The sequence below is a fragment of the Lentzea flava genome (assembly GCF_014648475.1).
In the GTDB taxonomy this organism is placed as follows: domain Bacteria; phylum Actinomycetota; class Actinomycetes; order Mycobacteriales; family Pseudonocardiaceae; genus Lentzea; species Lentzea flava.
Genome location: NZ_BMRE01000009.1, coordinates 112,759 through 169,037, shown reverse-complemented (window position 1 = coordinate 169,037; position 56,279 = coordinate 112,759). Strand labels below are relative to the sequence as shown.

The following is a 56,279-nucleotide window of genomic DNA, read 5'->3' as shown; positions in this document are numbered from 1 at the left end:
GATGCCGATCTTCACCTGGAACATCCTGGTGACGTCCATCCTGATCCTGCTGGCGTTCCCGATCCTGACCGCCGCGCTGATGGGGCTCGCCGCAGACCGGCACCTCGGGGCGCACGTGTTCGACCCCGCCAACGGTGGCGTGATCCTCTGGCAGCACCTGTTCTGGTTCTTCGGCCACCCCGAGGTCTACATCGTCGCGTTGCCGTTCTTCGGGATCGTGACCGAGATCTTCCCGGTGTTCAGCCGCAAACCGCTGTTCGGCTACAAGGGCCTGGTGTTCGCGACGCTGGCGATCGCGATGCTGTCCGTGGCCGTGTGGGCGCACCACATGTACGCCACGGGTGCCGTGCTGCTGCCGTTCTTCTCGTTGATGACGTTCCTCATCGCGGTGCCGACCGGCATCAAGTTCTTCAACTGGATCGGCACGATGTGGAAGGGGCAGCTCTCGTTCGAGACGCCGATGCTCTTCAGCGTCGGGTTCCTCGTGACGTTCCTCTTCGGCGGCCTGACGGGGATCCTGCTCGCCGCGCCCGCCGTCGACTTCCACGTCTCCGACACGTACTTCGTGGTGGCGCACTTCCACTACGTGCTGTTCGGCACGATCGTGTTCGCCACCTACGCGGGCATCTACTTCTGGTTCCCGAAGATGACGGGCCGGATGCTCAGCGAACCGCTGGGCAAGCTGCACTTCTGGACGACGTTCATCGGCTTCCACGGCACGTTCCTCGTCCAGCACTGGCTGGGCAACGAGGGCATGCCGCGCCGCTACGCCGACTACCTCGCCTCGGACGGCTTCACGACGCTGAACATGATCTCCACGATCAGCTCGTTCCTGCTCGGCGCGTCCGTGCTTCCGTTCGTGTACAACGTCTTCCACTCCTACCGCTACGGCGACCCGGCCCCGCAGGACGACCCGTGGGGCTACGGCAACTCGCTGGAGTGGGCCACGACCTCTCCCCCGCCGCGGCACAACTTCAAGGAGCTGCCGCGGATCCGGTCGGAGCGCCCGGCGTTCGAGCTGCACTACCCGCACATGGTCGAGCGGATGCGCGAGGAGGCGCACTTCTCGTTGCTGCATCCCGGGAAGCACCGGGTCGGCAAGGACGAGGCGACGGAGAAGACCCTGGCCTCAACGCATCGGGAGACCGACACCGAGTAGCACCCGCATGGTGTCGGTGAGCACGCTGATCGAGGGCTCACCGTCGACGAACCGCTGCACGCCCAGGCCGATGCCGAGGCTGAGCAGCGCGCGGGCCACGTTCTCGGTGGGCAGCACGGGGTGCAGGCCGAGCTCCTCCGCCTGGTGGTCGATGAGGCCCTTCAGCGCGTCCACCACCGAGTTGGCCCGGCGGGCGAGCTCCTGGCGCAGGCCGGAGTCCTTGCGCGCCTGGAGGGCGAACTCGACCTCGAACTGAGTGCGCGGCGCGTCACCGATCATGGTCTCGGCGTAGGCCTCGAAGGCGGTGAGCCGGTCCTCGACCGTGGTGCCGGTGGTGAAGACCTCCGCGATCCTGGCGATGCGCTCGGCGTAGAGGGCGTCGAGGACCACCAGGCAGAGCTCGTCCTTGCTGCCGAAGTTCGAGTACACCGCGCCCTTGGAGAAGCCGGCCGCGTCGGCGACCTTCTCGAGCGACGTGGCGTGGTAGCCGTCGCGCAGGAACAGCTTCTGCGCCGTCTCGGTCAGCAGCGTCCTCGTGCGCGCCTGGCTCTCGGCGCGCGTCAACCTGGCCATGGCGACGAGCATACGTTGACATCCCAATGGGATCTAAATACCGTCGGTATCCGTGGACGTACTCGTCATCGGAGCGGGACCAGCGGGCATCGGTGCGGCCATCCGGCTGCGCGCACTCGGATTCGACGCGCACGTGATCGAGAAGGCGCCGGCTCTGGGCGGGACGTGGCGGGACAACGTCTATCCGGGCTGTGCGTGCGACATCCCGTCGGCGCTGTACTCGTACTCGTTCGCGCCGCGGCGGTGGAGCGCGGCGTTCTCGGGTCAGCAGGAGATCCTGGCTTATCTGCAGGAGACAGCGGCCGCGCACGGCGTCGTGCCGCAGTACGACACCGAGATGCTGGACGCGGCCTGGGACGGGTCGCGGTGGCAGGTCACGACGACCTCAGGAGTGATCACCGCACGGGCCCTGGTGTCGGCGACCGGCCCGTGGCACGAGCCGAAGATCCCCCTGGACGCGGCGGTGTTCCAGGGCGAGGTGTTCCACTCCGCGCGGTGGCGGGACTTCTCGGGCCGGCGCGTGGCCGTGGTCGGCACGGGTGCGTCCGCCGTGCAGTTCGTGCCGGAGATCCAGCCCTCGGTCGATCGGCTGTACCTGTTCCAGCGCACGGCCCCCTGGGTGCTGCCGAAACCGTCGGTGAAGCTGCCGCGCCCGGTCGTGTTCGGGTTGCTGGAGCTGTTCAGCTTCGGATTCCGGCATCCCGCGGTGATGAAGGTGGTGCAGCGACTCGGGTTGCTGCACCTGCGGCGGGCGGTGCCCGACCCCGCGCTGCGTGCCGCGCTGACCCCCGACTTCGTGCTGGGGTGCAAGCGGTTGCTGATGTCGAACACCTACTACCCCGCGCTGACGCAGCCGAACGTGTCCGTTGTGCCGCACGCGGTCCAGGGCTTCACCGCGGACGGGATCATCGGCGCTGACGGCGTGGAGCGCAAGGTCGACACGATCATCTTCGGGACCGGTTTCCACTTCAGCGATCCGCCCGTGGCGTCCCGCGTGCGGGTGGGCGACGTGTCGCTCGCGTCGGTGTGGCGCGGAAGCCCGCAGGCCTACCTGGGGACGTCCGTGCACGGGTTCCCGAACCTGTTCCTGTTGCTGGGCCCCAATCTCGGCACCGGGCACTCGTCGGCGTTCACGATCATCGAGACCCAGCTGCGCTACATCGCCTCGGCGCTGACCTCGCTGCGTGCGCAGGACTGGCCCGTCGCGGACGTGCGTCCTTCTGTGCAGGCGGCGTTCAACTCGTCGGTGCAGGTGGCGTTGCAGCGCACCGTCTACAACGCCGGTGGCTGCACCTCGTACTACCTCGACGCGAACGGCCGCAACTCGACGATGTGGCCCTGGTCGACGGTGCGGATGATGCGCCGCATCCGCACCTTCGACCCGGCCGACTACGACATCACTCAGCGCCGCGCGGGCACCAGCCCGGACTCGACGACGGCCTTGCTCAACGGCCCTGCCAGCTCGACGTAACGCTGCTTCTCCTGCTCCGACAACACGTCGTAGGCGGGCGCGTTCATGCGGTCGGTCTCGTCCTCGATGCTCTGCCGCAACTCGCGCCCGGCCTCGGTCAGCAGGTGCTCGGCGTCGACCAGGCCACGGCGCTGCAGGTCCTCGACCGTCTCGGCCCACTTCTCCTCGGACCACCCGCGCGTCCTGCGCAACGTCTCGGCCGCGTAGTCGCCCTCCGCCGCGTGCAACACGAGCGCCTCGATGCCGGTGATGTTGTGCCGCAGCAACGCCGCCAGGTGCCCGTCACCCCGGAACTCGCGCAACAACGTCTGCGCGTGCCACAGCTGCAGCCGCGGCTCGTCCGGCCACTCCAGCCCCGCGTGCGCGGCGAACAGCGTGCGCCCGTGCAACATCTCCGTCGCCCGCTCGGCGGCTTTCCTGGCGAGCCCGGTGATCTCCGCGAGGTCGTCCGGCAGCAGCTGCTTCAACGTCGCGTCCGCCGCCTCGAGCCGCAGCCGCAGCATCTGCTCCGGCGTGACCTTCTCCCACACCGCGGGAACGCATGCCCTGATCAGCGCGGGGTTGAAGTTGTAGAACGTGGAGATCACGACCTCGGCACTGGCCCGGCCGAGCGCGGCCGCCCGCGAGGCGAAGTACCCGCCGGGCCGGTCCAGCCCGGCCGCGGTGTACCGGCTCTCCGCCTCGGGAGCGAAGTAGATCACCGCGTGCACGGCTTCGAGCGAACGCCACAGAGTCCTGATCATGCTTCCAACCTAGATCGTTCCGCCTCTGTTCGTCAGGCCCCGAAAATTGTCAGACCTCTCTGTCAAGCTCGCAGACGTGGACACCTTCTGGACCCTGATCGCCGACGCCAGAGCCGGCGTGCCCGACCCCACCGACTGCTGCGCCGTGGTGGAGCGGGCCACGAGCCTGCTGGCGGCCTTACCACCCGCCTCGATCGTCGCCGCCCAACAGGTCGTGTGGGACCTGCTGGCCGACTCGTACCGCAACCCGCTGTGGGCCGCGGCCTACGTGATGAACGGCGGCTGCTCTGACGACGGCTTCGACTACTTCCGCGGCTGGCTGCTGACCCAGGGCGCCGAGGTCTACCGCGCCGCCGTGGCCGACCCCGACTCCCTGGCCTCGCTGGAGGTCGTGCAGGACGCGGCGCGGTCCGGTGCGGAGTTCTGGTGCGAAGCCGCGCTTTCGGTGGCCTGGGACGCGCACCTCCTGGCCACCGGCATGAAGCTGCCCGAGGACGCCTTCACCATCCGCTACCCGGAGCTGGACCCGGACTGGGACTTCGACTTCGACGACGGGGAGGAGCTGGCCGCTCGGCTGCCGCGACTGGCTGCGCTGTACGAGGTGTGAGCGTCGCGGGCCAGGTGGCCGACCGGATCCGCCCGACCCACCGGACCGATCGAACCCACCGAACTGCCCAACCCGGCCCGGCCAGCCCAACCCGGCCCGGCCTGCCCGGCCTGTGGTCTGCGAGAGCAAGGGCGCCGCTCACCTCCGAACGCGACCGGCCCGCGCACGCCGAACACCACATGGTCCAGCCACTGCGACACCCTCAGCAACGCCCAGATCTCCGGGTTGTCCCTGCCCGATCACCGCCGACCCCGACCAGCCGCGCGCACGCCGAACACCACATAGCCCAGCCACTGCGACACCCTCAGCAACGCCCAGATCTCCGGGTTGTCCCTGCCCGATCACCGCCGACCCCGACCAGCCGCGAGCACCCCGAACACCACATAGCCCAGCCACTGCGACACCCTCAGCAACGCCCAGATCTCCGGGTTGTCCCTGCCCGATCACCGCCGACCCCGACCAGCCGCGAGCACCCCGAACACCACGTGGTCCAGCCACTGCGGCACCCGCGGCAACGCCCGCATCTGCGCGTTCCCCCGCCCGATCACCTCCAGGTCGAGCGCCGCGATCAGCACCCCCGCCACCGCGCCACCCACCACACCCCGCACCCGAAGCCGCCGCAACACGAACACCCACCACGCCGACACGGCCAAGTGCACCACCACACCAGCGCCGGCACCCCCACCCACCAACGACCCAGCAGCCCTGGTGGCGCGCAACGGGTCGTCACCGGTCACCAGGGCGTGCACGGTCGACGGCACGCCGCTCAGCACCGCGGCGAGCACGAACCGCCGAAAGCTCACGGGTGCACCTCCCGCACCGGTCAGCGACGACGCCGCCGCGACCTCAGGTAGTCGCTCACCACGGCCGCGCCGAGGCCCTCCTCGTCGGGCGACACCACGCGCCCGCCGCCCCGCCGCGCCACGATGTCGACGAACGCGGCCAGCCGGGGGTCGTCGCCCAGCTTGAACACCGAGATCGTCGCGCCGAGCCGGGCCAGCGCGTCGACCTCGTTCAGCGTCTTGGTCAACGTTCTGGGCAGCGGCGGGTAGTTGAACTCCGCGTCGCCGTCGGGTTCCAGGTGGGCGGTCGGTTCGCCGTCGGTCACCACCAGCACCACGGGCTGGGCGTCGGGGTGGCGGCGGACGTGGCGGCCCGCCAGCAGCAACGCGTGGTGCAGGTTCGTGCCCTGCTCCCACACGCCCTCCAGCGCCGTCAGCTGACCGATGTCCACGGACTCGGCGTAGCGGCCGAAGGTCACGAGCTGAAGGGCGTCGGTGCGGAAACGGGTGCGCACGAGGTGATGCAGGGCCAGGGCCGTGCGTTTCATGGGCACCCATCGGCCGTCCTGCACCATCGACCAGGAGGTGTCCACGCACAGAGCGACTGCCGCGCGCGTGCGGTGTTCGGTTTCCGAGACCTCCAGGTCGACCACGTCCAGGGACATGGAGCCTGAGCGCAGCACGGCGTTGCGCAGGGTTCGCGGCACGTCCCACGGTTCGGTGTCGCCGAACTGCCACGGGCGGGTCGAGCCCATCAGTTCGCCCGCGGCGCCGGCGGAGACCGTCTCGCGGGAGCCCTGCGACGAACGCAGCTGGTCCACCACGCCGCGCAGGGCGGTCTCGCCCAGGCGCCGCAACGCTTTCGGCGTCAGCCGCAGGGAACCGTCCGGCGCACGCTCCAGGATGTTCTGCTGGCGCAGCGCCTTCTCCAGCTCCGCCAGGCGGCGGGCGTCGACCGAGGCCGACGCACCCAGCTGGCGTTCCAGCGCCTCCAGGTCGATGTCCTCCAGGCGGGCGCCCGGATACGACTGCGAGAGCTGTTCGGCCAGCGCGTCCAGCTCGGCGAGGTCCGCCATCGCCTGTGCGCCTTCGCCGAGGCCCAACGGGTCCTGGCCGCGGAAGCGCGCGGACGAGGTCCAGTCCTCGCCTGGACGCAGCCGCTGCAGCAGTGAGTCCAAAGTGGACAGCTGAGCGCCGATGCCGCCGAAGGCCTGCTGGGACAACGCCGCCAGCTCGGCCCGCTGGGCGTCGGTCATCGAGTTCATCATCCGCTGCGCGGCCGCGGAACGGGCGGCCAGAGCGTCGATGAGCTCGTCGACGTTGCGGGGCTTCTCCGGGAAGAACTCGCCGTGCTTGCGCATGAACTCGTCGAACAGGCGCGGCGTGTCCGGCGAACCGGACGCATGCGCCTCCAGCAGCGAGTTCAGGTCGCGCAACATCCGCTGGATCCTGCGGACGTCATCGGAGTCCACATTGGACAGAGCTTCCTTCATGCCCTGGAAGCGCTGGTCCAGCAGTTCCCGGCCGAGCAGGTCGCGGATCTGCTCGAACGCGGCACGGGCGTCCGCGGAACGCCAGTCGTAGGACGACAGTTCCTGCACGGCCGCGGCGGTGCCGGGCGGCAACGCGTCGAGCTGGGCCTCGCGGAAGCGCGCGTCGTCGGACGGGTCCGGGAACAACGCCCGGCGCTCGGCCTCCAGCGCCTCGTCCAGCAACCGGCGCACCTCGGACAGCGTGCCGTCCAACCGGTGCCGGCGCTGGATGGACGCGCGACGCTGCCACAACCGCGAGGTCAGGTCGTCCAGGCCGCGCGTTCCGTCGACACCGCGCCGCAACAGCTCGCGCAGGGCCGCCGACGGCGAGGCGCCCTCCATGATCTCGCGGCCGAGCTCGTCCACGGCCGCGCGCAGGTCCACCGGCGGCGCCAGCGGGTCGGCGCCGCCGCTCCAGCGTCCGTAGCGGTATTTCATCCGTACACCGATCGGTCTTCGTCGGAGGAGGTGTCCTTCGCCAGGTGACGGGTCAGGTACAGCGACTCCAGGGCCAGTTCCACGGCCGAGGCGATGCGGCCCACCGGGTCCTTCGGGCCGGCGCCCAGGCGGGCGGCCACCTCGTGCAGGATCGGGAGTTCCGGCAGCGCGGCCAGGATGTCGCCGGCGTGCACGCGGTCGCCCGTCGCCACCGGGTGACCGTCGGAGACGACCTCGGCCAGCGCCCTCAGGTTGAGTCCGGCGAGCCGGGCGCGGGCGGTGTCGGCGATCGAGCGGCGCAGCAGGTGGACCAGGACCTCGTCCTCGCGGCCCTCCTCCCCCGCCTCGAACTCGAGCTTGCCGCGCAGCACGTCCGGAACCGACTCGAGGTCGATCGGGCGGGCGATCGCGGGCGTCTCACCGATCAGCGCGGACCGGCGAAGTGCCGACGCCGCAACGGTTTCCGCCGCCGCGACGGCGAACCGCGCGGACACGCCGGAGCGCTGGTCGATGGACGACGACTCGCGCAGGTGGCGGACGAACCGGGCGATGATCTCCAGCAGGTGGTCGCCCACCTCGGCGACGAGATCGGCTTCCTGGCGGACCAGGTCGACCTCGGCGTCGATGTCCAACGGGTAGTGCGTGCGCACCTCGGCGCCGAAGCGGTCCTTGAGCGGAGTGATGATGCGGCCGCGGTTCGTGTAGTCCTCGGGGTTCGCGGTGGCGACGAGCAGCACGTCCAACGGCAGGCGCAGCGTGTAGCCGCGGACCTGGATGTCGCGCTCCTCCATCACGTTCAGCAACGCGACCTGGATGCGTTCGGCCAGGTCAGGAAGCTCGTTGATGGCGATGATGCCGCGGTGGGCGCGCGGGAGCAGGCCGTAGTGGATCGTCTCCGGGTCGCCGAGCGAACGTCCCTCGGCCACCTTCACCGGGTCGACGTCGCCGACCAGGTCACCGACGGACGTGTCTGGCGTCGCGAGCTTCTCGGCGTAGCGCTCGTCGCGGTGCCGCCACACCACGGGCAGGTCGTCGCCGAGCTCGGCGGCACGGCGCCGCGACTCGGGCGTGATCGGGTCGAGAGGGTGTTCGCCCAGCTCGGAGCCCTCGATGACGGGGGTCCACTCGTCGAGCAGGGAGACCAGCGTGCGCAGCAGCCTGGTCTTGCCCTGACCGCGTTCGCCGAGCAGGACGACGTCGTGGCCGGCCAGCAGCGCGCGTTCGAGCTGCGGCAGCACCGTGCGGTCGAAGCCGACGATGCCGGGCCACGGGTTGCGTCCCTCGCGCAGCGCCGCGAGGAGGTTTTCCCTGATCTCGGTCTTGACGCCGCGCGGCAGGTGCCCGGCGGCGCGCAGTTCGCCCGCCGTGCGGGCCAGGTTCTGGGTCACGCAAACGACGCTACGCACCGAAACAGGACCCGTCGATGTGGAGCAACTCCAGGCGGGGGCGCTTCTCGTACAGCAGAATGCAGGGCGATATGAGCAACAGTGTGGATTTCAGGTGGGCTCCGTCGCCCGCGGACTGGCGGGCCAGCCTGCGCGCGATGGTGCCGATGTTCAAGTGGGCGCCCTGGTTCGCGATCGTGCTGGGCGGCTTCTCGCTCGTGCTGCTGATCGGCTTCAGCGACGACCTGTTCCCCGTCGCCGTGTTCGGCCTGGTGTGCGCGCTGGTCATCGGCTTCATGGAGCCGGTCGCGGTGTGGTGGCGGTTCTCGTCCGACGAGATGATCAGCCGGACCGTGGTGGGCAGCGCCGACGACCAGTCGTTCCGGATGGCCGTGGGCAACGCGGTGCGCGAGGAGATCGTCTGGGAGGAACTTCCCGGCTGGACCGAGACGCGGCAGGGCTTCGTGCTGGAGACGCTCGACGGCGGCTCGGCGTCGCTGTCCGTGCCGCACCGGGCCTTCGCGTCCGATGAGGACCTGGCCTCGTTCCGGACGCTGCTGGAAGAGCACATCGGCCCCGCGAAGTAGCTGTCTCGGATCAGGCACACCGGGTGGGGCAGCCGGGGCGCGGCCACGTAATCTCGTCGCGTGTCCTGTGCGAGTGCCACGCTGGTCGTGTGGACGTCGGGATGGCTGCACGGCCTGGCCGCCGCCGACGACGTTCTCGACGCCCTGCACACGTGGGCCGAGCAGCACGAGGTGGTGGCCGACGACGACGGCACCGCCACGGCGCTCGACCTCCCCGGTCCGGACGAGGCCCCGGTGGGCCCCGCCCTGCTGCTGGCCGCCCTGCGGCGCGCCGGTGCGACCTCGGCACGGCTCGTGCTGCCGGTGCCGGGTGACGTGCGCGGCCTTGGCGGCAAGGGCCCGCTCGCGACCTGCGCGCTGCGGTCCGGCGAGGCGCTCGTGATCCCGTCCGTGCACGTCGGCCTGGTGCCGAAGATCGTGGCCGACGGCGTGATGCGCTGGACGGTGTTCGACCTGCCGTCGGCAGGCGGCCTGGAGCACATCCCGATCAGCGAGGCCGAGCACGGCCTGGGCGCGGCCCTGCGCGAGGCGACGGCCGCCCTGGCGTCCCTCGACGTGGCCAAGCACCGCCCGAACGTGCGCAAGGAGATCGCCGAACTGGCCGCCACGAACTCCTCCCTGCCGTGGCCGGACGCGATGCCGCCGCGCGCTCTGCGCGTGTTGCAGCGCGCGGCCGAGGTCGACGCGATCCTGTCCGTCGCCAAGTCCGACTCGCCCGGTGGCGCGGTGTCGGCGTCGGCGATGTCGGCACGGACCGATGCGCTGCGTCCGGTGTCCGAGGCAGTGCGCCGCGCACGGTACGCGGCGGTCGACGAGGCCGTGCGCGTGCTGGCGGACACGGGCGCAGGCAGGCACTGAAGTCACCCGGTCGGGTCATCCGCGACCAAACAGCCTTGACTGGCCGATCGGCGCTGAAAAGCTGCGGCCGTGGCACCACGCACCTGGGTGATCACGGCCGGCATCGTGCTGACGGCCGTCGTTCTGCTCGTATTGATCCGCAGCTCTCTTGACCAAAGCGACGCCTACAGCAGCATCGCCTCCGCGCTGGTGGCGATCGGCACGGCGTTCGCGGGCGTCGTCCTCTACCTGTCGCGCGACCAACGCCCGCAGGCCGCCGAGCAGGAAGCCGATGCGCTCGCCCTGGAACTCCTCGGCCAGTGGGAGCCGGAGATCAAGCACCGCCGCCGGCGTTTCGGCGACCAGCGCCTGATCCCCCTCAGCTGGACCGGCACCGACATCGGCCCGGTCCGCCTGCGCCTGGACGGCCGCCTCGACGGCAACCCGGACGCCGCCGCCACCCGCCTCGCCGACGCCTTCGACCAGCTCCCGTCGCGCCGCCTGGTGGTGATCGGCGAACCGGGTTCCGGGAAGACGTTCCTCGGCGCGATGCTGACCATCGGCCTGCTCCGCCGCCGCACCGCGGGCGCCGCCGTACCGGTGTTCCTCTCACTGTCCTCTTGGGACCCGGTGGCGGACAGCCTCGACGACTGGCTCGTCCGCACCATCGCCACCACCTACTACAACGGCCGCCATCAGGCCGCGAAAGCACTCCTCGTCAGCCGCCTGCTGCTGCCGATCCTCGACGGGTTGGACGAGCTTCCCGACCACGCCCGCCGCCGTGCGGTGAACCGGCTCAACGACGTGCTGGACGGCGACCGGCCGTTGGTCCTGACCTGCCGCATCGCCGAGTACGAGGACCTGATCGCGGGCGGCGCGCCCACGTTGCTGCGCGCCCCTGTCGTCCGCGTCGACCCGGTGAGCACCACCGACGTCGTCATCCGCCTGCAGCCCTGGCCTGGCATCGCGTCCCACGTCGCAGACGAACCCGACGGGCCGGTCGCCACCGCGCTGAGCACCCCGCTGATGCTCTCCCTCTTCGCCGCCGCCTACGAGAACCGCGAACCGGGCGAGCTCACCGCGTTCACGAGCAGGCACGCCGTCGAGGACCACCTCGTGGACCTCATGGTCGACACGATCTACCCGGACCCGAAGCACCGCCGCTGGCTCACCTACCTCGCCGAGGTGCTGCACCGCCACGACGACCACGACTTCCGCTGGTGGCAGCTGGCCCGCCGGACCCTGTCACCGTGGGTGGCGCCCGTGCTCGGCCTGCTGGTCGCCGCCGTCGCGTACGCCGTCGTCGCGTCGCTGCGTTCGAGCAGCGCGGAAATCACCTGGGAAAGCGATCCCGCGCACCACATCAGCACCAACGCACCGCTGGTGGCGATGCTCTTCGGCGTCGTGGTGACGTCCCTCTGGCTGGCCGGTGGCGGACGCGAACCGGGTCCGGTGTCCGCGGGCAGCGGCGGCTTCTGGCGAGGACTGCTCACCGGTGCCGCGCTGGTGCTGGTGCCCGGCCTGCCGATCCTGCTGGTCGGCGCGGACGCGTTCACCCAGGACCTCGACTCCCGCAGCACGCTCATGACCTATGCCGGCGCACTGTTCGCGTTGGCGGTGCTCGCGGGTGCTGGTGTAGGGCTGCACGAACTGCTCGCCTCCCGAACCGGCGGCGCCGGCAAAGCCGGTCCCGACGACTTCCTCCGACACGACCGCCGTTCCACCCTCACCTCGGCGGCGGTGACAGGGCTCGTCGTCGGCGCACTGGCCGTCGCCGTCAGCACTCTGGGCGCCGCGTTCGGCGGCCACCTCGGTGAGCGCGTGGCGTCAACCGAGCACTTCCCGTCGATCATCAACCTCGACCTGCCCGCGCTGCAGACGCACGTACCGTGGAAGTTGAGCTGGGACAACGCGACCGCGCTCATCACGACCAGCGCGCTGTTCGTCGTGCTCTTCGCGATGGCGGTGCTCGCGACCCGTGCGTGGACCCGCTTCGTCGTGGCCAGGGCGGCACTGGCGCTCACGGGACGGCTGCCGTGGCGGCTGATGCGCTTCCTCGCTCAGGCGCGCGAACGGGGCCTGCTGCGCATCGCCGGAGGTGGCTACCAGTTCTGGCACGTCCGGCTGCAGGAGCGCCTGGTGATGAGGTCCGAGCGCCGGGCACGCCGCCGGGTACCGCGCCCGGTGGTCGGCGGACTCGTCGCCGTGGTTCTGGCCGGTGCGGGAGCCGTGGTCTGGGCCGTGACTCCGGAGACGTGCCAGGCGACCGGCTGGCCGGAGGTGGACGAACGGATGGTCCGCGTGTCCTACCGCAGCGCCAGCGGCTGCTTCGCCGTGCTCACGAACGACGACTGGCACCACCTACGGCACGGACCCGAGGACGACCGACTGCTCACCGCGATCGGCGCGCACCACCGCTCTGCGGACAGGTGGAGCCTCAACCAGGTCGCAGTTCTGGGCGCGCTGCCGGACATCGCGAGGGCGCGCTGGACGGAAATGTTGCGGGGACTCGCCGCGGCACAGGAGATCCACCACGGCCGCGAAGGGGCGCCGCTGGTCATCGAGTTCACCCACACCGACTCCAGCCACGAGTCGTCTCACGACTTCCACGTCGTCGACCGGCACTACGTGGGCCACACGAACGACCACCGCGAACGGGGTGCGGTCGTCACCATCGACGGCACGAGTTCGACCAGGTTCACCGAGGACCGGGAAGCGGGATGGTCGATCATTGGTCTGCAGGACGACAGGTTGAGCGAGCCCGACCTCTCCGCACTGGCCGCTCAGGCCAACGGCTCGGCGCTCGCACAGTTCGTGAAAGAACGCGTTGAGCTCACCAACATCCAGCTGGCCGACGGCGTGTCCGGTGAGGAGTGCGCCACGGTTCGCTCGAAAGAGGGCAACCCGGTCCACGTCGACCTGAGCGACGTCCGCCCGACGCCCGACCTCCTCGCGCGACTGAGCACCTGCGCACCGGAGAGCTACCTCGGCGTGTTCGTGGATGACCAGGACTTCCGTGAGGTCGCAGCACAGCGCGCCCGGCTGGTCAGGACGAAGCCGATCGACGTGACTTACCTCGAGGGCGACTTCGAGACCATCCCGGCGGCCTGCCGGGCGAAGGTGTCCTCCTCCACCGCGGTGACGACCTGCGTCGCGACGCTCACCGCAGTCACCCGCGTCAGGCTGACGACGGAACCGGACCATCCGAGATGATCAGGGCGTTCGCCTCCGCAACGTCACCGCGCCCAGCACCAGCGCGAGAAGCCCGCACGCCGCCACGATCGTGAGGTCCTGCACGAGTTCGCCCGTGATGTCCGACGACGTCGTCACCGCGGTCAGCGCGTCCACGGCATACGACAACGGCATCACGTTGGACAGCCACTCCAGCACGGGCGTCATCGACTCACGCGGCGAGAACAGCCCGCACAGCAACACCTGCGGCATCACGAACAACGGCATGAACTGCACGGCCTGGAACTCGGTGCGGGCGAAGGCGCTCGCGAAGAGCCCCAAAGCCGTGCCCAGCAGCGCGTCCAGCCCCGCGATGACCACGAGCAGCCACACCGAGCCGCCGATCGACAGCCCGAGCCAGTACAGCGACACCCCGACCGCGACCAGCACCTGCACCACGGCCACCAGGCCGAACGCCAGCGCGTAGCCGAAGAGCAGGTCCAGCTTGGCGATCGGCATCGTCATCAGGCGTTCCAGCGTCGCCGTGGTGCGTTCGCGCAGCGTGGTGATCGACGTGACGATGAACATGATCGCGAACGGGAAGACCGCGAGCAGTGCGGGCGCGGCGCGGCTGAAGGCCTGCTCGGAGTTGAAGACGAAGCGCAGCAGGATCAGCAGCAGCGACGGCATGAGGATCATCAGCGCGACGGTGCGGCGGTCGTGGCGGAACTGGTTGAGGATCCGCGCGGTCGTGGCGAGCAGGATTGAGGTGTTCACGCCGCCTCCCTCGCTCGGACCAGGGACAGGAACGCCTGCTCCAGGTCGTCGGTGCCGGTCTCGGACAGCAGCGACGAGGGCGTGTCGTCGGCGAGCAGCGCGCCGTCGCGCATCAGCAGCAGCCGCGAGCAGCGGGCGGCTTCGTCCATGACGTGGCTGGACACCAGCAACGTGACACCGCGCGCGGCCAACGTGCGGAACAACGTCCACAGCTCGTCACGCAGCAACGGGTCGAGGCCGACTGTCGGTTCGTCGAGCACCAACAGCTCGGGTGTGCCGAGCAACGCGACCGCGAGGCTCGTCCGGGACAGCTCACCGCCGGACAGCGACGACACGAGCTGCGAGACGTTCGCGCCCAGGCCCACCTCGTCGATCACCCGCGACACGTCCGAACGGGGAGCGCGCAGAACCGAGCAGAAGTAGCGGAGGTTCTCCTCGACGGTGAGATCGGCGTAGACGGCCGGGTTCTGCGTCGCGTATCCGATCCGCCTGCGCAGGTCAGGACTGCCGGCGGGCGAGCCGAGCACCGACACCGAGCCCGACTCGACGATCTGCACGCCCACGACCGAGCGCATCAGGGTCGTCTTGCCGCAGCCGGACGGGCCGAGCAGCCCGGTGACACTGCCCTGCGGGATCGTGCAGCTCACGTCCCGCAGGACCAGACGCTTGCCCCGGCGCACCCGGAGCCCGGTGACCTCAACGGCCGCGGAACTGGTCATCCACCAATTCTTCGCCCGTTGAAAAATGAAGTCTAGCCGCGAACGGGCCTCTTGACCGGTTCGCAACACAACGGCGCACACGGCGCGCCGTTCACCGTGCAGCCCGCCGCCACGAACGACGAGAGCTTCCGCGCGGGCGCCCCGGACGTGTGCTCGGCGACCAGCTCCTCGACGAGTTCGGCGAAGCGCGGGTCGCCGTTCGGGGTCGCGGCGCGGGCGAACTCCATGCCGAGCTCGGCCGCCCGGTCGCGGGCCTCGGTGTCGAGGTCCCACACGACCTCGAGGTGGTCGGACACGAACCCGATCGGGCACACCACGACACCGGTGACGCCCTTGGCGTGCAACGCGTCGATGTGGTCGACGATGTCGGGCTCGAGCCACGGGATCTGCGGCGGGCCCGACCGCGACTGCCACACCACGTCGTACTCGGTGACCCCCAGCTCGGCGGCGACCAGGCGGGAGGCCTCGACGACCTGGCGCGAGTAGCGGTAGCCGCCCTCGGTGGGCGGGCCGGCGGCCTTGTCCGCGGACACCGGCACCGAGTGCGCGGTGAAGACGAGCCGGTACGGACCCGTCAGACCAGCGGCGGCCGCACGCACACCGTCGGCGAAGGCCGCGATGAACAGCGGGTGGTCGAAGAACTGGCGCAGCTTCACCAGTTCGGGGCCGTCCGGCACGGCCTGCAGCGCCCGCACGATGTCCTCGTCGTACTGGCGGCACGCGGAATAGCCGCCGTAGGCGCTCGTCGGGAACACCAGCGCGCGACGGACACCGTCCGCCTTCATCTGGGCGACGGTGTCCTCGACCATCGGGTGCCAGTTGCGGTTGCCGAAGTAGATCGGCAGCTCGAAGCCGCGGGCCTTGACCGCGTCGATGGCCTCGAGGTTCAGGCGGTTGATCGGCGACACGCCGCCGAAGTGCTGGTAATGGGCCTCGACCTCGTCCAGCCGCTCCGGCGGCACGCCACGTCCGCGAACCACGTTCTCCAGGAAGGGGCGGACGTCCTCAGGACCCTCTGGGCCACCGAACGACAACCAGAGCAGCGCGTCGAAACTCACCGCCCCATCCAATCAGACGCCGAATCGGCCCACACGACGAGCCGATGTGACGTCAGAGACCGAGGAAGTGCACACCGCCGTCGACGAACACCATCGAGCCCGTGGTGGCCGGGAACCAGTCGGACAGCAGGCCGCACACCGACTTCGCGACCGGCGTGGGGTCGTCGACGTCCCACGACAGCGGCGCCTTCTCGCCCCACATCTTCTCGAGCTCGGAGAAGCCCGGGATGGACTTCGCGGCCATCGTGCGCACCGGGCCCGCCGAGATGAGGTTCACGCGGATGCCGTCCGGGCCGAGGTCGCGCGCCATGTAGCGGTTGATCGACTCGAACGCCGCCTTCGCCGCGCCCATCCAGTTGTAGGCGGGCCAGGCCTGGCGGGCGTCGAAGTCGAGGCCCACGACCGAGGAACCGTGCGACAGCAACGGGCGGACGGCCTGCACGAGCGCCTTGTACGAGTACGCCGAGACGTGCATCGCGACGGAGACGTCCTCCCACGGCGCGTCCATGAACGGCGCGCCGAGGCAGCTCTGCGGGGCGAAGCCGATGGCGTGCACGACACCGTCGAGGCCGTCGACGTGCTCACGGACACGGTCGGCCAGCGTGTCCAGGTGCTCCTGGTTCTGCACGTCGAGCTCGATCACGGGCGCGGGCTTGGGCAGGCGCTGGGCGATGCGCTGCACGAGGCTCAGCCGGCCGAACCCGGTCAGCACGACCTCGGCACCCTGCTCCTGGGCGACGCGTGCGACGTGGAAGGCGATCGACGCGTCGGTGATCACACCCGTGATCAGCAGTCGCTTGCCTTCGAGCAGTCCGGTCACTTGATCCAACCCTTTCACCGAAAGAACAGAAAACTCAGTGGCCCATGCCGAGGCCGCCGTCGACCGGCAGCACGGCACCGTTGATGTAGCCGGCCTCGTCGGCCGCGAGGAACGTGACGGCGCGCGCGATCTCCTCGGCGGCACCGTAACGACCGGCCGGGATCTGCTTCAAAGCGGCTTCGCGGACCGACTCGGGCAGCTCGGCCGTCATGTCCGTGGTGATGAAGCCGGGCGTGACGACGTTCGCGGTGATGTTGCGCGAGCCGAGCTCCAGCGCGATCGAACGCGCCATGCCGACCATGCCCGCCTTGGACGCGGCGTAGTTGACCTGGCCCGCGCCGCCGGTGAGACCCACGACGGACGAGATGAAGACGATGCGGCCGAACTTCTTGCGCAGCATGCCGCGCGAGGCGCGCTGGGCGAACCGGAACGCGCCGGTCAGGTTCGCGTCGACGACCTGGGTGAACTGCTCCTCGCTCATGCGCAGCAGCAGCGTGTCCTGGGTGATGCCCGCGTTGCAGACCAGCACCTCGACGGGCCCGTGCGCGGCTTCGACCTCGGCGAACGCCGCGTCGATCTCCGCGGAGTTCGTCACGTCGCACTTCACGCCGAGCAGCCCCTCGGGAGCGCCGGACCCGCGGTGGGTCACCGCGACCTTGTCGCCCTGCGCGGCGAACGCCTGCGCGATGGCGAGGCCGATGCCGCGGTTGCCTCCGGTGACCAGAACGGACCGACTCACTAGCTCTCCCGAGAATCGCTGCTGGTTGATCTGGGTGAGGCTATCGGCTACCGGCAGGTAGACCGGCATCGGCAGAGCCATGTCACATCCAGCCAGGCATGATCGGGTGATGCGGGCGTTTCTCGATCAACTCCGCCGTCACGTGGACGGCGACGTCCTCGACGACCCGGCGAGCCGGGCCCTGTACTCGGCCGACGCGTCGAACTACCGCCACGTGCCGCGTGTCGTCGTCCGTCCACGAACGACAGACGCCGTGGTCACGGCGGTTGCGCTGGCCGCGGAGCACCGCGTGCCGATCACGAGCCGGGGCGCCGGAACGTCCATCGCGGGCAACGCGTGCGGCACCGGACTGGTGATCGACTTCAGCCGGTACCTGAACGCGATCGAGATCTCCGGCGATCGGGCGCTCGTGCAGCCCGGCGCGGTGCTCGACCGCGTGAACTCCCTGGCGGGTGACCACCTGTTCGGCCCGGACCCGTCGACGCACTCGCGCTGCACGATCGGCGGAATGATCGGCAACAACGCGTGCGGCGCGCACTCGGTGAAGTGGGGCAAGACCAGCGAGAACGTCGCGAACCTGCGCGTGCTCACGGCGGACGGCCGCACGTTCGACACGACGAACCCGCCCCCGTTCGACCTGCCGTCGTTCGACCCTGCCTGGTTTCCGCGGCTCAGCCGCCGGGTCAGCGGCTACGCGCTGGACGCCCCGACGCTCACGCAGCAGCTCGTCGGCACCGAGGGCACCTGCGTGGTGCTGCTGGGCGCCGAGCTGAAGCTGGTCCGCCGTCCCGAACGGCGGATCCTGGTCGTGCTCGGCTTCGCGGACACCTACGACGCGGCCGACCAGGTCACCCAGATCGAGGACGCGCTGGCGGTCGAGGGCATCGACGAGGCACTGGTCCGCGGCGTGCGCACCCGCCCCGACCTGCCGGAGGGCCGCAGCTGGCTGTTCGTGGAGGTCGAGGACCACCCCGAGCGTGTCGCCAAGATCACCAAGAACTCGATGATCATCCACGACCCCGCGCACCAGCGGGCGCTGTGGCGCATCCGCGAGGACGGCGCCGGGCTCGCGACGAGAATGCCCGACGGCGGCGAGGCGTGGTCGGGCTGGGAGGACGCGGCCGTCCCGCCGGAGCGCCTCGGCGCCTACCTGCGCGAGTTCGATCAGCTGCTCGCGCGGCACGGCCGGCGCGGCATCACCTACGGCCACTACGGCGAGGGCTGCCTGCACGTCCGCATCGACTTCGACCTTGCGCGCGGCTACCGCGAGTTCCTGGAGGACGCCGCCGACCTGGTGGTGAGCCACGGCGGCAGCCTTTCCGGCGAGCACGGCGACGGTCAGGCGCGGTCCGAGCTGCTGGGCCGCATGTACCCGCCCGCGGCGATCAGGGCGTTCCAGCAGTTCAAGCACGCGTTCGATCCCGGCAACCTGCTCAATCCCGGCCGGATCGTGCAGCCCAGGAAGCTCGACGAGGATCTGCGGATTCTCGTTGCGCCACCGCGGATTCCGACGCGCGCGGAGTTCGCGAGCGACACGCGCCGGTGCGTCGGCGTCGGCAAGTGCCTGAACACCAAGGGCGGCGTGATGTGCCCGAGCTACCGGGTGACGAAAGAGGAGAAGCACTCGACGCGCGGCCGTGCGCACCTGCTGTTCGAGATGCTCGCCGGTGACGTGATCAAGGACGGCTGGCGGTCTCCCGAGGTCGCCGAGGCGCTCGACCTCTGCCTGGGGTGCAAGGGCTGCAAGCGCGACTGCCCCGTCGACGTCGACATGGCGAGCTACAAGGCGGAGTTCCTGCACGAGCACTACAAGGGACGGTTGCGGCCGCGGTCGCACTACGCGATGGGCTGGCTGCCGACGTGGCTGAGGTACGGCCTGGTCAACAGGTTCACCGCGAAGTTCGGCCGGTTCGCCGGCATCACGCCGGAACGCGAACTGCCCGCTCCGGTCACTCCCCTGGTCCGTCGGCTGCAGCCGCTCGGCGAGGGCGATCCGGTGCTGCTGTTCCCGGACACGTTCACGAACTTCTTCGAGCCGGGCATCGGCATCGATGCCGCGAACGTCCTGGCACACCTGGGAAACCGCGTCGAGCTGCCGTCCGCGAACGTCTGTTGTGGACTGACGTGGCACTCGACCGGCCAGCTCGCGAGGGCCCGCCGCGTCGTCGAACGGACCGCGCGGTCGCTGCTGCCGTGGACGAGCCGGGGTGTCCCGGTGATCGGCCTGGAGCCGAGCTGCACGGCGTTCCTGCGCGCAGAGGCCCCGAAGTTGTCGGGCGACCCGGCGGTGCGGGCGCTCGCCGACGCCACCCGCACGTTCGCCGAGCACGTGGCACCGACGCTGCCCGCGGTGGACGGCACCCGAGACGCCGTCGTGCAGACCCACTGCCACCAGTACGCGGAACTGGGTTTCGCCCCGGACCGCGAGGCGATGACCAAGGCCGGGATCGCGCCGAAGATCGTCGAGGGCTGCTGCGGCCTGGCCGGCAACTTCGGGTTCGAGCAGGGCCACTACGACGTGTCGATCGCGTGCGCCGAGCAGGACCTGTTGCCCGCCATCAGGAACAACGAGGACGCACTGGTGATCGCGGACGGCTTCAGCTGCCGCACGCAGATCCGCCACACCACCGACCGCGAGCCCGCGCACCTGGCGACGGTGCTCGCGACCCGGCTCGGTGTGATTAACCGCTGACTAACCGGCCTGGTTCACCGTGAGGATCATGCAGAAGAGGATTGGTGCCGCCGTGCTGGCGGCGGCGGCCGTCGCCCTGACCTTCACGGGCGCGGCGCACGCCGAGACGAACCCGCGGTGCTCGACCGGCGTCACGCAGATCGGCTCCACGAAGTACCTCAAGAGCGGCAACACGACCGTCGCCTCGGTCAAGCAGTTCAAGGGCTGCGGCAAGAACTGGGGCTACATCTACGTCTGGGACTCGTGGAAGTCGGGTCACCCCAACGTCGAGGCCTCCGTCGCCATCACCAGGGGCGACGGCGACATCGACATCGCCAACGGCCGGCGCGGTCAGCAGGAGGTGTGGTCGACCGGCGCGAACACGCTGCGGTTCTGCACCATGGCGCACGGCATCGTCGACGGCGTGGGCCAGACCTTCACCAACGAGGTCTGCTGACGTGAGGAGGCGGAGGGCGGTCGCCGCATGACCGCCCTCCGCGTGGCCGGTCAGTCCTTGTCCAGGACCGAGTCCTTCGACGTCTCGCGCATGAACCCGTAGACCAGCAACGAGATCAGCACACATCCGGCGACGTAGTAGAAGAACACCGACTCCATGCCGGCCTGCTTGAACCACAGCGCCACGTACTCGGCCGTGCCGCCAAAAATGGCCACGGTCAGCGCGTACGGCAGGCCGACGCCCAGCGCGCGGATGTTCGTCGGGAACAGCTCGGCCTTCACGATCGCGTTGATCGACGTGTAGCCCGTGACGATCACCAGCCCGCCCAGCATCAGCAGGAACGCCGGGAACGCCTCGGACGTCTTCGCGAGCGTCGACAGCAGCGGCACCGTGACCAGCGTGCCCAGCACACCGAACCCGAGCAGCAGCGGACGACGCCCTACCCGGTCGGACAACGCGCCCGCGATCGGCTGCAGCACCACGAAGACCAGCAGCGCGGCGAAGTTGATCCAGCTGACCGTCGCGGCGTCGATCCTGCTGGTGTTCACCATGAACTTCTGCAGGTAGGTCGTGTACGTGTAGAACGCGACGGTGCCACCCAGCGTGAGACCGACGACGAGCAGACATTCCTTGGGGTGCTTGAGCAACGCGCGCAACGTCCCCTTCTGGGCGTTGCCCTTCTGCTTCTCGAAGTTCTCCGACTCGTCCATGCCGCGCCGCAGCCACATGACGATGATCGCGCCGGTCGCACCGATCACGAACGCGATCCGCCAGCCCCACTCGGTCATCTCGGGCTTGGACAGGAACTGCTGCAACACGATCTGCACGCCCAGCGCCACCAGCTGCCCTGCCGTCAGCGTCACGTACTGGAAGCTGGAGTAGAACCCGCGCCTGCGCGGCGAGGCCACTTCGGACAGATAGGTCGCCGAGGTCGAGTACTCACCGCCGACCGACAGGCCCTGCAACAACCGGGCGAGCACCAGCAGGATCGGCGCGGCGACACCGATCGTGGCGTACGACGGCGTCAGCGCGATGATCAGCGAGCCGAGCGCCATCAGCGTGACGGACAACGTGAGCGCGGCGCGCCGGCCGTGGCGGTCGGCGTACCGGCCGAGCAGCCAGCCACCCAGCGGCCGCATGAGGAAACCGACGGCGAACACCGCGGCGGTGTTGAGCAGCTGCGCGGTCTGGTCGCCCTTGGGGAAGAACGCCGCCGCGAAGTAGATGCTGAACGCGGTGTACGCGTACCAGTCGTACCACTCGATCAAGTTCCCGACTGATCCGCGCAGCACGTTCGCCACCACTCGGCGCTCGGCGCGTTTCTCCGCAACGACTGTCATGCCGGACACGATCTCGGCGCCGCGGCACCCGTCACAACCTGGGCTGTAGCTTCTTTACAGTCACTTAAGCGCGTCGCCGCGCGCACGAAACGAACTTGTGGGGCGATACTGCTCCCATGCGGGTGCTGTTGGTCGAAGACGACGACGGTGTCGCCGACGCCCTGGTCGAGGCGCTGCGGGCGAACGGGCACCGGCCTGCCCGCGTGCGCAGGGGCGCCGACGCGTTGATCGCCCACCGGGACGCCGACGTGGTGCTGCTCGACCTCGGCCTGCCCGACCAGGACGGCCTGGAGGTGCTGCGCAAGCTCCGCAAGATCGACCCGGTGCCGGTGCTGGTGCTGACGGCGCGCGGTGACGAGCGGACCGTCGTGCGCGGGCTGCGGCTCGGGGCGGACGACTACCTGGTCAAGCCGGTGCGGCTGGCCGAGTTGCTGGCGCGCATCGACGCGGTGGCACGGCGCAGTGCGGCACGGTCGCAGGAGCCGGGCGACGTCGTGCGGGTGTCCGATGTGGAGATCGACCTGTCCGGCCGCCAGGTGCTGGTCGGCGGGCGCGAGATCTCGTTGACCACCAAGGAGTTCGACGTGCTGGCGGTGCTCGCGCGCAGGCCCGGCACCGCGGTGAGCCGTCAGCAGCTCATGGACGAGGTGTGGGGCAACGCATTCGTGGCCGTGTCGCGCACGCTCGACGTCCATCTGACGCAGCTGCGCGCCAAGCTCGACCGGCCCGGCCTGCTGCACACGATCCGCGGTTTCGGCTACCGGCTCGGTGACTAGATGCGGCAACGGCTTCTGGTGGTGCTGCTGCTCTTCTCGCTCTCGGCCGTCACCGCGTTCGCCGTCCCGCTGCTGATGAGCACCGCGTCCGAGCGCACCCAGCAGTTCGTGATCAGCCGCACCGCCGATCTCGACCGCTTCGCCACGCTGCCCGCCGACGTCGTGGTGTCCGAGGCGTTGCGGTACAACGAGGTCTACGGCGAGGAGGTCGTGGTCGTCAACGCGGCGGGCGAGCCCGTCGTCGAGGCCGGGATGACGATCGCCGAGGTGTCCGCGCAGATCGACGCCGCGCTGCGCAACCAGCCCGCCGCACCTGTGCCGACCGTGCTGCCCTGGAACGGCGGCGACGTCCTGTTCGCCCGTCCCGTCGGCACCGGCACGAAGGTCGCGGGCGCCGTGGTGATGCGGGCCTCGACGCACGTGGCCGCGCTGGACGTGGCCCGCCGGTGGGCGTTCGTGCTGGCCGGGGCGTTGCTCGCGGCCTGCGCCTGCGTGCTGCTCGCCCTCGTCGTCGCCCGCTGGCTGCTGCGGCCGCTCAAGGAGCTCGACCGGGGTGTCCGCGCGGTCGCAGAGGGTCAGCGGCGCACGCACGTCGCCGACACCGCGGGACCGGCAGAGCTGCGGGCGTTGTCGGAGTCGTTCAACCGCATGTCCGACGCCGTGGCAGAGGCCGCCGACCAGCAACGACGGCTGATCGCCGACGCGTCGCACCAGCTGCGCAACCCGATGGCCGCGCTGCGGTTGCGCGTGGACATGTTGCCGTCCAACGGGTCGCTGCTGACCGAGGTCGAACGCCTGGAGTCGCTGCTGGACGGTCTTCTCGCGCTCGCGTCCGCCGAGAGCACCGCCACCGAACGCGCGGCGGGAGGCGTGGAACCGGAGCTGGCCGACCTCCAGGTCGTGGCGCACGACCGGGTCGACGCCTGGCGCGCCGCGGCTCGTTCGGCGGGCGCGACCATCACCGTCGACGACCGGGCGCCCGGCCTGGTGCGGTGCGCGGTGTCGGACCTCGCCCAGGTGCTGGACGTGTTGCTGGACAACGCCATCAAGTACGGCGGCTCCGAGATCACGGTGATCTGCGACCGGGCGACGCTGGTCGTGCAGGACAACGGCGACGGTCTGTCCGAAGAGGACATCGCCCGCGCCACCGAACGGTTCTGGCGCGGCGACGACTCGCAGCGAGGAACCGGCCTTGGTCTCGCGATCGCCGATCGCATCGTCACCGCGCACGGCGGAACACTGACCTTGCACACCAATGGCGGGCTGGTCGTGACGGTCGAGCTGCCGAAGGAGCCGCTGCTGTGAAGCGACGCACGTTCCTCCTCGGCGCCCTGGCCCTCGCCGCCTGCGGCACCGGCGAACCGTCCGGCACGATCAGGATCGCGGGCGGCGAACCCGGCGGCTTCTACAACGACTTCGCCGCCCTGCTCTCCCGCCTGGCCCCGAGCCCGCTCACCATCACCCCGGTCGAGACCGGCGGCAGCGCCGACAACCTCGAGCACCTGCGCAAGGGCACCGCCGACCTCGCGCTGACCCTGAGCGACAGCGCCCACCTGGAGTCCGGCGTCGTCGCCCTCGGCCGCGTCTACGAGAACTACCTGCAGCTCGTGGTCCTCGACTCCTCGCCGTACCGCTCCACAGCCGACCTGGCCGGCAAACCGGTGTCGCTCGGCGCCGCCGGATCGGGCGCGGCCTTGCAGGGCGAACGCCTCGCGCTCGGCGTGAAGGAAGAGCACTACCCGCTGCGCAACGCCATCGACGCCCTGAAGGCGGGCGACATCGCGGCCCTGCTGTGGTCCGGCGGCGTCCCCACCCCGGAGCTCAACAAGACCAGCGGCATCCGGCTCCTGCCGCTCGACGGTTTCCTGCCCCGGCTCCGCCAGGACTACGGCAAGGTCTACGAACGCGTCGACGTGCGGATGGGCGTGTACGGCTCGACCACCGACGTCCCCACGATCGGCACGCCGAACCTGCTGGTGTGCCGGCCGGACCTGAGCACGGAGTTCGCGGGCGCTGTCGTGCGGCTGCTGGTCGCCAAGGCAGCGGAGCTCGTGCCGGAGCAGGCGCTCGGCACGCAGTACCTCGACGTGCGCAGCCTCATCGACACGGGCAGAGTGCCGCTACACCCTGGTGCGGCAGCGGAATACCGGAGGCTCCACGGATGATCATCACGATGACGTCGCTCTCGCTCGACGGGTTCTTCGAGGGCCCCGGCCACGACATCAGCTGGCACCACATGAGCGAGGACATGCACGACTACATCAACGCCGACCTGGCGACGATGAGCGCGTTGCTCGACGGCCGCCGCACGCACGAGCTGATGCTCCAGGCGTGGCCGCACGCCGAGGACGACCCCGACTTCACGCCGAAGATGCGGGAGTTCGCGCCGATCTGGCGGAACGTGCGCAAGATCATCTACAGCCGCACGCGGACGTTCACCGAGTGGAACAGCGAGACCCGCACCGAGGTCGACCCCGACGAGATCAGGAACCTGCCGGGCGACAGCATGGTCGGCGGCCCGAACCTGCTGGAGACGTTCTTCGCGCACGACCTGATCGGCGAGATCCGCGTCTACCTGAACCCGATCGCGATCGGGAGCGGCACGCGGTTCTTCAAGAAGCCGAACGCCCTGGCGCTCAAGGGCACCAGGACGTTCGACTGCGGAGTCGTGCTGCTGACCTACGGCAGGCGCTGACCCAGGACCAGCGCCGCGGCGGCCGCGAACATCGCCGTCATCGTGCCGAGCAGCAGCCACGGCTTCGACGCGTCCGCCTGCTTCTTCTCGTAGCCGATCTGCTCGCCGAGCGTGTCGTAGACGCGCCGCAACTCCTCGGCCGACGCCGCCTTGAAGAACTCGCCGCCCGACAGCTTCGCGATCTCCTTCATCGAGTCGTCGTCGACCGGGACGGACTGCTGCCTGCCCTCGATGTCGACCACGCCGTCCTCGGTGCCGAACGAGATCGTGGAGATCGGGATGCCGGCCTTCTTCGAGTCCTCGGCCGCGTCGAACGCCTTGCGGGTGCCGACCGTCTCCTTGCCGTCCGTCATCAGCACGATGCGGGCGGGCGGCGGGCCCTCGGCACCGCCGACGACCTTGCCGAACGAGTCGATCGACGCCAGCGCGGCCATGATCGCGTCACCGGTCGCGGTCGACTGGGCGAGCTTCAGCCCGTCGATCGACTGCGTGACGGCCGCGCGGTCCGTCGTCGGCGCCACCAGCACGGTCGCGGAGCCCGCGAACGAGATCAGGCCCAGGTTGATGCCCGGTGTGAGGCCCTCGGCGAACGACTTGGCGGCCACCTGGGCGGCCTCCAGGCGGGACGGCTTCACGTCCGTGGCCTTCATCGACAGCGACACGTCGACCACGAGCATCACGGTGGCCCGGTTCCGCGGCACCCGCTGCTCGGACGTCGGACCGGCCAGCGCGACCGTCAGCAACGCGAGCGAGGCCAGCAGGAACGCCGCCGGGACGTGCCGCGACCAGCGTTCCCGCTTGGGCGCGACCTTCTCCAGCAGCTCGAGGTTGGTGAACCGCAGCACCCGCTTGCGCCGCATCCGCTGCACCAGCACGTAGGCGGCGCCCAGCAGCGCGACCGCGATCAGCAGCAGGAACCACCACGGGGCGACGAAGTTCGAGAAGCTCATGCGACACCCCCAGACCAGCGGCGCTTGCGCGCCACCACGAAACGAACCGTGTCGGCGATCCAGTCGGAGTCGGTCCGCAGCACCAGGTGCCCTGCGCCCGCACGCCGCAGCCCCGCGGCCACCTCGGCCCGGTGTTCCGCGGCCGCGGCGTTGAACTCCTTGCGCAGCAACGCCGACGCCGTCACCTCGCGCTGCCGCCCGGTCTCCGGGTCGGCGAGCACGACGGTGCCGACCTCGGGCAGGTCGACGTCACGCGGGTCGACGATCTCGACGGCGACGATGTCGTGCCGCGCGGACAACGCGCGCAGCGGACGTTGCCACTCCATGCCGCCGAGGAAGTCCGAGATCACCACGATCAGGCCGCGCCGCCGCGGTGGCCTGCGCAGCTGTTCCAGCAACGCGGCCAGGTCGCCGCGCGTGCCCTCTTCCGCGCGCGGCATCTCGGCGATCTTGCGGATCATGCCCCGCGCGTGGGCGAGGCCACCGCGGGCAGGGATGCGGATGTTCTCCGCGCCGGTCGAGACCGCCGCGCCGATCCGGTTGCCACCGCCACGCGTCAGGTGCGCGACCGCGGCCGTCGCGGCGATGGCCAGGTCGCGCTTCTCGCACACCGCCGTGCCGAAGTCGAGCGACGGCGACAGGTCGATCGCCACCCACGTCTCCAGCTCGCGGTCGGCGACCGTCTCGCGGATGTGCGGCACCGTGGTGCGCGCCGTCACCGCCCAGTCCATCCTGCGCACGTCGTCGCCGGGCTGGTAGGTCCTGGCCTCGCCAGGTTCGGTGCCCGGCCCCGGCACGAGGCCGAGGTGGTTGCCCTGCAGCAGGCCGTCGAGGCGGCGCCGGACGTCGAGCTCGAGCATGCGCAACGCGGCTTCCATGCGGACACCGCGCAGGACGGGCGGCGCCCACGAGGGACGCTCCTTCTCGGCGCTCTTGTCGCGGCTCACTGCCTACCAGCCGGAACCGGCTGCTGCGGACGGGCCGACACCTGCGGCAACGGCACGATCTGCAGCACTCGGGTGATGATGTGGTCGATGGGCACGCCGTCGGCCAGCGCGTCGTAGGAGAGCACCAGACGGTGGCGCAGCACGTCCGGCACCACGTCCACGACGTCCTGCGGCAGCACGTAGTCGCGGCCGCGGACCAGCGCGAGGCCGCGGGCGGCGGCGATGATGCCGAGCGACGCACGCGGCGACGCACCGTAGGCGACCCAGCCGGCGACGTCGGTGAGGCCGTGCTCGGCGGGCGCGCGGGTCGCGATCACCAGCCGCACCACGTAGTCGACGAGCGCGTGGTGGACGAAGACGCGCGACGCCACGCCCTGCAGGCGCACCAGCTCCTCCGGCGAGAGGACCTGGTTCGGCACCGGCGCCTCGACGCCCATGCGGTAGACGATCTCGCGTTCTTCCTCAGCGGTCGGGTACTCGACCTGGATCTTGAACAGGAACCTGTCGCGCTGCGCCTCCGGCAGCGGGTAGACGCCCTCGTTCTCGATCGGGTTCTGCGTCGCCAGCACCAGGAACGGGTTGGGCATCGGGAACGTCTGCCCGCCGATCGACACGTGCCGCTCGGCCATGACCTCGAGCATGGCCGACTGCACCTTGGCGGGCGCGCGGTTGATCTCGTCGGCGAGCACGAAGTTCGCGACGACGGGACCCAGCTCGACGTCGAACGCCTCGCTGGACTGGCGGTAGATGCGGGTGCCGAGGATGTCGGCGGGCACCAGGTCGGGCGTGAACTGCACGCGCGAGAACGAACCGCCGACCACGCGGGCGAACGTCTCGACCGCGAGCGTCTTCGCGACACCCGGGACACCTTCGAGCAGCAGATGGCCCTTGGCCAGCAGACCCACGAGCATCCGCTCGACGAGCCGGTCCTGGCCGACGATCACCCGCTTGACCTCGAACACGGTGCGTTCGAGCAGCTGGGCGTCACGAGCCGGGGTGACGGGCGCCGATGCGTTCGGCGTTGCCTCGGCGGCGGGCTCGGTCACGTGCGGGCCTCCATGCAGAACAGGGTTTACCGATAGTGGGACAGTCTTGCTCTTCGCCTGTTCAACCGCTGTGAAGGGTGTCCAGGTCGGCCGGGGTGTCGACGTCGCGCGCCTCACCGGGCAAAGCGGACACCTCCACCGGGTTCAACAGCCCGAGAGTCTTGCGCAACGGCAGATCGCGCGGATCTTCAGGTAGGACTCCGCGCAGCTCGGCCACGTTCCAGAAGCCGATCAGCCACTGCGTGCGATCGTCCTTCAGCACCGCGTTGCGACCGGTCGCCCTGAGCCGGGCGATGGTGTCCCTGGTGATGCCGGGCTGGTCGACCGCGAGGACCGCGACGCGATCGGCGGTGACGTGCGCGAGCCCCGCCGCCAGCCCCGCCAGCGGTCCGCCGCCGGGCGGGTCCTCGCGTGCCCAGATGACGTTCGGGACGTCTTTTTCGGGCCCCACCACGATGATCTGCTCGGCATCGTCCACAACGGACAGCACGTGGTCGAGCAGCGTGGCGTCCCGATAGGACAGTGCGGCCTTGTCGACGCCGCCGAGCCGTTCACCCTTGCCGCCGGTGAGGATGATCGCCGCGTAGCTCATGCCGTGCCCTTCGTCGCGATCGCCTTTTGCGCATGACGTACGCACAAAATAGGGCGTGCGATGATCGTCGAAACAGCCGGGCTGACGAAGAGGTACGGCGAGAACACCGTGCTCAGCGGCCTGGCCGGAAGGTGGCCGAGGGGCCGGTGCTCGCACTGCCCTGGCCGAACGGTGCGGGCAAGACGACCTGCTCACCGAGCGACGCTCGGCGGCTGTTCCGGCGGATCAGCCGCCGTTGAGGTGCAGCGCGTCGAGGCGGGTGAGCTCCTCGGTGGTGAGTTCCAGCTCGCCAGCCGCGACGTTCTGCCGCAGGTGTTCCGGGTCGCCGGTGCCGGGGATGACCAGCACGTGCGGCCCCTGCGCCAGTGTCCAGGCGAGACGGACCTGCGCGGGCGAGGCGCCGTGGGCACGGGCGATCTCGGTGACCACGTCGTCCTCGGCCGACGTGCCGGCCTCCTTGTTCGCGCCGGCGAGGGCGAAGAACGGCACGAACGCGATGCCGCGCTCCCTGCAGACACCGACGAACTCGTCCTGCTCGGGGTGGTGGCCGAGCCCGTAGGAGTTCTGCACGCACACGACCTCGGCGATCTTCTGCGCCTGGTCGAGGTGGCGCGGTTTCACGTTCGAGAGCCCGAGGTGCCGGACCATCCCCTCCTGCTGCAGGACCGCGAGCTGCTCGAAGTGCGCGCTGACGTCGTCGAGCCCGCTCACCCGCAGGTTCACGACGTCGAGCTGGTCGGTGCCGAGCTGGCGCAGGTTCTCCTCGACCTGGCCGCGCAGCTGCTCCGGTGTGGCGAGCGGCAGCCACTCCCCCTGCGCCGTCCTGCCCGGCCCGACCTTCGTGGCGATCACGAGGCCGGGCGGGTACGGCGACAGCGCGCTGTTGATCAGTTCGTTGGCCGACCTGGTGGCGGAGAAGTAGAAGGCGGCGGTGTCGATGTGGTTGACGCCGAGCTCGACGGCCTGCTGGAGGACTTCGATCGCCTGCGCGCGGTCCCGTGGTGTCGCCTCGGGGTCGAACGCGGCTCCCCGCTGCGGAAGGCGCATCGCGCCGAAGCCGATCCGGTTCACGGTGAGGTCACCCAGTCGCCACGTCACTCCGTCCACTGTGCCAGCCTTGGTGTCGTGGGACTGTTCACCCTCGACGAAGCCCAGGCCGAGCTGGCCCGGTTGTTGCCGGTGCTGGACGAGATCGTGCGGCTGCGCGCCGACGCCGCCGAGCTGGCCGCCGGCTCGTCGTCGCTGGGCGGGCTGCCGGAGTTCAAGGCCGCGCAGGCACGGCTGGACGAGCTGCTGGAGGCCGTGCAGCAGACCGGGGCGGAGCTGAAGGGCTTCGCGCCGCTGCTGGTCGACTTCCCGTCGGAACGCGACGGTGTGCCGGTCCTGTTGTGCTGGCTGGAGGGCGACCGGACGCTGGGGTGGTACCACCGCGCCGACGTGGGGTTCGCGGGCCGCCGGCCGCTCTAGGGCGCGAGGAAGCCCGCGATCAGCAGCACGCCGATCAGCCCGGCGATGAGCCCGAGCGCTGCCAGGTGGTGCTTCGCGGTGGTGCGGCCGGGCATGCGCCAGAGGATGACTCCCGCGGCCAGCGTCAGGGCGAACGCGATCGGGGCCAGCGCACGCCACGCCTTGTCCCAGGTGAACGGCAGGTAGTCGTCCGCGCCGTAGAGCGACAGGATCAGCGCGGGCAGACCGAGTCCGGCGGCGGCCGCGGCGGCGAGCATGTTGAACCGTTGCTGCGCCTCGCCTTCCTGCGCGACGGCGAACGTCGACACGCTGCTCAGCAACGACTGCAGCCGGGTGACCTCGTCGCCGAGCTCGGCGTCCATGGCCTCGCAGTGCCGGACCACGCCGGGGATCCTGACCTCGCGCAGCGTGTCGCGGGCCTGGTCGCGGGCGCGGCTGACCGCGATCGACAGCTCGACGAGCTGGGCCATCACCATCCGCAGCGCGGTGTTCCTGCGCTGTGCCAACAGGTCCGCGACCTGCCGTTCCATCTCGTAGCGCAGACCTCGCAGTTCCGCGACGGTGTTCCGGGACCCCTCGGCGATGGCCTTCGCCACCACCTCGGCCCTCGTGCCGTCGCCGGGGATCGGGTGGGCCGGGTTCTTCAGCAGCTCGGCCACGCCGTCGCCGGGCCACGATTCGCGGTGCCAGCCGCCGTTCTCGGCCCAGGCCGCCCGTGCCACCACGTCGATGTGGTGGCCGTCGGTGCGTGCGTGTCCCACGAGGATCCTGCGCACTTCGCCCTTCGTCACGCGCACGAACGGCACGGCGTACCCGTCGAGGCTCTCCTGCCCCACCGAGACCGTCACCTCGGCGCCCAGCTCCGGGTTCGCGGGGTCGCCCGCCAGCACGCGTAAGTCCACGTCATGATCTTCGCACGGTGACCAGATCCGTCCGCATGACGGCCGGGCAGTGCCTGTCTCGACCACGGCGGGACGACGAGGCTTGAGGTCATGAAGCGAGCATTGATCGTCATCGACGTGCAGGAGTCGTTCCGCCAGCGGGCCAACTGGGCCGAAGTGTCCGACCCGGACATCGCGGGCAAGGTGAACCAGCTGGTCGACATGACCAGGGACGCCGGTGACCTCGTGGTGTGGGTGCTGCACTCCGAGCCCGGCAGCGGCGACGTGTTCGACCCCGCCCTGGGCCACGTGCGCCTGATCGACGGCCTCAAGCCGCTCGACGACGAGCCCGTCCTCACCAAGACGGCGCACAACGCGTTCACCACCACGAACCTGCAGCAGACGCTCACCCTGCACGGCGTCAGGGAGCTGCTGATCAGCGGCATCCGGACCGAGCAGTGCTGCGAGACGACGACGCGGATCGGGTCGGACCTCGGGTTCGACATGACGTTCGTGACGGACGCGACCGCGACCATGCCGCTGCCGCACTGGAGGACCGGGAAGGTGTTCGGCGTCGAGGAGATCATCGAGCGGACCGAGTACGTGCTGGCGGGCCGGTTCGCGCGGATCTCGGATGTCGCTACGCTGACCGGATCGTGACCAGAGTCGTCTTTCTGCTCGTGCCGGGAGTGCACCTGCTCGACCTCGCGGGGCCGGCGCAGGTGTTCTCCAGCGCGGCCGACCTCGTGGGCGGGTACGCGCTGGAGTACGTGGGCGACTCGGACTCGGTGCCCAGCCACCAGGGCGTGCCGCTGGGCACCACGGCCGAGTTGCCGTCGCTGACGCCGCAGGACCTGGTGTTCGTGCCGGGGTGGCGGTCGCCGGCGCTCGCCGGGACCGGACCGCTGAGCGGCCGGGCACTCGCGTGGCTGCGGCAGCACCACGAAGGCGGCGGCACGGTGGCGAGTGTGTGCGCCGGAGCCGATGCACTCGGTCGCGCCGGTCTGCTCGATGGCCGCCGTTGCACCACGCACCACGAACTGCAGGACGAGCTCGAACGGCGCTACCCGCGCGCACGGGTCGTCAGAGACGTTCTGTTCGTAGAGGACGATCGGATCGTGACGTCGGCGGGCATCGCGAGCGGCATCGACCTGGCGTTGAACCTGGTCGCGACAAGGCACGGACCCGCCACCGCCGCCAGCATCGCGCGCACGATGGTCGTCTACGCGCGCAGGAACGGCGACGACCAGCAGGCGAGCGTGCTGCTGCGACACCGCTCGCACGTCAACGAGACCGTGCACCGCATTCAGGACGTCATCGAGTCACGCCTCACCGACCGCCTGTCGCTCACGGAGCTGGCCACCGTCGCCGGGTGCAGCGAACGGACGGTCACGCGGTTGTTCGGCAAAGCGACGGGCATGACACCGTTGAAGTACCAGCAGGCGTTGCGCGTCGAACGGGCCGAACACCTCATCGGGCAGGGCGCCACCGTCGAGACCGCGGCGCGCAACGTCGGCTTTGAGGACGCCCGCATGCTGCGGCGCCTGCGCTCGCGCTGAAAATTGTCAGACCCCCGGCATAGTGTGACCCACGTGACGACTCTGCCGAACCGCCCCAACACCGCACTGCTCGTGATCGACGTCCAGAACGGCGTGGTCAACCACGCCCACAACCGCGACGAGGTCGTGGCCAACGTCGCCACGCTCGTCGACAAGGCGCGCGCGGCCGGCGTCGAGGTCGTGTGGGTGCAGCACAGCAACCCCGAGCACCTGCCCAAGGGCTCCGACGGCTGGCAGTTCGTGCCGGAGCTCAAGCTCGCCGAGGGCGAACCGGTGGTGCACAAGACGTACGCCGACTCGTTCGAGGGCACCGACCTCGAGGAAGTGCTGGCGGGCAAGGGAATCGGCAGCCTCGTGGTCTCCGGCGCGCAGACCGACGAGTGCATCCGCTCGACCCTGCACGGCGCGATCGTCCGGGGCTACGACGCGCTGCTCGTGAGCGACGCGCACACCACCGAGGACCTGTCCGAGTGGGGCGCGCCCACGCCGGACAAGGTCATCGCGCACACCAACCTCTACTGGGAGAACCACACCGCGCCGGGCCGCACGGCGGGCGTCGTGACGACCGAGGAGGCGTTCAAGCCAGCCGGTTGACGTCGTCGCTGCGCAGCAGCTTCGGAGCCGGAGCACCCTTGGCCAGCGCGACCATCGCGCGGCCGAGAGCCTCGGTGCTCGTGACGTACTGGGGTGCGACCCGCCGCAGCAGCGGGAAGAGCCACGACGACCACGAGTAGAGGTAGCGGTAGATGCGGGTCCGCGACGTGATCCCGTGCCGCGGCTGGATGAACCCGGGCCGCACGACGTGGACGGGCCGGTCCAGCGCCAGCAGCTCGTTCTCGGTCCGGCCCTTCACGCGCGCCCACATCGTACTGCTCTCGGCGTTCGCACCCTCGCCGGACACGTACACGTACGTGCCACCGACGACACGTGCGGCCTCCAGCGCGTAGTCGTGCGTCACGGGCGTGTACTCGTCCTCGGACAGACCGGCCGACGTGACGCCCATGCAGTAGAAGCACGCGTCGGCACCGGCCAGCTCACCGGCGACCGGCGACAGGTCACCGAAGTCGGCGTGCACGACGTGCCGGTGCTTGGCGTCGGTCACGTCCATCGGGGACCGCCCGACCGTCACCACCGAGTCCACCTCGGGGTCGAGCAGACATTCCCTGAGCGCACCCTGACCCACCATGCCGGACGCGCCGAACACCACGATCTTCACGCCACTAGTGTGTCAGCGCGTCGATCAGGTGGCGCAGTGTCGTGCGGGCGTGCCGCAGGTCTTCTGCCGTCACCCCACTGCCGGCGAGCGTGTCGAGCCGCCGAGGTTCACTCGCGGCCCACAACCGCTCCAGCACGCGTACGCCCTCGGGAGTGATCGCGTACAGCATCGACCGCCGGTGCGCCGGATTCGGCTCGACCCGCAGCTGCCCGGCCTCGACCAGGTCGTCGGCCACCCGCTGCACCGCTTGCCGGACGAGCCCGAGCCTGCGCCCGATCGCGGGAACCGTCAGCGGTTCCTCGGACACCACGCTCAGGATGTGCCAGCGCGCGACGGTCGTGCCGTTCTCGGCGGCCTCCCGTTCGCTGATCCGCCGGCTCAGCCCAGCGAGTTCGTACACCTCGGCGATGAGGAGCCGGTAGTCGGTCACCAGGTCAGCCATGTTTGACAGCATACTGTCATTTATGGATCCTGGCGGCATGGACGTCTCCGAGCGGATCGCGAGTGTGTTCACGGCGGCAGGTCCCCGCCCCGAACTCGCCGAGCACCTGGCCGTGTTCGAGCCGTTGATCGGCAGCTGGTCGTTGGTGGTGCAGAACTTCAGCGAGGACGGCACCGTCCACACCACCGACGGCGAGTGGCACTTCGGCTGGGCGCTGGACGGACGCGCGCTCACCGACGTGTGGATCAGCCCGGCACGCGCGAGCCGCACCGACGCGGACGGCGAATGGGGCATGAGCCTGCGGTTCTACGACCCGCAGCTCGGCGCGTTCCGGTCGACCTGGCTCGGCCCCGGCCGCGGCTGGGTGATCCCGTTCGTCGGCAGGCCGACCGAGGACGGCTTCGCCCTCGAAGGCGACAAGAACGGCACGCGGCTGCGCTGGATTTTCTCGGAGCTCACCGCCGACAGCTTCTCGTGGCGAGCGGAGGAAACGTCGCCCGGTGCGAACGAGCCCTTTGTGCGCCAACGGTTCCAAGCTCGACGCGAAACCACGACACTGAACAGGTGAACCGGACCGTGTATCGCCGTGAGCCAGGCCCCGTGCCCGGCCTGCGACACAACCTCCGTCCCGTCAACGACGAGGACGACGCCGCTCTCGCCGATCTCATGGAACGCGCCTACGCGGGCACCATCGACGAACACCTCGGCGGCAACAGCGACGGCGCCGTCGAGATCGCGGGCTGGCGGCCCACCGCCGTGCCGCACGCGAGCTTCGTCGCGGACGAGGACGGAATCGTCGCCGCCTCCCTGATCTCCCGCAACGGCGACGACTTCTGGCTCGCCTACGTCATCACGCATCCGGAGTGGAAGGGCCGCGGCCTCGGCACCGCCGTGGTCGCGGCATCGCTGCGCGCCCTCGACGCGCCCGTCCTCGCCGGCGTCACCGACGGCAACACGCCCTCGGAACGCCTCCTCGCCAGGCTCGGCTTCACCCCAGTGCAGCGCTGACCCGTTCCACGTCTCCCGTCGCGAGCAGATCCAGCAGCGCACCCCGCAACAACGCGAGCTCCCGCGTCCGATTCGCCAGCCCTTCCGGGGTGTCACGCACGTCCACCGGCTGCGAAGCCTTGAGGACCTCCAGCCAGTCCTCAACGGTCGCGCGCGCAAAACCCGCCCACGGCCCTTCCGGCTCCACAAGAGAGCGCGCGTAGGCCTCCAGCCACAACGTCAGCAACGGCCGATGCGCCGGCGCGGACAGCCACTCCCACAGCCGCGTCACGACCCCGGGCCCGGTGCCGATGTCGGCGAGCAACGCCAGCTCGTCCGCACGAGCCCGCGCCAGCAACGCCCTGACCAGCCCGTCCTTGCTGCCGAACAGGTAGAGCAGCACCCGCGTGCTCGACCCGATGGCCGCCGCCAGCGGGCGCAACGACACGTCCGCCAGCCCGTGCGTGAGCACGTACCGGTAGGCGGCTTCGAGCAGTTCGGTCTCGCGCGCGGACGGCATGGGCGCTATCTTCGCATTACTGAAACAGTCGTGTCAGTGGAGGTGTCATGCTGATCCGCCCTCTCGGCCGGCCCGGCGACCTGGGCTGGGTCGTCCAGGCGCACGGCGAGCTCTACGCCGCCGAGCACAACTGGGACGCCTCGTTCGAAGCCCTGGTCGCCAAGATCGTCGGCGACTACGCGGCGGACCACGACGACACCCGCGAAGCCGCCTGGATCGCCGAGCTCGACGGCGAACGCGTCGGCTGCGTGTTCTGCATGCGAGAAGACGACACGACGGCGAAGCTCCGCGTCCTGCTCGTGCACCCGAAGGCCCGCGGCCACGGCGCGGGCAACCAGCTCGTCGACACGTGCGTGAAGTTCGCGCGCGACGCCGGTTACGAGCGCATGGTCTTGTGGACGGTCGACGGCCTCACGTCAGCCCGGAAAATCTATGAGGCGCACGGATTCGAACTGATCGAGAAAACCCCTCAGCACAGCTTCGGCCACGACGTCATCGGCCAGCTGTGGGCCCGACCCCTCCAGGCGTCCTGACCAGCTGATTTCATCATCGCCACACAGTCGTGCAACCGCCCGCTGACACCTTTCCCCTCGCACCGCAGAACAACACAGAGGGGAACCGAGCATGAGGAACTCAGCTCGCGCGATCGTCGGCATCTCGGCCGCCGCGCTCGCCGCCACCATGGGCATGGCGACCGCACAGGCCGCGCCGGCGCAGTACAACATCGAGGTCCGGACCTGCAACGTCGAGGACGCGGGCACCGACGCGAGAGTCGAGGTGCGGCTGAACGGCAGCGGCTGGATCAACCTCGACAACCCCGGCGACGACCGCGAGCGGGGCCGGACCGACACGTACAACTTCACGCTGACCGACCTCGGCCCGATCACGTCGGTCGCGATCGCGTTCGACAACAAGGGCGACAGCCCGCACTGGTGCCTCGAAGAGGTCATCGTGCGCGGCCCGGACGGCGTGACGATCCACCCGTTGCACAACTGGCTGCGCCGGGCGTACACGAAGGTCAGCCCGCTGAACCTGCCGGCTGCCTGAGGAATCTCCGGGTGGCCCGTCCTCGTGGCGGGCCACCCAGGTCTCACAGCATGCGCGTCACGTACGGCATGATCCCGCCGTACCGCACGGGCGAAATCCGCACCACGGCACCGGAATGCGGCGCTTCGACCATCATGCCGCCGCCCAGGTACAACGCCACGTGCGTGCCACCGCCGGGACCCCAGAAGATCATGTCGCCCGGCGCCATCTGCGACAGCGGCACCTTGCGTCCGGCGTTGTACTGATAGCCGCTGTAGTGCGGCAGGTAGACGCCGACGCCCGCGAACGCGTACATCATCAGGCCCGAGCAGTCGAAGCCGATCTTGCGGTAGTCGCCGTACGAGTCCGCGACGCCGCCATCGCGCACGCCATAAGTGGGGCCGTTGTAGTTGCCACCGCCCCACGCGTAGATGACGCCGCGCTGAGCCAACGCCCGGTTGATGACCGTCTGCACGCGACTCCCGGACGACGCCGCGGCGACCGGACGCTGCGGAGCCGGGGCGGCGGCAGCGGCTGCGGAAGCAGCGGCGGCCGCGGCGCGGCGGGCGTTCTCTTCTTCTTCGCGCTTCTTGTCCTCGACCCACTGGTCGTACTGACGTCGTTGCGCCTCAAGGCCGTTGACCTGACCGCGTGCGGCGACGAGCTCGCGTTCGACGGCCTCCTTGTCGGACTGGAGCTGCGAGGTGGCAGCGGCCTGCGCCGCGTGTGCCTCCACGGCCACCTGCTGCGCCTGGTCCGCGACCTTCTTCGCCTCGTCGGCGGCCGCCTGCTTCGCGTCGGCCTTCTGCACCGCGGCACGCGCGGCGGCGTCGAGGTTCGCCGCGACGCCCTGGTCGCGGGTCACCTGCTCCAGCTGGTTCAGCCCGGACGCCGACACGGCCTCCAGCAGCTGGGCGCGGGCCAGCAGGTCCTCCGGCGACTTCGCCCCGAAGTACGCGGAGAAGGAACCGACGGTGCTCCCCTGCGCGTAGGAAGCCGCCGCGAACTCGTCGAGCGCGCGACGACTCTCCTCCACGGCCTTGGAAGCGGCATCGGCCTGGACCCGCGCGGCCGACGCCTCACGACGGGCGGCCTCGGCCTCCGAGATGGCGGTCTCCAGGTCGACGCGCGCCTTGTTGGCGAGCTCGCGCTTGTAGGAGACCTCGTCCGTCAGCTCCTGCAGGCGCGACTCGGCCTGGGTGAGCCTGCCGGTCAGCTCGCCCACGCGCGCGGCCTTCGCGTCGGCCTCGGCCCGTGACGCCGAGATCTCACCGTCGCTCGGGTTCGGCGGAGGCGGCGGCACAGCGTGGGCCGTCCCCGTCAGGATGGCCGTCGCGAGCACCACCACGGCGGAGAGTCGTGTCAACACCGGACATCACCTCCGACCGCATTAGACCAATCAGACTCATTCGGCGCATCTGGAACTAACGCACCGTCAACCACACGTGTCACAGTGGAACACGCGCGGTGGTCCTTTTGGGACGATCGGAGTCCGGCGTGTCGCCGGAGTGGCCTAGTTGACTCCTCGCTCCCGGCCGGCCCAGTACGGTTCGCGGAGCTTGAACTTCTGGATCTTGCCGGTCGCCGTGCGCGGGATCGAGTCGCGGAACTCGATCGACGTCGGCGCCTTGTACCCGGCGAGCCGCTCCTTGCAGTGCTTGATCAGTTCGGCCTCGGTGACGTCCCCGGAACGCACGACCAACGCCTTGATCGTTTCACCCCACTTCTCGTCGGGCACGCCGATGACCGCCACCTCCGCGACGGCCGGGTGCGAGAACAGGCAGTCCTCGACCTCGATCGACGAGACGTTCTCGCCGCCGGTGATGATCACGTCCTTCTTGCGGTCCGAGATCGTCAGGTAGCCCTCGTCGTCGAAGTGGCCGCCGTCGCCGGTGTGGAACCAGCCGTCCTCGATCGCCTCGGCGGTCGCCTGCGGGTTGTCCCAGTAGCCCTCCATGACCACGTTCGACCGCGCGAGCACCTCGCCGGTGTCGGAGATCCGCAGCTGCGCGCCCAACGCCGGAGCACCCGCCCGCGACTGCTTGCGCGCCTTCTCCTCCCCGGTCGGCCCCGGCTGGGCGCGGTTGAAGGTGAGCAGCGGCGCCGTCTCGGTCAGGCCGTAGATCTGCAGGAACTCCCACCCGAGCTCTTCGGTGACGCGCTGGATCGTGCGCGAGGGCGGCGGTGCACCGGCGCACACGATCCGCACGCGGTCACGGCCGGGGATCTCGCCATCCCACGACTGCGCGGCGTCGAGCACGGCGTTCCACACGGCCGGTGCGCCGCACATCAGCGTGACGCCGTGGTCGCGCACGCGGCGCAGGATCTCGGCGCCGTCGACCTTGCGCAGCACCACCTGCGGCACGCCGAGACCCGCCAGCCCGAACGGCATGCCCCAGCCGTTGCAGTGGAACATCGGCAGCACGTGCATGTAGACGTCGCCCTCCCACGCACGCGTGTGCATGGCGAACGTGACGGCGTTCAGCCAGATGTTGCGGTGGGTCAGCTGCACGCCCTTGGGCCGCGCGGTGGTGCCGGACGTGTAGTTGATGGTCGCGGTCGCGTCCTCCGAGGGCTCGCTCCACGGCCGTGGCTCCACGTCGAACCGGAGCAGCGACTCCGACTCCTCGCCCAGCGTGAACCGGTGCCGCGCCACCACGTCGTCCAGTTCCAGCTCGGGGTCGACGAACAACGCCGACGCACCGCTGTGCTCGACGATGTACTTCACCTCGTCTGGTCGCAGGCGGAAGTTCACCGGCACGCAGATGCGGCCGCTGCCGGGCACCGCGTGCAGCAGTTCCAGCAGCCGCGCCGAGTTGTGGCTGACGACGGCGATCCGCTCGCCCTCGCCGATGCCCAGTGCGTCGAACCCGGCCTGCCACGCGCGCACACGGGTCGCCATCTCCGCATACGTCGTCGTCTCGACCGGCTTGGCCGGCTGGTCGGGTTCGTCGATGGTCGCGGTCGTCGCCGCGAACGCGAACGACGCCCGGTCCAGGAAGTCCGTGGTGATAAGCGGTACGCGCATGTTCCGACCCTACGGCCAGGTGCTCGGATCTCCCCAGGACGAGAACCGGCCTCCCCCGGATGGAGGAACCGAACTGAGATCGGGCAGCACCTCGCCGACGGGTTCGTGCAGCACGACGGCCGCCACCGCGTCGTACGGCGTCGGTTCGGCGTTGCAGATGATGACCTGGGCGCCCGCCTTCGCCGCCAACGGCACGAGGCCCGCCGCGGGCTGCACCGACAGCGACGTCCCGGCTACCAGCAGCACATCGCAGTCCAGCACCGCGAGCCGGGCGCGGCGCAACACCTCGCCGTCGAGCTCCTGCCCGAACGAGATCGTGGCCGACTTGAGGATTCCCCCGCAGCGCACGCAATCCGGCTCCGGCTCGCCCTCGGCGACGCGCTTCAGGGCGTCCCGCATCGGGCCGGTCGCTCCACATGCGAGACAGACCGTCGCGTGCAAGGTGCCGTGCAACTCCAGCACCCGATGGGGATCGGAGCCCGCTTTCTGGTGCAGGCCGTCGATGTTCTGCGTGACGACGGTGCGCAGCCGCCCCGACCGTTCCAGCTCCACCAGCGCCCTGTGCGCGGAGTTGGGCTTCGCGGTCCACACGGGACTGTCGAGCCGCGTCCGCCACGCGAGCCTGCGCACCTCGGGATCGGCGAGGTAGGTCTCCAGCGACGCGGCCCGTCCGGCGTCGGCGTCGCGCGTCCACAGTCCGTCGGAACCGCGGAAGTCCGGGATGCCCGAATCGGTGGAGACCCCGGCGCCCGTCAGCACGGTGATCCGGTGCGCGGACGCGACCAGCGCCCGTGCCGCTGTGCACGCGTCCGAGGCCATCGGTTCACACTAGTCCGGTGCGCAGCGCAGTGGGAGCCGCCATCGCGGCAGTGGGCTTGATCACTTCCATCACCGGGACTTTCCTTCCCTGGCTGAAGTCCGGATCCACCACGAGGGACAGTTACGAGGTGCTTTCGCTGCGTGATCTCGCCGGGTTGGACGGGGTGGCCGGCGGCGTCGTCACGTCGGTCTGGGTGGGTCTCACGCCGCTCGCCATGATCGCCGTGGCCCTGTACGTGGTCCGTTTTCGTCGAATTGCCGCGTGCGTCGGCCTTCTCTTTGGCACGATCGGGGGAACCGTGGCCCTGCTGGCCGCGGTCCAAGGGGATAGCAAGGGCGCGTTGGTCGGAATCAGCATCGCCGGACCGGTCGTCACCCTTGCCGGTGCCGTACTGACGATCGTGGGGGCGATCACGGTGCTCACCTCCAACAGGCGCAGCGCAGTGAGAACTCCGGGAGGGAATCCGTGAGCTACCCAGGTGGTGGCGGCGGCCAGTGGCAGCCGCAGAACAACCCGTACGGCGGTGGTCACCCGCAGCAGGGTGGTTACCCGCAGACGGGACCCCAGCCGCAGCAGGGCGGCTATCCCCAGAGCCCGCCGCAGGGTTTCCCGCAGCAGGGCTACCCGCAAACGGGTCCGCAGGGCTTTCCCCAGCAGGGCTTTCCGCAGCAGGGCTTCGAGCAGCAGCCGTACGGCTACGCGCCGATGGGCGGCGAACCGCCGAAGAAGAAGCGCACCGGCCTGGTCATCACGGCCGTCGTCGCCGTGCTGCTCCTCGTGGGCGGCGCTGTCACGTTCTTCGCGCTGAAGAAGTCCGACCCGGCGGCGAACGCGGGCCAGGACACCCCCGCCGTCGCGGCGAAGAACCTCATCGAGCAGCTCGGCAGCGGTGACGTCGTCGGAATCATGGCGTCGCTGGCGCCCGCGGAAGCCGCGCTGTCGAAGGACTACATGGACTCGATGACGAAGGAGATGAAGCGTCTCGAGATCCTGAAGCCCGACGCCGACCCGAACAAGCTCACCGGCGTCGAGTTCAAGAGCGAGAACATCAAGTTCGACGAGGCCAAGGCCGAGAAGATCAACGACCACCTCACCATCAACAAGCTGGTCGAGGGCAAGATCACGGTCACCTCGGACGTCTCGAAGATCCCGCTGACCGACAAGCTGATGGACGCGATCGGCGACAAGGTCAGCCTGACCAAGTCCACGACCGAGACCTGGGACATCACCGCCGAGGTCCAGAAGCGCGGCGAGCCGATCGGCATCGCGTCGATCAAGGTCGGCGACAAGTGGTACCCGAGCGCGTTCTACACGATCGCCAACGCGATCCTCGAGGACGAGAAGCTGAAGTGGCCGCAGCAGGGCTTCGCGCCGCAGGGCGCGGCCTCGGCGCAGGAGGCGGCCAAGCAGCTGGTCAACGCCGCGCTCGACGGCGACCTGAAGACGGTCATCACGCTGCTGCCGCCGGACGAGGCCGGTGTGCTGCAGGACCTCGGCCCGCTGCTGCTGGAGCACGCGGGCACGATGAAGCCGACCGGCGCCAAGCTGAACACCCTGGAGACCGACGTCAGGGACGTCACCGGCGGCAAGCAGGTCACCGTCAAGAAGCTGTCGGTGACGGCGGAGGGCGAGACCGTCACGATCGTCCGCGAGGGTGACTGCTACGCGGCCGACGTGCCCGGCCAGGGCTCGCAGAAGCTGTGCGCCGACGAGATCACGCAGCTGATGGAGCAGCAGGGCGGCGGCAAGATCCCGGCCGCGGCGGTCGAGGTCATCGGCCGGGTGGCGGCGTCGGTCATGAAGACCGGTGTCGGCGTCGTCGCGACCGAGGTCGACGGCAAGTGGTACGTGAGCCCGGTCCGCTCCTACTACGAGCTGGCGCTGACGGTGTTCCGCGGCTTCGAGCCCAAGGACGTCGACGCGCTGATCGAGCTGATCAAGAAGTAGGTTCTCGCAGTTCGGCCACGGCCCTGTCATCCGCAACAGCGCGGTGACAGGGCCGTGGCAGTTCACCGGCGGAGTGTTGCCGCCATGGACACTCAGGTTCTGATCATCGGCGCCGGCCCGACCGGCCTCACCCTCGCTCTCGACCTCGCCCGCCGCGCAGTGCCGTTCCGCATCGTCGACGCCTCGCCCGCGCCGTTCGCGGGCTCCCGCGGCAAGGGTCTGCAGCCGCGGTCGATGGAGGTCTTCCACGACCTGGGCGTCATCGAGCCCGTCCTCGCGTCCGGCCGCTTCCACATGCGGATGCGCGCCTACAACGGCCGCGAGGTGGTGCGGGAGTGGGACGTTCACGAGGATCGGCACCCCACGGCCGACCGCCCGTACGCGAGCACCATGCTCATCCCGCAGTTCCGCGTCGAGCAGATCCTGCGCGAGGCGTTGCCCGCGGGGACCGTCGAGTACGGCACGCCGCTCACGTCGTTCTCCCAGGACGACGACGGCGTCACCGCCGTCGTCGGCGCGGAGACCGTGCGCGCCAAGTACCTCGTCGGCTGCGACGGCGGGAAGTCGTTCGTGCGCAAGCATCTCGGCGTGCAGTTCGTCGGCGAGACGTGGGAGGACCAGCGGATGCTCGTCGGTGACGTCCGGCTCTCCGGACTCGACCGCGAGTACTGGCACTGCTGGGCCGGCGGCGTCGACCAGTGGCTCGCCCTGTGCCCGCTGCCCGGCACGGACCTCTTCCAGTTCCAGGCCACGGGATTAGGCGAGCCTTCGGTGGAGCTGTACCGGCAGATCGTCCGCGAACGCACCGGCCTGGACGACGTGGTCCTCCACGACGCGACGTGGATGTCGTTGTACCGCACCAACATCCGCATGGTCGACCGGTTCCGCGTCGGCCGCGTGTTCCTCGCGGGCGACGCCGCGCACGTCCACTCCCCCGCCGGCGCGCAGGGCATGAACACCGGCATCCAGGACGCCTACAACCTGGGCTGGAAGCTCGCGATGGAAACGCTGCTCGACACCTACGAGTCCGAGCGCAAGCCCGTCGCGGAGTGGTTGCTGGGCATGACGACCAAGATCATGACGTCCGGCGACATGTTCTCGAAGCGCGACGACGAGACGCTGCAGCTGTCGTTGTCCTACCGCACGTCCGACGGCGAGGGCCTGCAGCCGGGCGACCGCATGCCCGACGGGATCACCGAGCAGGGCCGGATCTTCGACCTGTTGCGCGGCCCCGACTTCGTGACGCTCGACTTCCCCGACGGCCCGGTGCTCGTGCGCCCGGACGGCTACGTCGCCGCCATCGGCAGGTCAGCGATCGACGCCTACTTCGGCGCGAACCCGGTCACGCAGCTGCACCACCGCCGGGTCGCTGCTCGGGCCGCCGCGTAGCCGCTCCGCCTCGTCCAGGGCCTCCCCCGCACTCCGGGGGTCGCCCTGGGCGAGCAACCAGTCCGCGTACGTCTCCAGCACCGTCGCGCGGGCGGGCCCGTCCGCGCTCCTGCTGACGGTGTCGAGCGCCTTCCGGTGTTCCTCACCCGCCCTGCCGAGCTGCCCGAGCCGGGTCAGCGCCAGCCCGAGTCCGGCGTGGACGGTCGCTCGGAACTGGTTGGCCTGCGAGCCTTCCGTGGCGTGCAACGCCTGCTGATAGAGCGCGACCGCGTCCTCGAAGTCGCCGTTGAAGTACGCCACCTCACCGTAGGCCTGCGCGACCCGCCCCCGGTCGAGGCCGACCGTGGACGCGGGCACTCCGGCCAGCTCCTCCCGCGCCCCGTCGAGATCCCCGATCCTGATCTTGAGGCGAGCGGTCTGCACCAGCACCGACATCGGCACCAGCACGCTCTCCGGCTCCCCCAGCTCCTCCGCGACCTGACGGGCCTCCGACACCGCTTCGAAACCCTCGGCGAACGCCCCGCGGTTGATCAGCACCATGACCAGGCACGACAGCCCGAACACCACGGCCCACCGGTCGCCCACCGCACGGAACCGCTCCAGCGCCTCCCGGTACGCGGCCTCCGCCCGCGGCGCCGCCCCTTCGCTGAACTCGCCCGCCACCACTCCGCGGATGAGGGCAGCGAACGCCCGCATCCACTCGTCCGGCGACCGCTCCAGCCGGTCGGCCAGCGCGGTGAGCCGGTCCCCGAGCTCGGCGAGGCCCCACACCTGCCCGCTGGTCAGCATCAACGCGCAGAGCGCGGTCGGCAGGTCCTCCAGCCACAGCCTCTCCGCCGCCTCAACGGCCTGCGGCGTGCCGAGCGAGACGAGAACCTGCGACAGCGGGTCGTCCGGAACGAGCGGCGCCCACCGCCGGATCTCCTCGAACCGCTTGGTCATCACCAGCCAGTGCCACGTGCGCGCGGCCATCATCCGCCGGGCCGTCCGCGGCTCGTGCCGCACCGCCCACGCCAGAGCCGCGTCGAGGTTGCCCCGTTCCAGATCGAAGACCTTCAACGCCTCCAGCTGCCGCGGCCCGCGCAACAACGGCTCGTTCCGCTCGGCCAGCGCCACGTAGTACGCCGCGTGCCGCGCGGGATCGGCCTGCCCCTGCTCCGCCGCGTACTCGCGCACGGTCTCCAGCAGCCGGTACCGCTCGCCCGTCCGCACCACCAGCGACTTCTCGACGAGCGCGGCCAGCAGGTCCTCGGTGTCCCAGAGGTCCTGATCTTGTCGGGGGTCCTGAGTAGGTTGAGCTGCAGGGGTTCCCAGCGAGGGGGTACCCCTGCGCAAGCTTGCCTGCCATGCCTCGGGCGCGGTGTCGCCGGCCCGAACGGCAGCACCCCGTCCCGCTGGCTCCTCCGCGACACCGCGCAGCTCACCCGGAACCCGATGCCCACGTTGAGACGCAGGAGTTCCCAGCGAGGGCACATCCCCGCCCAAGCTTGCCTCCCGCGCCTCGCGCACGGTGCCGCCAACACCAGGTTCCGCTACTTCTTCCGCGGCGCCGCCCAGCCCACCCGGAACCCGATGACCACGTTGAGACGCAGCAGTTCCGAGCGAGGCCGTCCCCCCGCCCAGGCCCGCCTCCGGCGCGGTGTCGCCAACCCCAACACCACCACCCGGAACCCGCTGAGACGCAGGGGTTCCCAGCGAGGGCGCACCCGCACGCAAGCCCGCCCCGCACACCTCGTGCACCGCCGCGGCCGTCGCCCCGCCCACGAACACGGCCAGCCGCGCCAGCAGCAGCCGCTCGGCGTCGTCCAGCAGCTCCCAGCTCCAGTCGATCACCGCCCGCAACGTCCGGTGCCGCGCCGGGCCGGTGCGCGCCCCGCGGTCGAGCAACCGCAGCCGGCTGTCCACCCGGGCCTCGAGTTGCGCGGCCGACAGCGAGCGCGCCCGTGCCGCCGCCAGCTCCAGGGCGAGCGGAATCCCGTCCAGCGCAACGCACACCCGGCGCACCACGTCGGCGTCGAGTGCGGTGCCCACCCGTGCCGAGAACAACCTCACAGCGTGGTCGGTGTCCAGCGGCGCCACCGGATGCACCACCTCGCCGGGAATGCCCAGCGGCTCCCGCGAGGTCGCCAGCACTCGCACGTCTGGCGCCTCGGCGAGCATCCGGACGCACAGAGCGGCCGCGGCGTCCACGACGTGCTCGCAGTTGTCCAGCACCACCAGTGACGATCCGAGCCGCGAGAACACCGGCGTGGCCAGAGGATTCGGGCCCAGCGCGGCGTCCAGCGCGGCCAGCGGATCGGCGGCGGAGTCCAGTTCGACGAACCACGCCTCGGCGACCGAGGCCGCGTGGGTCAGCGCGAGGCGCGTCTTGCCCACCCCGCCGAACCCGGTCAGCGTCACCAAGCGGTTGTCCCGCAACAACTCGGCCAGCCGCGCCAAATCGGAGTCACGTCCCACGAACGATCCGACGGCAGCCGGGAGGTTCCCGCGTGAGGAACGCTCCCGCAACACCGTCGCGTGCGCGGATGCCAACGCCTCGCCGGGATCCACGCCCAGCTCGTCGGCCAGCGCGGACCGGACGCGCGCGAAGACCTCCAGCGCGTCCGAGCGACGCCCGGCGGCGTGCAGCGCCAGCATCAAGCGCGCCTGCACGTCCTCGCGCAACGGGTGCGCGGCAGCCAGAGCCTCCAATCCCGCCAGGTCGTTCCGCAACAACGCCAAGCGCACGGCCTCGTCGACCGCGAACGGCGCCTCCTCGAACGCCGCCCCGCGCCACAACGCCGCGTCGCGGGTGCGGCAGAACTCCTCGACGTCGGTCGACGCCTCCAGCCGATACCCCGACGCGTGCGAGGACACCGCGCCGGCGCCCACCGTGCGCCGCAACCGCGACACCAGCGACTGCAACGCGGCGGCGCCGTCGGCGGGCGGCTCGTCCGGCCACAGGTCCGCGATCAGCCGGTCGGCGGCGACCACCCGACCCGGCTCCATCGCCAGGCGGATCAGCAACCACCGCAACCGCTTCCCGCGCACCTCGACGGAAGCGCCGTCCACGAGGACCTGCAGCGGGCCGAGAACGTTGACGCGCATCAGGCTCGCCGCACGCCCACGACGACCGCACCGGCCACCAGCGCGACCCCGACGACTCCGGCCCACAGCACGGACAGCGAGAACCGGTTGTGCCCCAACGCGTCCAGCACCCACCCGAGCGGAGTCGCCCGCCCCAGCGGATACGTCAGCACCACGACCGAGAACACGGCCAGCACCGTCCGCCCGATGGAGTCGAACACCGGGCGCGCGAACATCAATCCCACACCAACGCCGAGCAACGCACACACAGTATGCGCGCCGAGTCCGACAAAGAATTCGCGGGCCGTGTACGGGTGGGGGTTCGTCACCACCGGCCACACCGCCCCGACCAGAGCCATGGCCACCGCGATCGCCACCGCGACGACAGCGGCCGCGGTCAGCACCCGCGACCACCCACCGGCCGACACGACGGTGATCTCACGCCGCACCGCGTCTTCCGACGTCGCCACGACGACGGCCATCCAGGCCGCGATCGGGTACAGCAGCGCGGAAGAACCCGAGTAGGCCTCCAGCGGCCGCCCGGCGTCGCTGGAGAACAACATCCCCATCACGCCGAGGAACACGATCACGGGCGCCAGATACCGCTGCCCGCGTAAGACGTCCGCCGCGAGATACCGCACCAGGGAGATCACCGCACGCTCCGCACCGAACATCCGAGCCGCAACGCCTCGGCCAGCACCTGGTCGCTGCGGTCCGGCGCCACCACGACCCGTGCCGACGACCCGCGAGCCAGCACGGACCGCACGCCTTCCAACGCCTCCAAGGCATCCAGCCCCACCACGCGGCTGAGCTCGATCGTCACGTGCCCACCGGCGAGATCCACCCGCGTCGCCGAGACGAAATGCCCCTCGTGGTCGGACACCAGCGCCGTGCGGTCCTCCAGCAGTGACACCAGCTCGGCCGACGCCGCCGGGTCGAGACCCGTCCACGGCTCGTCGAGCACCAGCACGTCGGACGCCAGAAACGCCTGTGCCAGCGCGACTTTCTGCGCGTTGCCCTTCGACAGCTCCGACATCGGCGCCGTCAGCGACCCGACGAACCCCAGCCGCTCCAACACGTCGTTCGCCGCAGCACGCCGGACCCGGCCCATGTGCGCGAGGTACGACGAAGCGGACATCTTGACGTCCGAAGGAAACCGCTCGGGCACGTAGCCGACGGAGGCGGGCCGGACGACTCGCCCTGAGGTCGGCTTCAGCACTCCGGCGGCGATCTTGAGCAACGTCGACTTGCCGGTGCCGTTGGCCCCGGTCAGGACGACCGGCCCGGAGACTTCCAGCGTGAGGTCGCGCAGCACCCAGGGCCCGCGCCCGTACCGCTTGGAGACCTGATCGAGGAGCACCCCGTCAAGATAACCATCCATGACACCTCTTCCGCTCGCTTTGGCGTGCATCTGGTTCGGCATGGTGCTGGCGATCTCCATCGAGGCACCGCTGAAGTTCCGCGCGCCCGGCATCACGCTCCCGCTGGGGCTCGGCATCGGCCGGCTCGTGTTCCGCGCGCTGAACGCCTCGGAGATCGTTCTCGCCACGGCCACGGCCCTCACGTTCGCGCTCGCCCCGCGCCCGCTCGCGGCCACCGTGCTGCTGGTCGCACTCGCCGTGACGCTGGTCGTTCAGGTCGTCCTGCTGCGTCCCCGGCTGGAGGCCAGGGCCCAGGTCATCATCGATGGAGGGACACCCCCTCGGGCACGCACACATCTCGCCTACATCGTGCTCGAAATCGCGAAACTGCTGATGCTGGGCGCCTTCGGAATCATTCTCATGTTCGCCGGATGAAACTCTGAGTTGCACCACATACATCCCCAATAAATATAGTCGCCTCACTTTTCACACGATCGAGTGAACAGTGGCGACAAACCGTCACCCCAGCAACAAAGATGAGTTCCCGAAGCACGGTGAACGAACCCGTGCGACTCGGTGATACGAATGCGGGTGACATCCCTGAAAACCGGCACGCAATTCTCCTTCGACCTGCTCGCGGGTGCGCTCACCGGGCGCGATTCGGCAAGCGCCACGGGAACGTTGCACGTCCTGGGAAATCCCGGTGGACGAATTCATCTGCGCGATGGCGGAATCATCTGCGTGGAGAGCGCGGGTTCACCGGGACCGGACGCGTTGTTGTTGCGCACCGGACGAATCAGCGAATCCGAGTGGACCGCCGCGCTCACGACCGGCACCCGCGGCAACATCGGCGAAACCGAACTGCACGTGGTCGCGATGATGGCCACGCAGGACGCGGCGTTCACCATCGTCGCGGGCGACATCGAGGACTGCACGTTCACCCCGCAGACGCTCGACGTCCCCGTCGCGATGAGCACCGCGATCGACCCGATCCGGTTGCTCCAGGAGACCTCGCGCCGGATCAGCTCGCTGCTCGCGCTGAAGCACCCGCTCTCCCCGCACCGCGACCGCCTGGCGCCGGCACCCGGCTCTCACCTGCGCGATCTCGGCCCGGTGCGCGGGGAGATCCTCGCGCACGCCACCGGCAGACGCACCACGCGCGACATCGCCTTCGCGTCCGGCCGCAGCGTCTACCCGGTGACGATCGAGGCCTGCCGCATGGTGGCCGACGGCCTGCTGACGATCGTGCCGGGCACGACGGTCACCGCGGCGGGCCCGCAGCTCGCGGTGCCGTTGCGGCCCAGGCAGATGCCCCGGCCCACACCGCCTCCCCCTCCTCCGAACCCGCCGCCGGAGCCCGTTTCCGGCGACGACGGCGACGACGTCCCGCTGCCCCGGTCGTTGAGGCGCCAACTGTTACCCAAGCTGTTCAAACAGACAGAGAGGAAGAAGCCGTGAATCACGACGTGCTGGCCGCCGAGCTGCACGGTCTGCGCGAACGAGTCACCGGAATCACCGACACGCTGATCGCCGCCAACGACGGCATTCTGATTATGGCAGACATGTCCGAGAGCCTCGAGGCCGAGGTCATCTCCGCACTGGCCGCCGCCGATCTCGGAATCGCCAGGCGAACCAGCGAGGTCGCCGGTCAGGGAGCATTCCGGCAAACCGTCGTGTACAGCAGCAACGGCTGCATGGCCGTGTACGCGGTCGGCACCCTCGCGTTGATGGTCGTGCTCGGCGACGAAGGACTCAACGTGACCCGGCTCCACCAGGAGTCACAACCCGCGATCGAACGCATCAACTCCGTTCTCACCGCCGCCTGAAAAGAAACGTGAAATGACGAAGATGAGCAACAGAGCCATGTCCGACCAGATGGCCGCGATGGTCCGATATCTGCGGCAGGAGGTGCCCGGCTGTCTCGCCGCCGGCGTCGTCGACATGGCCACCGGCATGCTGCTCTCGTTCGAGACGACCGAGAGCCACCCGTCGGAGGTGCTCGACCTGCTCGCCGGGGCCACGCTGGACCTCTTCCAGGGCCGCACGGTGACCATGATCGAAGACGTCTTCAAGGAGCGGCGCGGCATCGCGAGCTCCGAGCACTACTTCCAGGAGATCCTGGTCAACAGCAGCAACCTCACGCACCTGTTCATCCGCAACAACCACCACGAGGACGTCGTCGCCGTCGTCGTGTGCCCGAAGTCGGTCAACATCGGCATGCTCTTCGCCTCGGCCCGCCGGGTCGTCAAGGAACACGGCGGCGCGTAGCCGCGCCGCCCTTCCGCGGGTAGCCCGGCGACTCCTCCGGCCCCGGCCGGGCTACCCCTGAGCATGTCGCCCGGAGCTCGCCGGGCGAGCACCGCGGTGACTTAGGGCAACCTGGGTTGAACGGGCTAACAGGACACGCGTACTGTTTGGGGTCGAGGGGCAGTGGTCGACCGGTTGAGGAAGACTCTCCCCGTACCCCGAACTGACCACTGCGCTGTCACCAGATGGAGTTGGCACGTGACTGCACCAGCGAGCAAGGACAGCTTCGGCGCCCGCGGCACGCTCAACGTCGGCGACGCCTCGTACGAGGTGTTCCGGCTGAGCGCCGTGGAGGGCGCCGAGCGTCTCCCGTTCAGCCTGAAGATCCTGCTGGAGAACCTGCTGCGGACCGAGGACGGCGCGAACATCACCGCCGACCACGTGCGCGCGCTCGCCAACTGGGACCCGGCCGCCGAGCCCAACACCGAGATCCAGTTCACGCCGGCCCGCGTCGTGATGCAGGACTTCACCGGCGTGCCCTGCGTCGTCGACCTCGCGACCATGCGTGAGGCCGTCACCCAGCTGGGCGGCGACCCGGCCAAGGTGAACCCGCTCGCGCCCGCCGAGCTCGTGATCGACCACTCGGTGATCGCCGACATCTTCGGCCGCCCGGACGCGTTCGAGCTGAACGTCGACCTGGAGTACGAACGCAACAAGGAGCGCTACCAGTTCCTGCGCTGGGGCCAGACCGCGTTCGACGAGTTCAAGGTCGTCCCGCCCGGCACCGGCATCGTGCACCAGGTCAACATCGAGCACCTGGCCCGCGTCGTCATGGTCCGCAACGGTCAGGCGTACCCGGACACCCTGGTCGGCACCGACTCCCACACCACGATGGTCAACGGCATCGGCGTGCTGGGCTGGGGCGTCGGCGGCATCGAGGCCGAGGCCGCGATGCTCGGCCAGCCGGTCTCCATGCTGATCCCGCGCGTCGTGGGCTTCAAGCTCTCCGGTGAGCTGCCCGCGGGCGCCACCGCCACCGACCTCGTGCTCACGATCACCGAGATGCTGCGCAAGCAGGGCGTCGTCGGCAAGTTCGTCGAGTTCTACGGCGAGGGCGTCGGCGCAGTGCCGCTCGCGAACCGCGCCACGATCGGCAACATGTCGCCGGAGTTCGGCTCCACGGTCGGCATCTTCCCGATCGACGGCGAGACCATCGACTACCTGCGCCTGACCGGCCGTTCCGAGGAGCAGATCGCGCTCGTCGAGGCCTACGCCAAGGAACAGGGCCTCTGGCACGACCCGTCCCGCGAGGCCGTGTACTCCGAGACCCTGGAGCTGGACCTGGCGACGGTCGTGCCGTCCATCGCCGGCCCGAAGCGCCCGCAGGACCGCATCGAGCTGACCAACGCGAAGGCCTCCTTCCGCGCGTCGCTCAAGGACTACGTCGCGCACGTCGACTCCCCCGAGCTGTCCGGTGTGGACGAAGCCGTCGACGAGACGTTCCCCGCCTCCGACCCGGTCGCCATCCACGAGGGCGACAACGGCTCCGGCACGCCGCGCATCCAGACCGCCGCCGAGGGCTCAGAAGGTCGTCCCTCCAACCCGGTCAAGGTCACCGTCGACGGCAACGAGTTCGAGCTGGACCACGGCGCCGTCGCGATCGCCGCGATCACGTCCTGCACCAACACCTCGAACCCGTCCGTGATGCTGGGCGCGGCCCTGCTCGCGAAGAAGGCGGTTGAGCGCGGCCTCGAGCGCAAGCCGTGGGTCAAGACGACCCTGGCGCCGGGCTCGAAGGTCGTCATGGACTACTACGAGCGCGCGGGCCTCATGCCGTACCTGGAGAAGCTCGGCTTCCACCTGGTCGGCTACGGCTGCACCACCTGCATCGGCAACTCGGGCCCGCTGCAGGAGGAGATCTCGGCGGGCGTCCAGTCCGGCGACCTCGCGGTCGTCTCGGTGCTGTCCGGCAACCGCAACTTCGAGGGCCGGATCAACCCGGACATCAAGATGAACTACCTCGCGTCGCCGCCGCTCGTCGTGGCGTACGCGCTGGCCGGTTCGATGGACAAGGACATCACCACCGAGCCGCTCGGCCACGACTCCGACGGCAAGCCGGTCTACCTGAGCGAGATCTGGCCGTCGCCGCAGGAGATCGCCGAGGTCATCTCGACCTCGATCTCGCCGGAGGGCTTCACCAAGGGCTACACGGACGTCTTCGCGGGCGACCAGCGCTGGCAGTCGCTGCCCACGCCGACCGGCAACACGTTCGAGTGGGACCCGCAGTCCACCTACGTGCGCAAGCCCCCGTACTTCGAGGGCATGGAGATGGAGCCGAAGCCGGTCACCGAGATCTCGGGTGCCCGCGTCCTCGCGCTGCTCGGTGACTCGGTCACCACCGACCACATCTCCCCCGCCGGTTCGATCAAGGCCGACTCGCCCGCCGGCAAGTACCTGACCGAGCACGGCGTGGAGCGCAAGGACTTCAACTCCTACGGCTCCCGCCGCGGCAACCACGAGGTGATGATCCGCGGCACGTTCGCGAACATCCGCCTGCGCAACCTGCTCCTCGACGACGTCCAGGGCGGCTTCACCCGCAACTTCCTCGAGCCCGACGCCCCGCAGACCACCATCTACGACGCGTCGGTGGCCTACGCTGCCGCCGGTGTCCCGCTGGTCGTCCTGGCCGGCAAGGAGTACGGCTCTGGCTCGTCGCGCGACTGGGCGGCCAAGGGCACCTCGCTGCTCGGCGTCCGCGCCGTCATCGCCGAGTCGTTCGAGCGCATCCACCGCTCGAACCTCATCGGCATGGGCGTCCTCCCGCTGCAGTTCCCGCAGGGCGAGAACGCCGCGTCCCTGGGCCTCGACGGCACCGAGACGTTCGGCTTCACCGGCATCACGGAGCTGAACAACGGCACCACGCCGTCGACGGTCCACGTGGTCGCCACGAAGACCGACGGAACCAAGGTCGAGTTCGACGCGGTCGTCCGCATCGACACGCCCGGTGAGGCGGACTACTACCGCAACGGCGGCATCATGCAGTACGTGCTGCGCAAGATGGTCCGCAGCTAGTCAGCACCAACACGACAAGGGGCCGCTCACCGTGATCGGTGAGCGGCCCTTCTGTCTTTCTCAGCGGACCAACTCGTCCAACGCGATGTCCACAGCGAACGGCACCGCGGTCTTCAGCCGGTCGTGGAAGATGGCCGTCACCACGTAGGTCGATGTGGCCGGATCCAACTCGTAGACGTACACGACCGGCTGCCCGCTGATGTTCTCCACCCGCCAGTAGTGCTGGATACCGCCCTGCGCGTATCGCCTCGGCTTCGTCTCCCGATCGCGGATTTCCGAAGACTTCGACACGACCTCGACGACCAGCAGTACGTCATCGCGCTCGTAGTAGGTGCGATCCATGTCGGACGTCGCCGTCTTGGTCACAACTGAGATGTCCGGACAGGGCCGCTGCTTCGGGCCGAGGAGAACGTCCATCTCACGAACCGCTGTCAGGTGATCGGGGCATTGGCGACGCAACTCGCTGCGCAGACCGTCGACGACGAGCATGTGAAACTCGGTCGGCGGACTCATGATGATGAGTTCTCCGTCGATCAACTCGATGCGCTTCAGCGCATCCAATTCGCCGTTGGGTCCATCAGGGCCGATGTGATCCAGGTCGGCCGCTGTCCAGCCGTCCGGCGGCACGTACGGCCACTGGAGATTGGCAGTCATGTCCTTCCAGCCTCCCCGACTCCTCGCCGCAGACCGCTGCACTGTCGGCGCGCATCCGACCACGTTAACGCTATCTGACTACGTCAAACACGTTCGAGTGGGACCTACGGGCGGCTTCACCCGCAACCTCCTCGAGCCCGACGCCCCGCAGACCACCATCTACGACGCGTCGGTGGTCTACGCGCAGGCCGGCATCACGCAACTGGACAACGGCACCACGCCGTCGACAGTCCACGTGGTCGCCACGAAGACCGACGGCAACGGCGGCATCATGCAGTACGTCCTGCGCAAGATGGTCCGCAGCTAGTCAGTTCGATTAAGAAAGGCCACCCACTCTCCGTGGACAGCCTTTTCACATTCACAGAATTATCCTTTCAGTAATCGCGCGAATGCTCATCGCATGTGATGTAACAAACTTCTGACCAGCACAGATGTCCCTGCGAACACCCTTACTACGGGAAGCGGTGAGACATTTGTTGAATCGTCCACGAGCACTGCTGGCCGCCGCCGGTCTCGGGGCGGCTCTGTGCGTCGCCCCGGCGATCCACGCCGGTGCCGCGACGGAGTCCACCTACGTCGTCCTCTACCGCGAGGGCGCCTCGTCGTCGAACGCCGCGAACACCATCGCGAGCGCCGGCGGCACCGTTGTCGCGAACTACAGCCAGATCGGTGTCGTGATCGCCCGTTCGTCCAGCAGTGGTTTCGCGGGCGCGGTGAAGCAGAACGGCAACGTCGAAGGCGTCGCGGCCACCAGCGGCCTCGGCGTCCGCGTGGCACCCGACCAGAGCGACGAGGGCACGGACGTCGCCGCGGCCGCCGCGTGGGGCGACTCGCTGTCCGGTCTGCAGTGGGACATGCAGCAGATCAACGTGCCGCAGGCGCACCAGGTCACGCCCGGCAGCAAGCAGGTCGTCGTGGCCACCCTGGACACCGGCCTCGACTTCACGCACCCCGACCTCGCGCCGAACTACGACGCGTCGCGCAGTGCGGACTGCTCGAGCGGCACGCCGACGCCGTTGCTGCCCGGCAACGACCAGAACGGTCACGGCACCCACACCGCCGGCACCATCGCCGCGGCCGCGAACGGCACCGGCACCGTCGGTGTGGCGCCGAACGTGCGCCTCGCCGGTGTGAAGACGAGCAACGACGACGGCTTCTTCTTCCCCGAGATGGTCGTCTGCGCCTACATGTGGACCGCCACGCACGGCATCCACGTCACCAACAACAGCTACTTCGCCGACCCGTGGCTGTTCAACTGCCGCAACGACGCCGACCAGCGCGCGATCTGGAAGGCCGAACGCCGGGCCATCCGGTACGCGCAGTCCAAGGGCGTGGTCGTCGTGGCGTCCGAGGGCAACGAGAGCACCGACCTGTCGCACCCGCGCGTCGACGTGATCAGCCCCGACTTCCCGCCCGGCAGCGAGCAGGAGCGGGAGATCACCAACGCGTGCTCGGTCGTCCCGGTCGAGGTCCCCGGTGTCGTCGGCGTGACCGCGACGGGCAACAAGCGGCTCAAGTCGTTCTACTCGAGCTACGGCATCTCCACCGCCGACGTGGCCGCACCGGGCGGCGACTCGATCCTGCAGGTGACTCCGGCCGCCCCGAACGGCCGCGTGCTGTCCACCTACCCGAGTTACCGGCCGTGCGCGCGGCAGGTGCTCGAGAACGGTGCGAAGTACTGCTACCTGCAGGGCACCTCGATGGCAGGGCCGCACGTGGCCGGTG

57 protein-coding genes (2 of these 57 only partly in view) are annotated in these 56,279 nt (G+C 69.8%); 30 read left to right on the top strand and 27 right to left on the bottom strand.

Annotation, left to right across the window (positions count from 1 at the left end; genetic code table 11):
- Positions 1-1,159, top strand: the 3' portion of a protein-coding gene (gene ctaD / locus IEZ09_RS14195) for an aa3-type cytochrome oxidase subunit I (RefSeq protein ID WP_189254129.1). The gene continues 605 nt to the left of window position 1, outside the view; only the last 1,159 of its 1,764 coding nucleotides appear in the window; the start codon falls outside the window, past its left edge; the stop codon is at positions 1,157-1,159.
- Here ctaD and IEZ09_RS14190 read toward each other — a convergent pair.
- Positions 1,130-1,732, bottom strand: a complete 603-nt coding sequence (locus IEZ09_RS14190) for a TetR/AcrR family transcriptional regulator (protein WP_189254128.1) — start codon at positions 1,730-1,732, stop codon at positions 1,130-1,132. The genes ctaD and IEZ09_RS14190 overlap by 30 nt on opposite strands.
- A gap of 52 nt (positions 1,733-1,784) precedes the next feature.
- Here IEZ09_RS14190 and IEZ09_RS14185 point away from each other — a divergent pair, with 52 nt between their 5' ends.
- Positions 1,785-3,203 carry a flavin-containing monooxygenase gene (locus IEZ09_RS14185; RefSeq protein ID WP_229812544.1) on the top strand — a complete coding sequence of 473 codons (1,419 nt, stop codon included), beginning with the start codon at positions 1,785-1,787 and terminating at the stop codon, positions 3,201-3,203.
- Here IEZ09_RS14185 and IEZ09_RS14180 read toward each other — a convergent pair.
- Complete coding sequence (locus IEZ09_RS14180; RefSeq protein WP_189254127.1) at positions 3,134-3,946, bottom strand: SCO6745 family protein; 813 nt, start codon at positions 3,944-3,946, stop codon at positions 3,134-3,136. The two genes, IEZ09_RS14185 and IEZ09_RS14180, sit on opposite strands and share 70 nt — an antisense overlap.
- Before the next feature lie 76 nt (positions 3,947-4,022).
- Here IEZ09_RS14180 and IEZ09_RS14175 point away from each other — a divergent pair, with 76 nt between their 5' ends.
- On the top strand, positions 4,023-4,553 hold the full coding sequence (locus IEZ09_RS14175) for a DUF4240 domain-containing protein (RefSeq protein WP_189254126.1): 531 nt from the start codon (positions 4,023-4,025) through the stop codon (positions 4,551-4,553).
- Between the two features lie 443 nt (positions 4,554-4,996).
- Here IEZ09_RS14175 and IEZ09_RS14170 read toward each other — a convergent pair whose 3' ends face one another.
- From IEZ09_RS14170 to IEZ09_RS14160, 3 genes are read right to left on the bottom strand one after another with little or no spacing between them, the layout of a single operon-like run.
- Positions 4,997-5,356: a hypothetical protein gene (locus IEZ09_RS14170; protein ID WP_189254125.1), complete on the bottom strand. Its 360-nt coding sequence runs from the start codon at positions 5,354-5,356 to the stop codon at positions 4,997-4,999.
- A 20-nt stretch (positions 5,357-5,376) separates the two neighbouring features.
- Positions 5,377-7,305, bottom strand: coding sequence for a vWA domain-containing protein (locus IEZ09_RS14165; RefSeq protein ID WP_189254124.1), 1,929 nt, complete (start codon positions 7,303-7,305; stop codon positions 5,377-5,379).
- Positions 7,302-8,693, bottom strand: coding sequence for a sigma 54-interacting transcriptional regulator (locus IEZ09_RS14160; RefSeq protein WP_189254123.1), 1,392 nt, complete (start codon positions 8,691-8,693; stop codon positions 7,302-7,304). Before IEZ09_RS14160 ends, IEZ09_RS14165 begins: the two co-directional genes overlap by 4 nt.
- An 89-nt stretch (positions 8,694-8,782) precedes the next feature.
- Between IEZ09_RS14160 and IEZ09_RS14155 the strand changes: the two genes are divergently transcribed.
- The 3 genes from IEZ09_RS14155 to IEZ09_RS14145 all read left to right on the top strand — a co-directional run bounded on the left by IEZ09_RS14155 (position 8,783) and on the right by IEZ09_RS14145 (position 13,327).
- Complete coding sequence (locus tag IEZ09_RS14155; protein ID WP_189254122.1) at positions 8,783-9,277, top strand: YcxB family protein; 495 nt, start codon at positions 8,783-8,785, stop codon at positions 9,275-9,277.
- A 60-nt stretch (positions 9,278-9,337) separates the two neighbouring features.
- Positions 9,338-10,135, top strand: coding sequence for an Rv1486c family protein (locus IEZ09_RS14150; protein ID WP_189254121.1), 798 nt, complete (start codon positions 9,338-9,340; stop codon positions 10,133-10,135).
- A 69-nt stretch (positions 10,136-10,204) separates the two neighbouring features.
- Positions 10,205-13,327 (top strand): NACHT domain-containing protein, encoded by a 3,123-nt coding sequence (locus IEZ09_RS14145; protein WP_189254120.1) that lies wholly within the window; start codon positions 10,205-10,207, stop codon positions 13,325-13,327.
- Here IEZ09_RS14145 and IEZ09_RS14140 read toward each other — a convergent pair whose 3' ends face one another.
- Genes IEZ09_RS14140 through fabG form a run of 5 tightly spaced genes read right to left on the bottom strand, consistent with a single transcriptional unit; the run spans position 13,328 to position 17,398 of the window.
- Positions 13,328-14,062 carry an ABC transporter permease gene (locus tag IEZ09_RS14140; protein WP_189254119.1) on the bottom strand — a complete coding sequence of 245 codons (735 nt, stop codon included), beginning with the start codon at positions 14,060-14,062 and terminating at the stop codon, positions 13,328-13,330.
- Complete coding sequence (locus tag IEZ09_RS14135; protein WP_189254118.1) at positions 14,059-14,781, bottom strand: ABC transporter ATP-binding protein; 723 nt, start codon at positions 14,779-14,781, stop codon at positions 14,059-14,061. The genes IEZ09_RS14140 and IEZ09_RS14135 overlap by 4 nt, the downstream gene beginning before the upstream one ends.
- Positions 14,782-14,813: 32 nt before the next feature.
- Positions 14,814-15,839 carry a ferrochelatase gene (locus IEZ09_RS14130; RefSeq protein ID WP_189254117.1) on the bottom strand — a complete coding sequence of 342 codons (1,026 nt, stop codon included), beginning with the start codon at positions 15,837-15,839 and terminating at the stop codon, positions 14,814-14,816.
- Positions 15,840-15,891: 52 nt separating this feature from the next.
- Positions 15,892-16,659 (bottom strand): enoyl-ACP reductase FabI, encoded by a 768-nt coding sequence (gene fabI / locus IEZ09_RS14125; protein WP_189254116.1) that lies wholly within the window; start codon positions 16,657-16,659, stop codon positions 15,892-15,894.
- Between the two features lie 34 nt (positions 16,660-16,693).
- Complete coding sequence (gene fabG, locus IEZ09_RS14120) at positions 16,694-17,398, bottom strand: beta-ketoacyl-ACP reductase (protein ID WP_229812543.1); 705 nt, start codon at positions 17,396-17,398, stop codon at positions 16,694-16,696.
- 109 nt (positions 17,399-17,507) lie between these two features.
- On the opposite strand from fabG, the gene IEZ09_RS14115 reads away from it, so the two are divergent.
- Together IEZ09_RS14115 and IEZ09_RS14110 are read left to right on the top strand one after the other, a co-directional pair.
- Positions 17,508-20,090 carry an FAD-binding and (Fe-S)-binding domain-containing protein gene (locus IEZ09_RS14115; protein WP_189254115.1) on the top strand — a complete coding sequence of 861 codons (2,583 nt, stop codon included), beginning with the start codon at positions 17,508-17,510 and terminating at the stop codon, positions 20,088-20,090.
- 28 nt (positions 20,091-20,118) lie between these two features.
- Positions 20,119-20,526: a hypothetical protein gene (locus tag IEZ09_RS14110; RefSeq protein ID WP_189254114.1), complete on the top strand. Its 408-nt coding sequence runs from the start codon at positions 20,119-20,121 to the stop codon at positions 20,524-20,526.
- 50 nt (positions 20,527-20,576) lie between these two features.
- Here the strand turns inward: IEZ09_RS14110 and IEZ09_RS14105 are convergent, their stop codons facing one another.
- The gene (locus IEZ09_RS14105; RefSeq protein WP_189254113.1) at positions 20,577-21,866 is read right to left on the bottom strand and encodes an MFS transporter; all 1,290 of its coding nucleotides are present in this window, start codon (positions 21,864-21,866) and stop codon (positions 20,577-20,579) included.
- Positions 21,867-21,982: 116 nt separating this feature from the next.
- On the opposite strand from IEZ09_RS14105, the gene IEZ09_RS14100 reads away from it, so the two are divergent.
- Genes IEZ09_RS14100 through IEZ09_RS14085 form a run of 4 tightly spaced genes read left to right on the top strand, consistent with a single transcriptional unit; the run spans position 21,983 to position 25,337 of the window.
- Positions 21,983-22,642, top strand: coding sequence for a response regulator transcription factor (locus IEZ09_RS14100; RefSeq protein WP_189254112.1), 660 nt, complete (start codon positions 21,983-21,985; stop codon positions 22,640-22,642).
- The gene (locus IEZ09_RS14095; protein WP_189254111.1) at positions 22,643-23,947 is read left to right on the top strand and encodes a sensor histidine kinase; all 1,305 of its coding nucleotides are present in this window, start codon (positions 22,643-22,645) and stop codon (positions 23,945-23,947) included.
- On the top strand, positions 23,944-24,807 hold the full coding sequence (locus IEZ09_RS14090; protein ID WP_189254110.1) for a TAXI family TRAP transporter solute-binding subunit: 864 nt from the start codon (positions 23,944-23,946) through the stop codon (positions 24,805-24,807). Before IEZ09_RS14095 ends, IEZ09_RS14090 begins: the two co-directional genes overlap by 4 nt.
- On the top strand, positions 24,804-25,337 hold the full coding sequence (locus IEZ09_RS14085) for a dihydrofolate reductase family protein (RefSeq protein ID WP_189254109.1): 534 nt from the start codon (positions 24,804-24,806) through the stop codon (positions 25,335-25,337). Before IEZ09_RS14090 ends, IEZ09_RS14085 begins: the two co-directional genes overlap by 4 nt.
- Here the strand turns inward: IEZ09_RS14085 and IEZ09_RS14080 are convergent.
- The 5 genes from IEZ09_RS14080 to IEZ09_RS14060 all read right to left on the bottom strand — a co-directional run bounded on the left by IEZ09_RS14080 (position 25,322) and on the right by IEZ09_RS14060 (position 29,970).
- On the bottom strand, positions 25,322-26,287 hold the full coding sequence (locus IEZ09_RS14080; RefSeq protein WP_189254108.1) for a VWA domain-containing protein: 966 nt from the start codon (positions 26,285-26,287) through the stop codon (positions 25,322-25,324). The two genes, IEZ09_RS14085 and IEZ09_RS14080, sit on opposite strands and share 16 nt — an antisense overlap.
- A complete protein-coding gene (locus tag IEZ09_RS14075) occupies positions 26,284-27,165 on the bottom strand; it encodes a DUF58 domain-containing protein (protein ID WP_189254178.1) in 882 nt (293 codons plus the stop codon). Before IEZ09_RS14075 ends, IEZ09_RS14080 begins: the two co-directional genes overlap by 4 nt.
- 65 nt (positions 27,166-27,230) lie before the next feature.
- Entirely contained in the window at positions 27,231-28,280 is a 1,050-nt protein-coding gene (locus tag IEZ09_RS14070) for an AAA family ATPase (protein ID WP_189254107.1), read from the bottom strand.
- Positions 28,281-28,341: 61 nt separating this feature from the next.
- On the bottom strand, positions 28,342-28,872 hold the full coding sequence (gene mobA, locus IEZ09_RS14065; protein ID WP_189254106.1) for a molybdenum cofactor guanylyltransferase: 531 nt from the start codon (positions 28,870-28,872) through the stop codon (positions 28,342-28,344).
- A 225-nt stretch (positions 28,873-29,097) separates the two neighbouring features.
- Positions 29,098-29,970 carry an aldo/keto reductase gene (locus IEZ09_RS14060; RefSeq protein WP_370467707.1) on the bottom strand — a complete coding sequence of 291 codons (873 nt, stop codon included), beginning with the start codon at positions 29,968-29,970 and terminating at the stop codon, positions 29,098-29,100.
- Positions 29,971-29,997: 27 nt separating this feature from the next.
- Between IEZ09_RS14060 and IEZ09_RS14055 the strand changes: the two genes are divergently transcribed.
- Positions 29,998-30,339, top strand: a complete 342-nt coding sequence (locus IEZ09_RS14055; protein ID WP_189254105.1) for a DUF2203 domain-containing protein — start codon at positions 29,998-30,000, stop codon at positions 30,337-30,339.
- On the opposite strand, the gene IEZ09_RS14050 is transcribed toward IEZ09_RS14055, so the two are convergent.
- Complete coding sequence (locus IEZ09_RS14050) at positions 30,336-31,241, bottom strand: hypothetical protein (protein ID WP_189254104.1); 906 nt, start codon at positions 31,239-31,241, stop codon at positions 30,336-30,338. The genes IEZ09_RS14055 and IEZ09_RS14050 overlap by 4 nt on opposite strands.
- A gap of 90 nt (positions 31,242-31,331) precedes the next feature.
- On the opposite strand from IEZ09_RS14050, the gene IEZ09_RS14045 reads away from it, so the two are divergent.
- From IEZ09_RS14045 to IEZ09_RS14035, 3 genes are read left to right on the top strand one after another with little or no spacing between them, the layout of a single operon-like run.
- A complete protein-coding gene (locus tag IEZ09_RS14045) occupies positions 31,332-31,880 on the top strand; it encodes a cysteine hydrolase family protein (RefSeq protein ID WP_189254103.1) in 549 nt (182 codons plus the stop codon).
- A complete protein-coding gene (locus IEZ09_RS14040; protein ID WP_189254102.1) occupies positions 31,877-32,779 on the top strand; it encodes a GlxA family transcriptional regulator in 903 nt (300 codons plus the stop codon). The genes IEZ09_RS14045 and IEZ09_RS14040 overlap by 4 nt, the downstream gene beginning before the upstream one ends.
- A 33-nt stretch (positions 32,780-32,812) precedes the next feature.
- Positions 32,813-33,373, top strand: coding sequence for a cysteine hydrolase family protein (locus IEZ09_RS14035; RefSeq protein ID WP_189254101.1), 561 nt, complete (start codon positions 32,813-32,815; stop codon positions 33,371-33,373).
- Here the strand turns inward: IEZ09_RS14035 and IEZ09_RS14030 are convergent.
- Together IEZ09_RS14030 and IEZ09_RS14025 are read right to left on the bottom strand one after the other, a co-directional pair.
- Positions 33,357-33,995, bottom strand: a complete 639-nt coding sequence (locus tag IEZ09_RS14030; protein ID WP_189254100.1) for a Rossmann-fold NAD(P)-binding domain-containing protein — start codon at positions 33,993-33,995, stop codon at positions 33,357-33,359. The genes IEZ09_RS14035 and IEZ09_RS14030 overlap by 17 nt on opposite strands.
- A gap of 4 nt (positions 33,996-33,999) precedes the next feature.
- Positions 34,000-34,437, bottom strand: coding sequence for a MarR family winged helix-turn-helix transcriptional regulator (locus IEZ09_RS14025; RefSeq protein WP_189254099.1), 438 nt, complete (start codon positions 34,435-34,437; stop codon positions 34,000-34,002).
- 37 nt (positions 34,438-34,474) lie between these two features.
- On the opposite strand from IEZ09_RS14025, the gene IEZ09_RS14020 reads away from it, so the two are divergent.
- Together IEZ09_RS14020 and IEZ09_RS14015 are read left to right on the top strand one after the other, a co-directional pair.
- On the top strand, positions 34,475-35,005 hold the full coding sequence (locus tag IEZ09_RS14020) for a hypothetical protein (RefSeq protein WP_189254098.1): 531 nt from the start codon (positions 34,475-34,477) through the stop codon (positions 35,003-35,005).
- The gene (locus IEZ09_RS14015) at positions 35,002-35,445 is read left to right on the top strand and encodes a GNAT family N-acetyltransferase (RefSeq protein ID WP_189254097.1); all 444 of its coding nucleotides are present in this window, start codon (positions 35,002-35,004) and stop codon (positions 35,443-35,445) included. The genes IEZ09_RS14020 and IEZ09_RS14015 overlap by 4 nt, the downstream gene beginning before the upstream one ends.
- Here the strand turns inward: IEZ09_RS14015 and IEZ09_RS14010 are convergent.
- Positions 35,426-35,944: a TetR/AcrR family transcriptional regulator gene (locus tag IEZ09_RS14010; protein WP_189254096.1), complete on the bottom strand. Its 519-nt coding sequence runs from the start codon at positions 35,942-35,944 to the stop codon at positions 35,426-35,428. The two genes, IEZ09_RS14015 and IEZ09_RS14010, sit on opposite strands and share 20 nt — an antisense overlap.
- A 47-nt stretch (positions 35,945-35,991) precedes the next feature.
- On the opposite strand from IEZ09_RS14010, the gene IEZ09_RS14005 reads away from it, so the two are divergent.
- Positions 35,992-36,477: a GNAT family N-acetyltransferase gene (locus IEZ09_RS14005; RefSeq protein ID WP_189254095.1), complete on the top strand. Its 486-nt coding sequence runs from the start codon at positions 35,992-35,994 to the stop codon at positions 36,475-36,477.
- A 91-nt stretch (positions 36,478-36,568) separates the two neighbouring features.
- Positions 36,569-36,991 carry a PLAT/LH2 domain-containing protein gene (locus tag IEZ09_RS14000; protein ID WP_189254094.1) on the top strand — a complete coding sequence of 141 codons (423 nt, stop codon included), beginning with the start codon at positions 36,569-36,571 and terminating at the stop codon, positions 36,989-36,991.
- Between the two features lie 43 nt (positions 36,992-37,034).
- On the opposite strand, the gene IEZ09_RS13995 is transcribed toward IEZ09_RS14000, so the two are convergent.
- From IEZ09_RS13995 to IEZ09_RS13985, 3 genes are all read right to left on the bottom strand, one after another.
- Positions 37,035-38,339 (bottom strand): NlpC/P60 family protein, encoded by a 1,305-nt coding sequence (locus IEZ09_RS13995; RefSeq protein WP_229812542.1) that lies wholly within the window; start codon positions 38,337-38,339, stop codon positions 37,035-37,037.
- A gap of 144 nt (positions 38,340-38,483) precedes the next feature.
- Positions 38,484-39,998 (bottom strand): class I adenylate-forming enzyme family protein, encoded by a 1,515-nt coding sequence (locus IEZ09_RS13990; protein WP_189254093.1) that lies wholly within the window; start codon positions 39,996-39,998, stop codon positions 38,484-38,486.
- A 9-nt stretch (positions 39,999-40,007) separates the two neighbouring features.
- Complete coding sequence (locus IEZ09_RS13985) at positions 40,008-40,817, bottom strand: SIR2 family NAD-dependent protein deacylase (RefSeq protein WP_189254092.1); 810 nt, start codon at positions 40,815-40,817, stop codon at positions 40,008-40,010.
- Between the two features lie 17 nt (positions 40,818-40,834).
- On the opposite strand from IEZ09_RS13985, the gene IEZ09_RS13980 reads away from it, so the two are divergent.
- From IEZ09_RS13980 to IEZ09_RS13970, 3 genes are all read left to right on the top strand, one after another.
- Positions 40,835-41,287 carry a hypothetical protein gene (locus IEZ09_RS13980; RefSeq protein ID WP_189254091.1) on the top strand — a complete coding sequence of 151 codons (453 nt, stop codon included), beginning with the start codon at positions 40,835-40,837 and terminating at the stop codon, positions 41,285-41,287.
- Positions 41,284-42,765: a flagellar basal body protein FliL gene (locus tag IEZ09_RS13975; RefSeq protein WP_189254090.1), complete on the top strand. Its 1,482-nt coding sequence runs from the start codon at positions 41,284-41,286 to the stop codon at positions 42,763-42,765. The genes IEZ09_RS13980 and IEZ09_RS13975 overlap by 4 nt, the downstream gene beginning before the upstream one ends.
- Positions 42,766-42,849: 84 nt before the next feature.
- Positions 42,850-44,154, top strand: a complete 1,305-nt coding sequence (locus tag IEZ09_RS13970; RefSeq protein WP_189254089.1) for an FAD-dependent monooxygenase — start codon at positions 42,850-42,852, stop codon at positions 44,152-44,154.
- Here the strand turns inward: IEZ09_RS13970 and IEZ09_RS13965 are convergent.
- Genes IEZ09_RS13965 through IEZ09_RS13955 form a run of 3 tightly spaced genes read right to left on the bottom strand, consistent with a single transcriptional unit; the run spans position 44,074 to position 48,601 of the window.
- Positions 44,074-47,241: an ATP-binding protein gene (locus IEZ09_RS13965; protein ID WP_189254088.1), complete on the bottom strand. Its 3,168-nt coding sequence runs from the start codon at positions 47,239-47,241 to the stop codon at positions 44,074-44,076. The two genes, IEZ09_RS13970 and IEZ09_RS13965, sit on opposite strands and share 81 nt — an antisense overlap.
- Positions 47,241-47,873, bottom strand: coding sequence for a hypothetical protein (locus IEZ09_RS13960; RefSeq protein ID WP_189254087.1), 633 nt, complete (start codon positions 47,871-47,873; stop codon positions 47,241-47,243). The genes IEZ09_RS13965 and IEZ09_RS13960 overlap by 1 nt, the downstream gene beginning before the upstream one ends.
- Positions 47,870-48,601: an ATP-binding cassette domain-containing protein gene (locus IEZ09_RS13955; protein WP_189254086.1), complete on the bottom strand. Its 732-nt coding sequence runs from the start codon at positions 48,599-48,601 to the stop codon at positions 47,870-47,872. The genes IEZ09_RS13960 and IEZ09_RS13955 overlap by 4 nt, the downstream gene beginning before the upstream one ends.
- On the opposite strand from IEZ09_RS13955, the gene IEZ09_RS13950 reads away from it, so the two are divergent.
- The 5 genes from IEZ09_RS13950 (at position 48,600) to acnA (ending at position 53,900) form a co-directional block, all read left to right on the top strand.
- On the top strand, positions 48,600-49,016 hold the full coding sequence (locus IEZ09_RS13950; RefSeq protein WP_189254085.1) for a hypothetical protein: 417 nt from the start codon (positions 48,600-48,602) through the stop codon (positions 49,014-49,016). The two genes, IEZ09_RS13955 and IEZ09_RS13950, sit on opposite strands and share 2 nt — an antisense overlap.
- A gap of 150 nt (positions 49,017-49,166) precedes the next feature.
- Positions 49,167-50,039: a MarR family transcriptional regulator gene (locus IEZ09_RS13945; RefSeq protein WP_189254084.1), complete on the top strand. Its 873-nt coding sequence runs from the start codon at positions 49,167-49,169 to the stop codon at positions 50,037-50,039.
- Entirely contained in the window at positions 50,036-50,407 is a 372-nt protein-coding gene (locus IEZ09_RS13940) for a roadblock/LC7 domain-containing protein (RefSeq protein WP_189254083.1), read from the top strand. Before IEZ09_RS13945 ends, IEZ09_RS13940 begins: the two co-directional genes overlap by 4 nt.
- 22 nt (positions 50,408-50,429) lie before the next feature.
- A complete protein-coding gene (locus IEZ09_RS13935; protein WP_229812541.1) occupies positions 50,430-50,849 on the top strand; it encodes a hypothetical protein in 420 nt (139 codons plus the stop codon).
- 237 nt (positions 50,850-51,086) lie between these two features.
- On the top strand, positions 51,087-53,900 hold the full coding sequence (gene acnA / locus IEZ09_RS13930) for an aconitate hydratase AcnA (protein WP_189254081.1): 2,814 nt from the start codon (positions 51,087-51,089) through the stop codon (positions 53,898-53,900).
- Between the two features lie 60 nt (positions 53,901-53,960).
- Here the strand turns inward: acnA and IEZ09_RS13925 are convergent, their stop codons facing one another.
- Positions 53,961-54,527: a Uma2 family endonuclease gene (locus IEZ09_RS13925; protein WP_229812540.1), complete on the bottom strand. Its 567-nt coding sequence runs from the start codon at positions 54,525-54,527 to the stop codon at positions 53,961-53,963.
- A 124-nt stretch (positions 54,528-54,651) separates the two neighbouring features.
- Here IEZ09_RS13925 and IEZ09_RS13920 point away from each other — a divergent pair, with 124 nt between their 5' ends.
- Together IEZ09_RS13920 and IEZ09_RS13915 are read left to right on the top strand one after the other, a co-directional pair.
- A complete protein-coding gene (locus IEZ09_RS13920) occupies positions 54,652-54,861 on the top strand; it encodes a hypothetical protein (protein WP_189254079.1) in 210 nt (69 codons plus the stop codon).
- Between the two features lie 169 nt (positions 54,862-55,030).
- On the top strand, positions 55,031-56,279 hold the 5' portion of the coding sequence (locus IEZ09_RS13915; protein WP_229812539.1) for a S8 family peptidase. Its footprint extends 206 nt past the window's final position; 1,249 of the gene's 1,455 nt are visible here — the first part of the coding sequence; it begins with the start codon at positions 55,031-55,033; its stop codon lies off the right edge, out of view.

Coding starts and splice junctions, on each gene's coding strand:
- IEZ09_RS14190 (WP_189254128.1), bottom strand. CDS start 1,732: ATGGCCAGGTTGACGCGCGCCGAGAGCCAGGCGCGCACGAGGACGCTG.
- IEZ09_RS14180 (WP_189254127.1), bottom strand. CDS start 3,946: ATGATCAGGACTCTGTGGCGTTCGCTCGAAGCCGTGCACGCGGTGATC.
- IEZ09_RS14165 (WP_189254124.1), bottom strand. CDS start 7,305: ATGAAATACCGCTACGGACGCTGGAGCGGCGGCGCCGACCCGCTGGCG.
- IEZ09_RS14155 (WP_189254122.1), top strand. CDS start 8,783: ATGAGCAACAGTGTGGATTTCAGGTGGGCTCCGTCGCCCGCGGACTGG.
- IEZ09_RS14135 (WP_189254118.1), bottom strand. CDS start 14,781: ATGACCAGTTCCGCGGCCGTTGAGGTCACCGGGCTCCGGGTGCGCCGG.
- IEZ09_RS14115 (WP_189254115.1), top strand. CDS start 17,508: ATGCGGGCGTTTCTCGATCAACTCCGCCGTCACGTGGACGGCGACGTC.
- IEZ09_RS14110 (WP_189254114.1), top strand. CDS start 20,119: ATGCAGAAGAGGATTGGTGCCGCCGTGCTGGCGGCGGCGGCCGTCGCC.
- IEZ09_RS14105 (WP_189254113.1), bottom strand. CDS start 21,866: ATGACAGTCGTTGCGGAGAAACGCGCCGAGCGCCGAGTGGTGGCGAAC.
- IEZ09_RS14100 (WP_189254112.1), top strand. CDS start 21,983: ATGCGGGTGCTGTTGGTCGAAGACGACGACGGTGTCGCCGACGCCCTG.
- IEZ09_RS14095 (WP_189254111.1), top strand. CDS start 22,643: ATGCGGCAACGGCTTCTGGTGGTGCTGCTGCTCTTCTCGCTCTCGGCC.
- IEZ09_RS14085 (WP_189254109.1), top strand. CDS start 24,804: ATGATCATCACGATGACGTCGCTCTCGCTCGACGGGTTCTTCGAGGGC.
- IEZ09_RS14080 (WP_189254108.1), bottom strand. CDS start 26,287: ATGAGCTTCTCGAACTTCGTCGCCCCGTGGTGGTTCCTGCTGCTGATC.
- IEZ09_RS14075 (WP_189254178.1), bottom strand. CDS start 27,165: ATGGAAGCCGCGTTGCGCATGCTCGAGCTCGACGTCCGGCGCCGCCTC.
- mobA (WP_189254106.1), bottom strand. CDS start 28,872: ATGAGCTACGCGGCGATCATCCTCACCGGCGGCAAGGGTGAACGGCTC.
- IEZ09_RS14045 (WP_189254103.1), top strand. CDS start 31,332: ATGAAGCGAGCATTGATCGTCATCGACGTGCAGGAGTCGTTCCGCCAG.
- IEZ09_RS14025 (WP_189254099.1), bottom strand. CDS start 34,437: ATGGCTGACCTGGTGACCGACTACCGGCTCCTCATCGCCGAGGTGTAC.
- IEZ09_RS14020 (WP_189254098.1), top strand. CDS start 34,475: ATGGACGTCTCCGAGCGGATCGCGAGTGTGTTCACGGCGGCAGGTCCC.
- IEZ09_RS14010 (WP_189254096.1), bottom strand. CDS start 35,944: ATGCCGTCCGCGCGCGAGACCGAACTGCTCGAAGCCGCCTACCGGTAC.
- IEZ09_RS14005 (WP_189254095.1), top strand. CDS start 35,992: ATGCTGATCCGCCCTCTCGGCCGGCCCGGCGACCTGGGCTGGGTCGTC.
- IEZ09_RS14000 (WP_189254094.1), top strand. CDS start 36,569: ATGAGGAACTCAGCTCGCGCGATCGTCGGCATCTCGGCCGCCGCGCTC.
- IEZ09_RS13990 (WP_189254093.1), bottom strand. CDS start 39,998: ATGCGCGTACCGCTTATCACCACGGACTTCCTGGACCGGGCGTCGTTC.
- IEZ09_RS13985 (WP_189254092.1), bottom strand. CDS start 40,817: ATGGCCTCGGACGCGTGCACAGCGGCACGGGCGCTGGTCGCGTCCGCG.
- IEZ09_RS13970 (WP_189254089.1), top strand. CDS start 42,850: ATGGACACTCAGGTTCTGATCATCGGCGCCGGCCCGACCGGCCTCACC.
- IEZ09_RS13965 (WP_189254088.1), bottom strand. CDS start 47,241: ATGCGCGTCAACGTTCTCGGCCCGCTGCAGGTCCTCGTGGACGGCGCT.
- IEZ09_RS13950 (WP_189254085.1), top strand. CDS start 48,600: ATGACACCTCTTCCGCTCGCTTTGGCGTGCATCTGGTTCGGCATGGTG.
- IEZ09_RS13955 (WP_189254086.1), bottom strand. CDS start 48,601: ATGGATGGTTATCTTGACGGGGTGCTCCTCGATCAGGTCTCCAAGCGG.
- IEZ09_RS13945 (WP_189254084.1), top strand. CDS start 49,167: ATGCGGGTGACATCCCTGAAAACCGGCACGCAATTCTCCTTCGACCTG.
- IEZ09_RS13935 (WP_229812541.1), top strand. CDS start 50,430: ATGAGCAACAGAGCCATGTCCGACCAGATGGCCGCGATGGTCCGATAT.